Annotated in this window: 37 protein-coding genes, 1 tRNA gene and 1 pseudogene (1 of these 39 running past the window's edge); 19 read left to right on the forward strand and 20 right to left on the reverse strand. The window is 56.5% G+C overall.

The window, feature by feature from the left end; translation table 11 throughout:
• From BHAP_RS00005 to BHAP_RS11955, 4 genes are all read right to left on the reverse strand, one after another.
• Window positions 1-646: transposase (locus BHAP_RS00005; RefSeq protein ID WP_143248689.1), on the reverse strand; the 646-nt coding region annotated here is incomplete at its 3' end.
• Window positions 647-1,061: 415 nt separating this feature from the next.
• Window positions 1,062-5,201, reverse strand: a complete 4,140-nt coding sequence (locus BHAP_RS00010) for a murein biosynthesis integral membrane protein MurJ (protein ID WP_094728428.1) — start codon at window positions 5,199-5,201, stop codon at window positions 1,062-1,064.
• Window positions 5,198-7,408, reverse strand: a complete 2,211-nt coding sequence (locus tag BHAP_RS00015; RefSeq protein WP_244569177.1) for a DUF6049 family protein — start codon at window positions 7,406-7,408, stop codon at window positions 5,198-5,200. Before BHAP_RS00015 ends, BHAP_RS00010 begins: the two co-directional genes overlap by 4 nt.
• A 46-nt stretch (window positions 7,409-7,454) precedes the next feature.
• Window positions 7,455-8,297, reverse strand: a complete 843-nt coding sequence (locus BHAP_RS11955; RefSeq protein WP_275542087.1) for an NUDIX hydrolase — start codon at window positions 8,295-8,297, stop codon at window positions 7,455-7,457.
• Window positions 8,298-8,383: 86 nt separating this feature from the next.
• On the opposite strand from BHAP_RS11955, the gene BHAP_RS00025 reads away from it, so the two are divergent.
• Window positions 8,384-9,802: a CCA tRNA nucleotidyltransferase gene (locus BHAP_RS00025; protein ID WP_094728430.1), complete on the forward strand. Its 1,419-nt coding sequence runs from the start codon at window positions 8,384-8,386 to the stop codon at window positions 9,800-9,802.
• Between the two features lie 194 nt (window positions 9,803-9,996).
• Here the strand turns inward: BHAP_RS00025 and BHAP_RS00030 are convergent, their stop codons facing one another.
• From BHAP_RS00030 to BHAP_RS00060, 7 genes are all read right to left on the reverse strand, one after another.
• Window positions 9,997-10,674, reverse strand: a complete 678-nt coding sequence (locus tag BHAP_RS00030; RefSeq protein WP_094728432.1) for a LytR C-terminal domain-containing protein — start codon at window positions 10,672-10,674, stop codon at window positions 9,997-9,999.
• A 31-nt stretch (window positions 10,675-10,705) separates the two neighbouring features.
• Window positions 10,706-11,617 (reverse strand): 4-(cytidine 5'-diphospho)-2-C-methyl-D-erythritol kinase, encoded by a 912-nt coding sequence (locus tag BHAP_RS00035; RefSeq protein ID WP_094728434.1) that lies wholly within the window; start codon window positions 11,615-11,617, stop codon window positions 10,706-10,708.
• Window positions 11,614-12,519 carry a 16S rRNA (adenine(1518)-N(6)/adenine(1519)-N(6))-dimethyltransferase RsmA gene (gene rsmA, locus BHAP_RS00040; RefSeq protein ID WP_094728435.1) on the reverse strand — a complete coding sequence of 302 codons (906 nt, stop codon included), beginning with the start codon at window positions 12,517-12,519 and terminating at the stop codon, window positions 11,614-11,616. Before rsmA ends, BHAP_RS00035 begins: the two co-directional genes overlap by 4 nt.
• A 354-nt stretch (window positions 12,520-12,873) precedes the next feature.
• Entirely contained in the window at window positions 12,874-14,568 is a 1,695-nt protein-coding gene (locus BHAP_RS00045; protein ID WP_094728437.1) for an aggregation-promoting factor C-terminal-like domain-containing protein, read from the reverse strand.
• A 727-nt stretch (window positions 14,569-15,295) separates the two neighbouring features.
• A tRNA-Thr gene (locus BHAP_RS00050) sits at window positions 15,296-15,369 on the reverse strand.
• 385 nt (window positions 15,370-15,754) lie between these two features.
• The gene (locus BHAP_RS00055; RefSeq protein WP_094728439.1) at window positions 15,755-16,741 is read right to left on the reverse strand and encodes a DsbA family protein; all 987 of its coding nucleotides are present in this window, start codon (window positions 16,739-16,741) and stop codon (window positions 15,755-15,757) included.
• Window positions 16,742-16,904: 163 nt separating this feature from the next.
• Window positions 16,905-19,184 (reverse strand): serine/threonine protein kinase, encoded by a 2,280-nt coding sequence (locus BHAP_RS00060; RefSeq protein WP_094728441.1) that lies wholly within the window; start codon window positions 19,182-19,184, stop codon window positions 16,905-16,907.
• A gap of 316 nt (window positions 19,185-19,500) precedes the next feature.
• Here BHAP_RS00060 and BHAP_RS00065 point away from each other — a divergent pair, with 316 nt between their 5' ends.
• The 3 genes from BHAP_RS00065 to BHAP_RS00075 all read left to right on the forward strand — a co-directional run bounded on the left by BHAP_RS00065 (window position 19,501) and on the right by BHAP_RS00075 (window position 23,120).
• Complete coding sequence (locus tag BHAP_RS00065; RefSeq protein WP_094728443.1) at window positions 19,501-20,628, forward strand: ABC transporter ATP-binding protein; 1,128 nt, start codon at window positions 19,501-19,503, stop codon at window positions 20,626-20,628.
• Between the two features lie 244 nt (window positions 20,629-20,872).
• Window positions 20,873-21,070: a hypothetical protein gene (locus BHAP_RS00070; RefSeq protein ID WP_094728445.1), complete on the forward strand. Its 198-nt coding sequence runs from the start codon at window positions 20,873-20,875 to the stop codon at window positions 21,068-21,070.
• 583 nt (window positions 21,071-21,653) lie between these two features.
• Window positions 21,654-23,120: a DUF4032 domain-containing protein gene (locus BHAP_RS00075; protein WP_094728447.1), complete on the forward strand. Its 1,467-nt coding sequence runs from the start codon at window positions 21,654-21,656 to the stop codon at window positions 23,118-23,120.
• A 426-nt stretch (window positions 23,121-23,546) separates the two neighbouring features.
• On the opposite strand, the gene rlmB is transcribed toward BHAP_RS00075, so the two are convergent.
• Complete coding sequence (rlmB, locus tag BHAP_RS00080; protein ID WP_094728449.1) at window positions 23,547-24,551, reverse strand: 23S rRNA (guanosine(2251)-2'-O)-methyltransferase RlmB; 1,005 nt, start codon at window positions 24,549-24,551, stop codon at window positions 23,547-23,549.
• Window positions 24,552-24,659: 108 nt separating this feature from the next.
• Here rlmB and BHAP_RS00085 point away from each other — a divergent pair, with 108 nt between their 5' ends.
• Window positions 24,660-26,084, forward strand: coding sequence for an MDR family MFS transporter (locus BHAP_RS00085; protein WP_094728451.1), 1,425 nt, complete (start codon window positions 24,660-24,662; stop codon window positions 26,082-26,084).
• Between the two features lie 72 nt (window positions 26,085-26,156).
• On the opposite strand, the gene BHAP_RS00090 is transcribed toward BHAP_RS00085, so the two are convergent.
• From BHAP_RS00090 to BHAP_RS11745, 3 genes are all read right to left on the reverse strand, one after another.
• Window positions 26,157-26,405: an AbrB/MazE/SpoVT family DNA-binding domain-containing protein gene (locus BHAP_RS00090; RefSeq protein ID WP_158216391.1), complete on the reverse strand. Its 249-nt coding sequence runs from the start codon at window positions 26,403-26,405 to the stop codon at window positions 26,157-26,159.
• 280 nt (window positions 26,406-26,685) lie between these two features.
• Window positions 26,686-27,048 (reverse strand): hypothetical protein, encoded by a 363-nt coding sequence (locus tag BHAP_RS00095; RefSeq protein WP_094728455.1) that lies wholly within the window; start codon window positions 27,046-27,048, stop codon window positions 26,686-26,688.
• Window positions 27,045-27,383: a hypothetical protein gene (locus BHAP_RS11745; RefSeq protein ID WP_094728457.1), complete on the reverse strand. Its 339-nt coding sequence runs from the start codon at window positions 27,381-27,383 to the stop codon at window positions 27,045-27,047. The genes BHAP_RS00095 and BHAP_RS11745 overlap by 4 nt, the downstream gene beginning before the upstream one ends.
• A gap of 592 nt (window positions 27,384-27,975) precedes the next feature.
• On the opposite strand from BHAP_RS11745, the gene BHAP_RS00105 reads away from it, so the two are divergent.
• Window positions 27,976-30,474: a prolyl oligopeptidase family serine peptidase gene (locus BHAP_RS00105; RefSeq protein WP_094728491.1), complete on the forward strand. Its 2,499-nt coding sequence runs from the start codon at window positions 27,976-27,978 to the stop codon at window positions 30,472-30,474.
• Between the two features lie 569 nt (window positions 30,475-31,043).
• Here BHAP_RS00105 and BHAP_RS11790 read toward each other — a convergent pair.
• Together BHAP_RS11790 and BHAP_RS00115 are read right to left on the reverse strand one after the other, a co-directional pair.
• The gene (locus BHAP_RS11790) at window positions 31,044-33,317 is read right to left on the reverse strand and encodes a sialate O-acetylesterase family protein (RefSeq protein ID WP_094728459.1); all 2,274 of its coding nucleotides are present in this window, start codon (window positions 33,315-33,317) and stop codon (window positions 31,044-31,046) included.
• 3 nt (window positions 33,318-33,320) lie between these two features.
• The gene (locus tag BHAP_RS00115) at window positions 33,321-34,718 is read right to left on the reverse strand and encodes a GDSL-type esterase/lipase family protein (protein WP_094728461.1); all 1,398 of its coding nucleotides are present in this window, start codon (window positions 34,716-34,718) and stop codon (window positions 33,321-33,323) included.
• 391 nt (window positions 34,719-35,109) lie between these two features.
• Between BHAP_RS00115 and BHAP_RS00120 the strand changes: the two genes are divergently transcribed.
• Window positions 35,110-36,501: a GH1 family beta-glucosidase gene (locus BHAP_RS00120; protein WP_094728463.1), complete on the forward strand. Its 1,392-nt coding sequence runs from the start codon at window positions 35,110-35,112 to the stop codon at window positions 36,499-36,501.
• Window positions 36,502-36,746: 245 nt separating this feature from the next.
• Here BHAP_RS00120 and BHAP_RS00125 read toward each other — a convergent pair whose 3' ends face one another.
• The gene (locus tag BHAP_RS00125; RefSeq protein ID WP_244569173.1) at window positions 36,747-37,496 is read right to left on the reverse strand and encodes a hypothetical protein; all 750 of its coding nucleotides are present in this window, start codon (window positions 37,494-37,496) and stop codon (window positions 36,747-36,749) included.
• A 1,116-nt stretch (window positions 37,497-38,612) separates the two neighbouring features.
• On the opposite strand from BHAP_RS00125, the gene BHAP_RS00130 reads away from it, so the two are divergent.
• The 11 genes from BHAP_RS00130 (at window position 38,613) to BHAP_RS00180 (ending at window position 54,897) form a co-directional block, all read left to right on the forward strand.
• Complete coding sequence (locus BHAP_RS00130; protein ID WP_094728465.1) at window positions 38,613-40,007, forward strand: ABC transporter substrate-binding protein; 1,395 nt, start codon at window positions 38,613-38,615, stop codon at window positions 40,005-40,007.
• 341 nt (window positions 40,008-40,348) lie between these two features.
• Window positions 40,349-41,446 (forward strand): carbohydrate ABC transporter permease, encoded by a 1,098-nt coding sequence (locus BHAP_RS00135; protein ID WP_094728467.1) that lies wholly within the window; start codon window positions 40,349-40,351, stop codon window positions 41,444-41,446.
• Window positions 41,443-42,339: a carbohydrate ABC transporter permease gene (locus BHAP_RS00140; RefSeq protein WP_094728469.1), complete on the forward strand. Its 897-nt coding sequence runs from the start codon at window positions 41,443-41,445 to the stop codon at window positions 42,337-42,339. The genes BHAP_RS00135 and BHAP_RS00140 overlap by 4 nt, the downstream gene beginning before the upstream one ends.
• A 71-nt stretch (window positions 42,340-42,410) precedes the next feature.
• Window positions 42,411-45,173, forward strand: coding sequence for a glycoside hydrolase family 2 protein (locus BHAP_RS00145; protein WP_094728471.1), 2,763 nt, complete (start codon window positions 42,411-42,413; stop codon window positions 45,171-45,173).
• A gap of 509 nt (window positions 45,174-45,682) precedes the next feature.
• Window positions 45,683-46,711, forward strand: a complete 1,029-nt coding sequence (locus BHAP_RS00150) for a LacI family DNA-binding transcriptional regulator (protein WP_094728473.1) — start codon at window positions 45,683-45,685, stop codon at window positions 46,709-46,711.
• A 235-nt stretch (window positions 46,712-46,946) separates the two neighbouring features.
• Entirely contained in the window at window positions 46,947-47,738 is a 792-nt protein-coding gene (locus tag BHAP_RS00155; protein WP_094728475.1) for a hypothetical protein, read from the forward strand.
• Between the two features lie 91 nt (window positions 47,739-47,829).
• Window positions 47,830-48,492, forward strand: a complete 663-nt coding sequence (locus tag BHAP_RS00160) for a DUF624 domain-containing protein (RefSeq protein ID WP_158216392.1) — start codon at window positions 47,830-47,832, stop codon at window positions 48,490-48,492.
• A 159-nt stretch (window positions 48,493-48,651) separates the two neighbouring features.
• Window positions 48,652-49,758, forward strand: coding sequence for a Fic family protein (locus BHAP_RS00165; protein WP_094728479.1), 1,107 nt, complete (start codon window positions 48,652-48,654; stop codon window positions 49,756-49,758).
• Window positions 49,759-49,856: 98 nt separating this feature from the next.
• Window positions 49,857-52,151, forward strand: coding sequence for an alpha-galactosidase (locus BHAP_RS00170; RefSeq protein ID WP_244569175.1), 2,295 nt, complete (start codon window positions 49,857-49,859; stop codon window positions 52,149-52,151).
• 75 nt (window positions 52,152-52,226) lie between these two features.
• On the forward strand, window positions 52,227-53,432 hold the full coding sequence (locus BHAP_RS00175) for a glycosyl hydrolase (RefSeq protein ID WP_094728483.1): 1,206 nt from the start codon (window positions 52,227-52,229) through the stop codon (window positions 53,430-53,432).
• A gap of 106 nt (window positions 53,433-53,538) precedes the next feature.
• The gene (locus BHAP_RS00180; RefSeq protein WP_094728485.1) at window positions 53,539-54,897 is read left to right on the forward strand and encodes a serine hydrolase domain-containing protein; all 1,359 of its coding nucleotides are present in this window, start codon (window positions 53,539-53,541) and stop codon (window positions 54,895-54,897) included.
• A 256-nt stretch (window positions 54,898-55,153) separates the two neighbouring features.
• Here BHAP_RS00180 and BHAP_RS00185 read toward each other — a convergent pair whose 3' ends face one another.
• A complete protein-coding gene (locus tag BHAP_RS00185; RefSeq protein WP_094728487.1) occupies window positions 55,154-56,770 on the reverse strand; it encodes an amino acid permease in 1,617 nt (538 codons plus the stop codon).
• A 390-nt stretch (window positions 56,771-57,160) separates the two neighbouring features.
• On the opposite strand from BHAP_RS00185, the gene BHAP_RS11385 reads away from it, so the two are divergent.
• Window positions 57,161-57,343 carry a hypothetical protein gene (locus BHAP_RS11385; protein ID WP_143248690.1) on the forward strand — a complete coding sequence of 61 codons (183 nt, stop codon included), beginning with the start codon at window positions 57,161-57,163 and terminating at the stop codon, window positions 57,341-57,343.
• A gap of 79 nt (window positions 57,344-57,422) precedes the next feature.
• On the opposite strand, the pseudogene BHAP_RS00195 reads toward BHAP_RS11385, so the two are convergent.
• Window positions 57,423-57,671, reverse strand: a pseudogene (locus BHAP_RS00195) (IS256 family transposase); its annotated part runs 246 nt beyond the window's last position; the annotation flags it as partial.

Consider the following 57,671-nt stretch of genomic DNA (forward strand, 5'->3'; position numbering starts at 1 on the left):
CTCCCTTCATGATCGCCAGCCTGATCTCCATCGCCCGGTATTCGGCGCGCAATCGCTCCAGATCGGCGTTCAGCGAGGCGATCTCGCCGCGCAGCGCATCCGCATCAGCCTGCGGTGCGGTATCCTTGCGTTCCGGTTCGTCCTTCGCCACCGCGGCCCCTTTCGTCTTGCCGAGCAATCGCCGCTTCCAGTTTCTCACTACCGACGAATCCACTCCCAATCCCTCCGCCACCTCACGCGAGCTCGCTCCACCGGACACGACCTTGAGCACGGCCTCGCGCTTGAGCTCCTCAGGTATGGGCCCGTGGCGAAGCCGGCGTTCGCCGGGCGCGAGCTCGTCAATCCACGAGGCCAGCAGCGTCTTGCTCGGATACCCCATTTGGCGGATCGTGCGGCTCGCTCGCCGCCCGTNCGTCAGGTAATGGTCCACCGCGTCCCGCCTCTGCTCCAACGTGTANCGCGAATACCGCTCGCCACGCGTCGAGGGTATTCCCGTCTTCTGTTCCTCGAGCCAGTCCCGATGCCACATACGCAACGCCTCACGACTGGGATACCCCAACTCCCGGATCGCGTCCGCCGCGCAGCACTCATACCTCACATACAACTCCACCGCACGCCGACGCTGCTCCCTCGTATACCTCGCCATGATGGCTCCTCCCGGATCACAGTCCAAGAAAACGGCACCACCTCAGCGCACCAGCATGGAGTGGCGGAAAACGCTCGCTTAGACCACTGTCAGCGAGCGTTTTCCGCCACGCCCGGGAATTTAACGCACAGACGTGCACCAGTCTTTATGACCGGCGTTGACGCCCAAGACTCTAAGCACCACAAAAGGTTCCTATACCCCTCCAATCATGCACCGCATTAAAATGGGCAAAGAGAAAAGGCAAAGAAAAAGCCCGGCGGGAAGGGCCGGGCTTCATCAGAGGAGAAGGAAGAAAGGAAGTTCAGTTGTCCGCAACCTTTCGGCTGCTGATAGTTATATAACCACCCATTTCGGAACGTTGCGTGTGTTATGCCTGAGAGTTTTCTGAGAATCCGGGCATAAATCGCTAGAACCGCTAGAACAGCTCCACCTTTTGGATATAGAGCTTGCCATTGGGCAGGCTGTCGATCGGCACCCACAGCACCACATCTTGCGTATTGGCCACGCTGGTGAACTTCACCTCAGTAGTGCCACCGTCCGCGAACGAGAATTCGGCCATTTGCTTACCCTTGGTCGGGTCGCCATCCGTGTCGGTGTACACGTAGCCCTTGCCACCCGACGTAGTGATCGTGATCTTCATACGGTACACCTTGGACGCATTCTGCAAATGCAGGTGATACGCGAAACCGTTCTGTCCGCCCGGGCTTGTGAGGAATGACTGGCTGGCGATAGCCAACGCAGTATTGTTCTCGTACCGCGGGTCAGGAACCTTGCTGACGTTCTTATCTGCGGTGACAACCTTGGTCTTCGACGATGAGTCTGATGACGAGCTAGACCCGTTCGACGAGTTCGTTGACGAAGACTTATCCGAATCCGACGAATCCGACGAATCATTAGACCCATCAGTCCCATCCGTCTGATTTGCCGTCGTATCGTTGCCAAACGGCACGTTGTTGAGATTGCTCGCCGCCCACGGATCAGACTCAGACGACGAACTGCCACCGATGTTGCCGTTCGACGCATTGTTCAGACTGCGGATTGCAAGGAATCCTGCACCCACGACTACAGCAATGCCCACAATCACCGTAATGATCTTGGTCGGCAGACCGAGCATGACAGTTTCGTCAGCCACGTCAGCATCCTGCGCGGCTGTAGCGATCTTGTCAGGTCGCGTGACCGCAGTTTTTACAGAAACAGTCTGCGGCACAGCGGCTGGCGTAGGAACAGTGACTGGCTCGATGATTTGCGTTGCTTCGAGCGCAGGATCGGCGACTGGCGGCGGTACCGTAGGTGGCGCGATCGCGGCCGGCAATGCTTGTGTGGCTTCGATATCGTTGGCTTCTGCTTCGCTCGTAGCGTTGGTCGCAGTTCCGGCAGTCCCAGCCGACGCCTCAGCAGACCCAGAAACTCCAGAAACATTAATCGGCGCAGTCGGCCGCGACACCGCAGTCGAAACTGGGAATGAATACCCGGGCACGGTCGGCACGGCTGGAGCAGCTCCAGCCCCAGCGACGCCCGCGCCAGCATCCCCATGCCGCACCGAAGACACGTTGAGCGGCACAGTAGTCATCGAACCGTCATCCGCATGCGATGGCGTATCAAACGCGGAGAACAGGTCGCCAGTCAGCGGCGTCACGTCAACGACATCGTCGGACGTCAGCGCAGACGCGTATTTCGGCGTGTTCAGCGACAGTGGCGGTAGCGGATTCGTGTTCACCATGCCGGCCGGAATATCGAGCAGCGCATCCTGCGGCGTCGGTTTAATCGCGGCGAGCATCACCGACGCAGTGCCAGCGATACTTGGCAGCGCAATATCATGCTCCATGAGCTGGTTGAGCGGCGACCACGTGCCGAGCAGCGCGTCAATCTCGGCGAGCGACGACAGCGGAGCGTTAAACGCGTCGTCACTGTGCAAGCCGAGTCCGCGGCGGCAGATGAGCTTGAATTCGCCGGGAACATCGTCCTTGAGCTGGCTCATGTCGAACGTCGTGTTCATGGTCGACGGCGTGCCAGTAAGCAGCGCATACAGCAGCACGGCGAGCTGCCGGACCGCGCGCTCTTCCGCGCCGGCCGCTGCGCCGACTTTTTCGGACACGTCTTGTAGCATCATGCTGACTGGAATATCCGCAAGCTGAATGCCGGTTGCGCAAATGCGTACGGTATCAGTACTAATCGCGTGGTCGACGACGCCGCGCGACAGCAGCATGCCGACGATCGACGTGGTTTCGCCGAGAATCGAGCGGATTGCGGAATAGCTTAAGATCGAGCGCGCCGGACCGCGCAGATAGTCGCTGACTGACAGACCGGCGTCTTCGCGCGTGACGATAATCGGCAGTTCGCCACCGTGATGCAGCTGCAGTACTTGCGTGAGCCGTGGGTCGCGCATGGATGCGAGCACGGACGTGACGTCGTTGACTTGGGCGATCGCGCGACGGTCGGTGACGATGAAGACTTGGCAGTCTTGCGCGAGCATGCGGTCGTTGGCTTTCCACGCTTGCAGACCGGGGGTGTTACGCAACGGTGATACCAGCGTATAGCGGTTGATGATGGTATCTCCGAGCTGTGGCTTCATTCCGACTCCATATGACGACGATAGTGGTGACGTGGGTTTCGGTGTCATTCTAATCGTCGGTGTGGTCGAGGTGAGCGGCTCGGCTGCGGCCTTCACAGGGTTGTTGCGTGCGTCCTGTGATGTGGCGGTCGGCTGCCCCGCGCTTACGTGTGCGTTCGCTGCGGGCGGTTCCGGCGGCAGATCATCGGGACTGATATCGGATGCTATGGCTGCGTTCTCACCCGCGTTCGCTGCGGCCGATTCAGTATTCCCGTGATGCAGTAACGCGGCACCCATGCTGATTGCCGCGCGCAGCTCACGCGATCGCAGCAGCCACAGCACGCCGACGTAGACGAGAGTAATCACGATTATCAGCAGCACGCACGCGCCGATCGCTTGCGGCCAGTTTGCGATAGCTGTATCTGCGGTCATGATCTGTCCGCGACCAGTCGCCCCAGCCCCAGCCCCGGCCCCGGCACCCCCGGCCGCAGCTTGATCAGCAGCCGTCCATATACCGAGCAGAGCGTACACCGGCCCGCGCGCAAGTAGCCCAGCTACCACCGCAGCCGCCCCGGCAAACAGTGCCTTGCCGAACGCGCCCGCAATCCGTCGCCCGTCGAGTCGACCCGCAAACCGACGCCGCAGCGACGGTACGAGGAATGGGAACGCAAACACATGACCAACTGACGTCGCCAATGCGGTTGCCGTCACCCACTGCGTCGGGTCGAGCGTGAACACAACGCCGATAAGCAGCGCAACGTAGATCAGGTTGAACAGCAGCATGAACAGGAACGGCGTGCGACCGTCCTCGAACGCGTAAAACGTGCGTTGAATGATCAGATATGCGCTCGTAATTGGCAAACCGAGGCCCATCATCGTCAGCGGCGCGGCGATCAGCGCAGCTTCCGGCCCACTCACTGACGGCAGCAGCGCGAGAATAATCGGCACTGGCATAACGATAAACGCAACAGAAAAGAACATCATGAGCACGCCGACGTTACGTAACGCAAGACTCAATGCGTCACGCGCAGCGTCGATATTGCCGGTCGCGATCGCTTGCGAAATGCGCGGAAACAGTGCGGTGGCAACCGATACTGCGATCAGCGAATACGGCAGCATGTACAGCGTAAACATGTTCTGATAAGTTGCGTTACCGGCGACGTTGAGAATATCTAGACCGTGCAATGCGTGCGCGCGGTCCGGCGCGGATGTGGCGATGCGCGTGGTGATGATATTCGCAAGCTGATCGACGATCACAATGCCGACACTCCAGCCAGCTACCGCGCCCATTGATTTGAGTCCAATGCCACTCAGCCCGAACTTCGGCCGGTATCGAATACCGCATTTGGCGAGCGGAATAAACAGCACGAGCGCCTGAAACGCGACGCCGAGTGTCCACGTTCCGGCCGTAAGTATGAGACGGTCGCCGGTCCAGAATTGCGGCGGCTGTTCAGTTGCGCGTCCAAATAGCAAGATAAACGCGGTAAAACCGGCACAACTGATCACGTTCGCGCCGACCGAACTCCACGCATACGCGCCGAAATGGTCTTTCGCGGCGAGAATCTGCCCGAGCACGGTGTACAAACCGTAGAAGAAAATTTGCGGCATACACCACAAGGTGAACGCGTTGGTGAGCGCCATAAGATCGCGGTTGTGCCCGTCGACGTACAGCATGGTGAGCAGCGGCGTGGCGGCAGCCATGATCAGCGTGATGCCGAGCAGCATCGAAATCGCAAGCGTGATGAGCTTGTTGAGCCGCTCCTCAGCGTCTTTCTGCTGCAGCGTGCGCACGATTTGCGGCACGAGTACCGCGTTGAAAATACCGCCGGAAACAAGCGTGAACACGGCTTGCGGAATCATCGCGCCAGCCTGATATGCGTTCGCGGCGAGGCCGGTTGTGCCGAGCGCGGCGGCCAGCAGAATCGTACGAACCTGCCCGGTGACGCGGGAAGCCGCAGTTCCAGCGGCCATGATTAACGAATTGCGGCCGAGAGATGAACTCATTCGTCGGGGTCCTTCTTGCGATTGAACTGTCGCCACAAGCCGAGCAAGCCGAGCACGATGGCGAACGCGATGATCACGAAGCCGCTTTTATCGCTGATGCGCAGCACACTCGTGATATTGGTGGACTGGGTGGTGCCAAACGGCTGACCAGTGCGGTCTTGCAGGCTGATATGTGCGGTGGTTGTGCCGGATGCGAGCACGCGGATGGTGAACGTGACTTGCGTTTCGCCGTGTGGCGGCACGCTGGCTTCGCTGATACGTGACGTGATAATTTCTGGCGAGTCGGTCAGCGACGAGACTTTGACGCGCACCGGATATGGATGCTGGTTGCGAATCGTGACTGGCATTGTTGCGGTTTCACTGACGACCGTTACCGGCTCGGACTGAGTGATCGTGACTCCGTCTGCGAGTTGTGTGGCGAGACTGGATGCCGCAGTGGTCATGCGTTTGGCGGCTTGTGCGTCGCCAGCCATTGCGCGCATGGCGATACTGGATTGCGCGGCAATGAGTTCGTTACCCCACGCCTGCGCACCGTCCGAATTATTGTCCACGACTTGGGATGCGAAACGAGTGATCGCGTCGCGACTTGCGGCGAGCGACGACAGTGTTTGCTGAGTGCGTTGCGTTTGCGCAGTGGTCAACGCTGTTTTGTCATGGACAAGTTGCAGCGCATCGTCGCCGGTTGCTGTCGCATCAGCTTGACTGAGTGTCGCGAGATCGGTCAGTTCCAGCCACGGCGAGTGTTCAACCGCGTTCATGAGCGCGTCGATCGTAGCCGCGTCAGCATCGGCTTCAAAACACACGAGCAGATTGCGCGTCGTGTACGGCTGTTCCATCTGATAAAACGCGCTCTGCGCCACGAAACGAGCGAGTCTGCCAGCCGCAGTCGTCTCGCCATCTGCGTTTGAACTCGTCGCCTTGCCTTGCGCGAGCCGGCTCAACTCGCGCTGCTCGGTCAGTACGGTCACATCGCCAGCGTCGGTTGGCACCACGATTTTGCCAGTGTGTACCGTCGAATTGTCGCTCGTATCGAACTCATGATCGGCGATAACGGTTGTGTACCCTTGCGTACGCGCCGCAGTCAGCGACGCCAGCGACCACGCGGCGTCACCTTGCATTGCGTACGTAGTACTCGTCGCATCCTGATCGCCGATCGCGGAACGATAGTCAGCGATCGCGGCGTCCGCGTTCCACGCTGAACCGTTCACACCAGCGTTCTCATACGCGCCGCTGTTCGCGTACGCCACGAACGACGTGATATCGAAAGCAGCAGGCTGCATAATACCGTCGATTTGCGGCGGCATATCCATCGCGTCGAGCGTGGTCGGGTCGGCGATGACTTGCAGCATCGGATGGTTGGTGATGGTTTGCAAACGTTTGCGATCGAGCTGTGCGTCGTCGCCGAGCGTGATGAGAGACGCGTTGGTGGACGTGCCAGACTTGCTGCTCGCTGCGCCGCTCGCCTCGCCGTTTGCCGCACCGGCCGCCGCACTACCAGACTTGCCGCTCGCCGCACCGGCCGCCGCACTGCCGCCAGCGATCACACTATCCACAGCCGTCTCATCCAGCTCCCACGATGTGGACGCAAGCGGCAACGCAACCGTCAGCCGCATCGCCGGCGTACTCGCGTTGTTCAGTCCGTCCGTCGAACGAGTCAAAAAACTGTGCGTAATCGCTTGCGTGCGCTCGCCGGCCACGTACACGAGCGCGAGCGGTTTCGGTCCCCACGAGACGATTGCGCTCAATTCGTCCGGTTTCACCGTGATTTCGACCGTGGCAGACGCGCCGGCGGCAAGCTCAGGCACATCTACGTTGCCGAGTATGTCGCGCGCGGGGATGTTCGCAGTACCTTCCGACCATTCCTGCATGTCGGTGCGCGAGAAGAACGTGAACCGCGCGTTGGTTGCGAGCGTGAGCGTGCCAGCGGGCAGCGTTTCTTCAGTAGGATTGTTGACGGTTGCTTTGAGATGGTAGCCGGATGTTGCGGTGACGACTGCGGTGGCATCGTCAATCGTGACGTTGACGGTCGGTGACGGGTCGGCTGTGCTGCTGTCTGTGCCAGTTGTGTCACTTGCACTGTCGGCTTGCGTCGTACCGTCGGCTTGCGTTGCGCTGTTTGCCGCGTCGCCGTCCTCGGCCATCGCGATGCGAGCGGGCGCCACAAAACAAGGGACCACGCCGAGCAGTGTGGCCACGACGACGGTCACCAATGTGGTAAGGGCACGTCGTGCCCGAGCTGCGGGAAGGTTCACCTCATGCCTGCCTGTTCAGTTTCCGTGCGTATAACCACGCGATCTTGCGTTCATTAGGATAGCTGAGTACGCCGTCCAAATCCTGAAAATCAACCCAAATCGCGTCTTCAGCTTCGTGATCCGGGTCACCTTCGACAGTCAACTCGCCGCCGATCTGCCGCAACGCAAAATGATGTACGAGCTTGTGCACGCGCTGGCTCGCGCCCGTAAACCAGTAGTCGATCGTCGCGATCGAATCGACCACTTCGCCCAAGATTCCAGTTTCCTCGTGGACTTCGCGCACTGCAGTTTGCTGCGGAGTCTCGCCTTTTTCGATATGTCCCTTCGGCAGACACCATTCAAGATGACCACTGCGCGAGTGTCGCGCGATAATCGCGACGCGGCCGCGCTCGTCAAACACAAGTCCGCCTGCGGAATATTCGCGTACGACCGGCAGCTCTTGCGCATCCAGGGATGCGAACGTGGTCGGACCGTCCGACGATCGTCGTGGCGGCATATTCGCTGGTGACGGTCGCGTGGCAGTCGCAGCGAACTCGACCATGATTTGCGAGTCGATTTGCGAGTCGATCTGAGAATCAATCGGTGTATCGATTTGGGAACTCAACTGCGTGCCAATAAAAGCAATATTCTTTAGCGCGTCGCGCAATGCGTTCGGCGTGTCGGATTGGTTTTCACTAGCTGTATCAGCGGTATCTACAACCCCTTCTTGGTGAGACGGGGGGCGGCTTGCGGCGGGCTGCGCAGTGCTCGTGGAGTACTTCAATTCGTCCGGTGCCAACGGATCTCGGGCATGACGAACCGACGCATGGTCGAGCATGCGTGCGAGGTCCGCTGGCGTAATCATGCCTTCCACCTTACTCATACTTTGCGCAGGTGGGGTAACGCTATGCTGAGAAGAACAAAAGTTCCCCAAGTTGCGAAAGGGTGCGCGTGAATTTCGAAGTATGGCCCGAAGCCATTGAACTGGGTCGTTTGTTCGCACAGCAGGGCTATGAGTTGGCGTTAGTTGGCGGTCCGGTCCGTGATCTGCTATTACATCGACCATCTCACGATCTGGATTTCTGCTCATCGGCGCGCCCTGAACAGTTCGAGCCGATCCTGCGTCGGTGGGGACGCGACGGATTTTGGGACATGGGACGCAAATTCGGCACGCTCGGAGCGATGCGTCGGCGTGAGGACGGTACGGAAGTCAAAGTAGAGGTCACCACATATCGGTCAGATGTCTACGATCCGGACTCTCGTAAGCCGGAAGTCAACTATGGTGACTCGCTTGAAGGCGACCTGTCTCGCCGTGATTTCACGGTCAATGCGATGGCGTTGCGTGTGCCGCAGCTTGAGTTCGTCGATCCGTTTGGAGGAGCGAACGACCTCGCCAAAGGCATACTGCGTACGCCAGTCGACCCGCGGCAATCGTTTGATGACGATCCACTGCGCATGATGCGCGCCGTACGATTCGTCGCCCAACTTGGCTTTACGATCGAGCCAGAAACCACCGAGGCGATCAGCGACATGACCGAGCGCATCAGTATCGTCTCCGCCGAACGCGTGCGCGACGAACTTGTCAAACTGCTGCTCTCCGATCGTCCACGCGCCGGTATCGAAGCGCTCGTCGACTCTGGGCTCGCGAATATCGTCTTCCCGGAAATCCCTGCGTTACAGCTCGAAATCGACGAATATCACCGTCACAAGGACGTTTTCGAGCACACGATGATCGTGCTCGACCGCGCGGTTGCGCTCGAAACTGACGATGATGGTCCTGTTCCACGACCGGATCTCACGCTGCGACTCGCTGCGCTTATGCACGATATCGGCAAGCCGCGCACGCGCAAGTTCGAGCCGGGCGGCAAAGTGAGTTTCCATCATCACGATGCGGTTGGTGCGAAAATGACGCGCAAGCGGTTGCGCGCGCTGCATTTCGACCACCATGTGATTGATGACGTGAGCGAACTGGTCAACCTGCACTTGCGGTTCCACGGTTATGTGGACGAACCGTGGACCGATTCGGCAGTGCGGCGGTACGTGAAAGATGCGGGCCACTTGTATGAGCGGCTCAACCGGCTTACGCGTGCCGACGCGACCACGCAGAACAAGCGCAAGGCAATGGTGTTCGCGTCCGCGATGGACGAGATGGAGCAGCGCGTGCGCGAGCTCAAAGAGAAGGAAGATTTCGACGCGATCCGGCCTGACGTGGACGGCAACGAAATCATGGAGTTGCTTGGGCTTGAGCCCGGTCCGATGGTCGGTCGTGCGTACAAGCATATGCTTGAATATCGCCTCGATAACGGCCCTGTCGACCACGATGTCGCCGTAGCCGAGCTCAAACGCTGGTACGCCGCCGACCAAGCGTAATTGCGCACCCTCATAGCGCGAAGCCATCTCAGCTCCCCTTGTCAGGGGAGCTGAGACTACCTCTCATGATGCGGTAACTTTCACATGGTGCGGTAAAATCCCCATGATGCGGTAACGCAAAATGGCGAAATTCCAACGTTTTCAGGGAATCGTCGGTTTTACGTTTACCGCATCATGGAACATTACGGCAAAACCTACTGCGCGGCGGGCGGATTGACCTCGGTGTGCTCCATCGCCTTGGGCAGGTTAGTCATCGTGTTGGCGTCCACGCAGCCGTCGAAACTGTTGATTTCCGTGTTCGACGAGGGCACGCTCTTGCTGTCAACCAAATCGTTAAACGTTGCGCCGATCACCACGTCAACAAGCATGTCTTGGCGATCATCCATCACCATAACCGCGTCGGTAAAGTTTGCGTTGACGGTATACGCTTGTGCGATCGCGTTTTTGCCGAAATAAATCGTCGTGCGCTCGACTTTGGTGTTGAGAATATCGTTGCCGTTTTTGTCTTTTTTGCCGGTCTTGACATTGTCAGTCTGCACAGTCGGGAAGCTACGATTCTGCAGTTCATCAGCGACAGCTTTGGCGAAACCCGCGAACTTCGTACCGTTGAGCACGCGAACATTAATGCTGCGATTGTCAACATACTTCGCAGGATTTCCAGCGGAGTCCTTCGGTGCGCACGGCACGGTCACGCCGTAGTTCGGCTTCTGCGCGGCCTCCTTGACCACGCCGAGACCACCGATGTGGAAATAAAAGAGGAACGAAATCACCAACACCACGGCGAGAATCGCTCCCGTGATAGTAAACACCGCGCTCTGACGCTTGCGCATGTAGGCTTTGCGGGCGGCTCGTTCGTCGTAATGCTCCGTCATGACCCTGCCTTCCGAATCGACTGGTTCAACATTAGCGGGACTCGCTGACGCGCGGAATAGCCGGCGCATCGGCTGAGATAATACGGTCTACGCAACGCGACTGTGTCCACGCATCGCGTACGCGAGCAGCAGTTACGTCGTCCGAAACGAACGCGATCACTGACGGTCCGGAACCAGATACGAACGCCTGCCGCGCGCCGGCTGAACGTGCCTGTTCGATCGCGTCGCCGCTGCGTGGATGCAGTGAGATTGCCGCATACTGCAGATGATTATCGTCGATCGATCCGTCGTCACTTGCTCCCGCACCGATGCGATCGTACTCGGCGTACACAGCTGGCGTACTGAGCGCATCGTGATACGCGCCGATCAGTACGCGACCGCAGTATCCAGCCTCGCGCAGATCATGCGCAACGTGACTGTCCGGCTCGATCGGCTCGATCTGCTCGCCGAATCCAGTACCGTGCGCGTATCCGCCGGTCAAACAGAACGGCATATCCGCGCCGAGCGTCGCCGCTATCGTGCGCAACCGATCGATCGGCCAGTGGAGATTCCACAGTGCGTTCAGTCCGAGCAATGTACCGGCTGCGTCGGCTGAACCACCGCCCAAGCCAGCCGCCACCGGGATGCGTTTGTCGAGTCGGATCGCCACGTCGGGCGCGTGACCGCTCGCCTGAGCCAGCGCGAACAGCGCGAGTACCGCATGATTGCGGCGCATATCGCTGCCGGTTGCCGCAAGATCGCCCAAGTGACCGCCGGCGAGATCGAGCGAAAAGCCAGAGCCGGGCGTCTTGCGCGTGAGCGTAACCGTGTCGTACACGCCGACACCGCAGTAGATCGTGTCTAGCGCGTGCCGGCCGCCCCACTCGGCGTGCGGCGCGCCCACGTGTAGCGTGAGATTTGTTTTTGCGGGCACTTCCACGGTCACGGACGTCACTGTGCTCATGCGCGTGCCTCCGCATCCGCCTCGGGTTCCGCATCCGTTTCCGCAGCGAGCCGCGCGAAATCAGCGATCGTGAGCGTTTCGCCGCGACGAGTTGGGTCGATACCAGCGCGTGCGAACGCATCGTCTGACACTTCGTGTTTGAGCGCGGCGTGCAAGGTTTTGCGACGCTGGCCGAACGCTGCGTCGATCAGCCGGAATGTCGTTTCGCGATCTGCTCCGCCCGCTAGTGCGGCCTGTTCTTCGCTCGTGTGCCGATCGAATCGCACGAGCGCAGAATCCACGTTCGGGGCCGGCCAGAATACGTTACGGCCGATGTTGCCCACGCGTCGCGCGGTGCCGTACCACGCGAGTTTTACGCTCGGCGTGCCGTAGATTTTATTGCCCGGCGTTGCTGCGAGTCGGTCGGCGACTTCTTTCTGCACCATGACGAGGAACGAGCCGAGATTGGTGAATCGTTCCAGCAGTGTCAGGATGATCGGCGTGGCCACGTTGTACGGCAGGTTGGCGACCAACGTGAACGACTGATCGTTGTTGAAATCAGGCACGTTTTCGGGGGTGACTGTGAGTGCGTCGCGGTTGATGACAGTGAAACGGTCGGTTGCGTCAGGCATGAACTCGGCGATCGTGCGCGGCAGTCGCTCGGCTACTGGCGGGTCGATTTCGATTGCGGTCATCGTTGCGCCGGTTTCAAGAATCGCCAGTGTGAGCGAGCCGAGTCCCGGGCCGACTTCCATGACATGAGTGTCAGCGGTGACGTCGGCTTCGCGTACGATGCGGCGCACAGTGCCAGGGTCGATCACGAAATTCTGGCCGAACTTTTTCGTTGGACTGATGCCCGCATCGGCTGCGATACGGCGGATGTCCGCCGCTCCCAGCAGATGACCGTGCTGATCTGCGTCCATGTTGTCTCCTCTGTTCTTACGCTTTTCTGTGCGTCATATTATTCGCTGCGCCCGATGGCCGCCGCTCCCCGTGCTCGCGCGCATAGCGCGTCCTTCCTCTTTCTTGGCTCCCCTTGAAGGACGTTGCCGTTAAGCAAACAGTCCAGTGGACTGTTTGTAGGCAACGTGCGAGCCGACAGGCGAGCCAGTGAAGCGCGCGCGTAGTGCGTCTGAAATTGCGGGACCGTTGCTGTTAAGCAAGTTTTTATCTCGGCTCCCCTTGCCAGGGGAGCTGTCAGCGTAGCTGACTGAGGGGTAGTCACACTTTTAGCCCGCACACTCCGCGAACCATCTCTCATTCCGATAGACAGCACACTAATACCAACCCACTTCTTCAGAATGCCGCCACGCTTCGGAAGGGGTGCCATAACGCTGTGCGATGTAATACAGACCCCAGTCGATTTGAATAGCGGCGTCATTACGCCAATCTGCGCCAAATGCCGCCATCTTGCTGCCCGGCAACGCTTGTGGAATGCCATAAGCGCCACTCCACTTGTTCTCAGCCGACCAGCGCCAATTAGATTCGCGCGTCCACAATTTAACGAGTGCTGTCCACTCGTCGCCGGTCCATCCGCGTTGAGCGGCCGCGCCGGCAGCGTAGGCTTGCGCTTGTGCGGCAGTGGGACGCCATAGGCGAGCGGTCGCACTTCCGTCGTCAGAGGATGAGCCTGAATTTCCTGTGTTTCCTGAGTTTCCGCCGGAATTGCTTCCCGAATTGTTGTTAGACCCGTTGCCGGAGTTGCCGGAATTATTATTCGAGTCGTCACCCGAGGAGTTGCCCGAGTTGCCCGCATTTCCTGAATTATTGGACCCGCCAGAGGTGTTGCCTGAGTTCCCAGAATTACCACCCGAGTTATTCCCCGACGAACCAGCATTCCCAGACCCGTTTGACCCATTATTCGAGCTACTACCCGAATTACCTGCATTGCCAGCATGGTTGTTGTCGGACCCGCTGTTCGAGTCGCCAGACCCGCCAGAGTTCCCTGAATTGCTGTTACCATTCCCAGCAGTCCCAGAGCTGCCAGTATTATCCTTACTCCCCGAGCTGCCATCCGCCTCAGATCCACTCGAGTCGCCAGTACTGTCTGAGCTGTCGGACCCATCACCAGTCGTACCATTCCCACCATCAGCCGACTCGCCAGAATCCTCCTGCGCGCGTTCCGGTCCAACCGCAACAATCGTGTCAATCGCGATCTTCGTTGTCGTTTCCGAAATCAACGTCTCCGACTCAGCGTGACCGTCCACATACGTAACGTCAAAAACTTGTTTCGTTTCGCCGTCCTCGCCCTGCTGACGAATCTCAGTCTGCCCAGGCTCCAGATTCGGGTCGAGAATCGTCTGCGTACCGTGCGGCACCGCAACCGTGCGCGTCTCCTGTCCATGCGTCACGCGCTGCACGCGCAAAATCGTCGTACCGCCGTCTTTCTCGACACTTACGCGATCATCCTTGCCGAGCGTGATGCCTTTCGCATCCAAAATCGACGCGGCCGGCAGCTTACCGTTCGGTGCTTCGGAACTCTTACCGTCCGCGATCACCGTAACCGGGCCGTTTTCGTTGATGACGAAACCGCCGGTGAGCTTGTTGTATACGTTGCCAATATCAACGGTGACCTTAGCTGCAGCCGCCTCGTTCTGCTCGAAAAAACTGAGCAGTTGCTCGGCGCTGGTCGCGGTCGTCCAGAACGGGACTCGCTGACCGTCGATCGTAATCGTAGTCTGATATGCGCTGCGAACAGTCACTACCGAGCGGTCAGTAATCCGGTCGCCGCCTGCGCTCGACTCGACGATATCGTGTGTTTTGAGCGTAATACCTTGCGATTCCAGAAGCCGCTGTGCGCTCATCGCGTACGTAGTGACGGTTGTGGTTTCGCCGTTAACGGTGAGTGCGACGGTTTTGCGCGCGGTGAACAGAAACATGCCTACGGTGGCTGCCACAGTGACGCCCGCGCATGCGGCGACGCGAATACGGCGCAACAATACCAGCCGTTGCGGTGTCCAGCGTCGTGCCATCGGCTCCTCTTTTCCTTGATATTGGTGGGTTTTACTTGTGTATCTTTGCGCGACTTGTTGTGACTCATGCGGTCTGTTGGTGCGTTGGGACGCGTTGAGATGTGACAGCATGATGGTCTGTGTCGCATTGTATCGGTTCCGCCCGGACTGTGGGAGCACTTCGACGTGCCATCACCGATACCCGCACATTTGCTGGTGATTACCCGAGCTTCCGGCATCGGCTTTTACCCGAGTGCCAAGTCCGATGTGCGTGGCGGAAAACGCTCGCTGAGTACCCACTCAGCGAGCGTTTTCCGCCACGCAGCATGGGGTGCTACGTGACATCCGTATGGGGTGTGGGGTGTGTGTCATCTCAGTACGCGTGGCAGAAAACGCTCGCTTAGACCACCCTAAGCGAGCGAAAACCGCCACTCAGCAGTACACGTGGCAGAAAATGCTCACTGAGACCACTGTCAGCGAGCATTTTCCGCCACTGCCGCGGTGATATCACGTGACAGTACGTGAGTAGGTGACTGTACGTGACAGTCCAGTGGGTATGAAAAAAGGGGGCGGGAGAGAAGGGGAAGTTCCCGCCCCCTATATAGGCAGAGCCAGTTGGGGGAACGCTCTGCCCTCCACCAGAAGCCACAAGTTGGGGGAAGGCTTCCGGGATCACTTACACGAGGTAAGTATGCTGCGCAGTTCCTCCTGCGTATATGTTCAGTATACGCTATGTTTCTGCGCGACGAGCCTCCTGTCGGGATCGAACCGACGACCTGCCGCTTACAAGGCGGCCGCTCTGGCCATCTGAGCTAAGGAGGCGAGAACTCAAGCGTTGGTCTGTGAATCAACGTTGTGACTCGAGCCGAATGACTAGCATAGCAGCACGTCCCGAATGTTCAATTCATGACGTGTCTTAGTGTGTTTTTGTGCGTTTTTACCGTTGTCTGAAACCAGCGTATATGACTCCAATACGGCTTAAATGTGATTTTCCGGCGGATACATACGCAAGTTCCGCCGATATATCACAAAAACAGCCCCTTTTTTGTGATATATCGGCGGAAGGTCTTAGTGTATCCGCCGGAATATCACACGAATCACGTCTAGACCTGCCAGCCTATACCTCCGGGCAGTTACCTCCGGGCAGTTACAGCCGGGCAGTCACAGCCGGGCAGTCACCGCCGGAATATCACACCGGCCACACCGCTCACTGACCAGTCGTAACCGAAATCGGCTTACCCTCCGCACCAATCGACGGCAACGTACCTTCAACGCCGACCTTATCCGCATCAATACCGACCGACGCAAAGAATCCATCGGGAACGGTCATATCCGCCGTAGTCAGCTGGTTGAGATCCCAGCGCGTGCCGTTAATCGTGATTGTCGGCGTGGAGAATTGACCTTCCAAGCTGCCCGACGTGTTGAGCAACTCGGTACGCTTCGGCGTGTACGTGTTAATCGCGTCCAGCCAGTCTTGATACGTGCGATCGTACGCCTTGTCGGCCACAGACTGCTCAACACCGGCCTTCACTGCCTGTTCCTTGAGTTTGTCGTCGCTCACCGACTTGTAGCTGCTGCCTTCCTGCGGCTGGAAATCTTCCGCGTACAGGTTGGCAACATAGTCGAGTAGATGAGTCGGATCGTCGTCGTGACCCGCAATATACAGCGCTGAACTTGCGGCGCGGCTGGAGTAATCGTCGGTCGAGTAACGGTCCATGAATGACAGGAAGTGCAAATCAAGGTTGAGCTGACCTGCGTTGACCATCTTGATCAGCGACGGGTCGAGCTGACGGTTCATCGAACCGCAGCCCGGGCACATGAAGTCCATATAGATACCGACCGTTGGTACGCCGTCCACTGTTTTGCCGTAGCCGTTCTTGGAAAGCAGTACGCCGCCCTTGTCGTCGGCGCGTTCTGGCTTAACGGACACGTTTTGCACGGCCGAGTACGCATCGCCGACTGACATGTTCGCTTTCGCGTTTTCCTCGGCGGTTTTGCTGATCGATCGCCAGATTGCGATACCACCGACGACAACCAACGCAACGATAATAATGACTGCGATAATGCCGATGATCGTCTGCTGTTTGCGTTCTTTGGCTGCTTTTTCTGCTGCGATACGTGCCGCGGCTTCCTCTGCGGCTCGGCGATCTGCGCGCGTTTGCTGTCGCGCTGCTCGTTTTTGGTTTTGTGCCATGATTTACAATCCTTTCGCCCTGCGACCTCGCTCATAATAACCGATGACTATGGTGGGGTTGCTGGTTTTTATCATGCGCTACGTTCTCGGCTGAACCGAGTTCACCGACTGTTCAACATGCGGACGATGTTGCGGATGGTGCAGCGAGATGGCAGTTCGATTGCTAGATGACGCCGACCAGCGGCCACCAGTCGATCGGTGCGGTGATGACGAGCGACGCGACTGCGATCGCCAAGCTCACGCCCCACGCAATCAGCAGAACCGCGCGGCGGCGATCATGCGGAGAGCTGCTGACGTTGCTGTGGTCGGAGCCGAATAATTGTGACTGTGCGGATGCGCTGATTGCTACATTGACCGACGCGCTGTCCGTTGCACCGTCCGACGCTCCCCGCACTGCGCCCGCGCCGATACGCACGATCGCCGATCGTGCAGTCAGTGTCGACAGCAGCCACCCGATTGCCGCACCCGCGCCCAACGTGAATCCAGACAACGATAACGGCACCTCATCAAAAAATGGAATTGCGATCACCCATCGAACAAGTTGAACGTCAACACGCATCACTGGCAACGCAAGTGTAACGGTACAAATCGCCGCCAGCACAGTCATCGTCACGATGATCACCAGCGCGCGCGGCACGGCTAACCCGAGTGATTTCAGCGCGTGCCACGGTAGACTCGCCGCTCGCTTGACGCCGTCAAATCGTTGCCGTTCACCGCCGTGCCGAGACTCGCGGTCGAGTTGCGCAACGGTTGAATAGCCGACCGTCAGCAGCAGCCACAGTAGTATCGTCATCGCGATGATCGCGACGACTGGCATACTCGCGGCCAGCGTGGCGACCGGAATCGTGAGGAGCCACAACGGTAGCGCACCGCGCGCGTACAGTGCGTTGCGTTTTTCGGCAACTGGATTAGCGAACGATGACTGTGGCAACGACTGACTTTGCGGCAGTACCGGCGGCGGGGGAGTGGGCTGACTGGCCGCGACCTCCTGCAAAAACGGCGGTACTGAGCCTGGCATTGGCTTGGCGATGGCTGGCAGCGGCGGGATTGGACTAACCTGCGTAGGTTCAAGCGGAGCGCCCGCGATCGCTGTAGTGGGAGCCGTTTCGTCGGCTGGCGGCTGTGATACTGCGGCCGGCTGGAGGACTGCTGTCTGCTCGGTAGGAGTCGGTTGCAATACGGCAGTTTGCTCAGGCTGGAGGATTGCGGTCTGATCAGCGGTTGGCTGAGTGCCTGCAACTTCTGAAGAAAGAGTTAGCTCGTGCGCGGAGGCGTGCGCGGAGGATGGGGAAGAGACTAAAGTCGTGGCTTCCTCAGCAGGCATTGTCGATGTGACTAACGGATTGCTCGCTGCATCACTCGCGTATGACGTTTCGTTCGACTCATCGCGCCACAACAGCCGCGGATTGCCCGCGGCCGCACTCTCAAAAGGGCGCACCACCTCGGTTCCGTTGGCTCCATCTCCCCCAGCGATCGGCGCAGCAGCCGGAGCGCTAGCCGATGATTGCGCTGCCAACTGCGCCGCATCCTCCCATGCACGCGGGTTAAGCGCATCGATCGCAATCGCGTGCAACAGCTCGTCAGGCGTACATCGTTTGTTGCGGTCCGGATTCAACGCCGCGCGAAACGCAGCCATCGTCCCCGCCGGCAGTCCAGTCAGATTCGCATTACCGGCAGCCGCACGCTCAAGTACCGCCATCATCGGCTTAGTACCAAAAACTGGCGAGCCGGTCGCCGCGAACGCAAGTACCGACGCCGTCGACCACCAGTCAGTCATCGCATCCGACTCAGCGCCGTCAATAATCTCCGGCGCGATAAAACCAGGCGTGCCCATCACCAAACCAGTGCGCGTTACGTGACTTTCGCCGCCGGTCATCGCGATACCAAAATCAACCAAAACCGGGCCGGACGCCGACACCATCACGTTCGTCGGTTTAATATCACGATGCACGATTCCAGCCGCGTGCACAGCCTTGACAGCTGCGATCAACTTGCGCGCGAGTCGTTCCAAATCATCGCCGGCGTATCGTCCGTTCACGCGCACATCGTCGCGTAGATTGCGACCTTCGATCAGTTCAGTCACGATGAACGCAACCGAATCGTCCAACTCCATGTCCACGATGCCGCACACGCCGGGATGATTGACCTTCCGCAGTGCCATCGCCTCGCGGCGCAACCGTTCGCGGGCAGTTACGCGCTCGCGAACGTCAGGATCGTCCATATCAAGGTCGTTGGAGCCGGTCGACGTGCCGCCGGACTGTGCGGCGTTGGGCACGGTGTCGTCGGCCAGTGAATCGCGCAAGATTTTCATCGCGTACTCTTGTCCGCCGTCGTCCTGCACGCGCCAAACTGAGCCCATCGCGCCGGCGCCGAGGCGCGAAATCAGCGTGTATCCGCCGATCAAATCACCGGATTCAAGATTCAACGCGCTCACATCACTCATGTCTCACCATCCTAGCCGGGTGCTGGTCGGTAGCCGAAACGATTACACAACGATTGCATACAGGCTGGTAAGTCTCATCAAAAATTACGAAATAGTACGAAATAATACGAAACACGCTGTTGACGATGTCTGGGCAGCGTGTATAGTGGGACATGGCTCAGCGAAGAGGTCTTCAACGAACCGAAGATAACTGAACGCCGAAGTTTGGGACTTAGCCGATGTGGGAAGTCGCAAACGGAAGCACTGAAAATAACCATACAAATCCCTTTACAACGGATCGTGAGACACGTACCTGCCTCTGAAAGGATGAATTATCATGGCTGAAGTCGTTTTCGACCACGTCACTCGTATCTACCCGGGCAACGATAAGCCCTCTGTGGATGATCTGAATCTGGATATCAAGGACGGCGAGTTCCTGGTGCTGGTTGGCCCGTCTGGCTGCGGTAAGTCCACCACCCTGCGCATGCTTGCTGGTCTGGAAGAGGTCAACAAGGGCCGCATCCTCATCGGTGGCAAGGATGTCACCACGATGCAGCCGAAGGACCGCGACATCGCAATGGTGTTCCAGAACTACGCTCTGTACCCGCACATGACCGTGGCCGACAACATGGGCTTCGCTCTGAAGATTGCTGGCACTCCGAAGGATGAGATTCGCAAGCGCGTCGAGAAGGCCGCTGAGATCCTCGATCTGACCGAGTACCTCGACCGTAAGCCGAAGGCTCTGTCTGGTGGTCAGCGTCAGCGTGTTGCTATGGGCCGTGCAATCGTTCGTGAGCCGAAGGTCTTCCTCATGGATGAGCCGCTGTCCAACTTGGACGCAAAGCTCCGTGTCCAGACCCGTACTCAGATTGCTGCTCTGCAGCGTCAGCTGGGCGTCACCACCCTGTACGTGACCCACGATCAGACCGAGGCTCTGACGATGGGCGACCGCATCGCCGTCATCAAGCTCGGTATTCTGCAGCAGGTCGGTGCTCCGACTGAGCTGTACGATCGTCCGGCCAACGTCTTCGTCGCTGGCTTCATCGGCTCCCCGTCGATGAACCTGAACACCCACCCGGTGGTCAACGGCAAGGCAAAGATCGGTGAAGATACCGTTGATCTGCCGGCCGAGGCTGTCAACAAGCTGACCGCTGAGGATGGCGGCAAGATCGTCGTCGGCTTCCGTCCGGAAGATGCCTCTCTGGCTACCCCGGATGATCCGAACGCCTTCTCGCTGAAGGTTGTCAACGTCGAGGATCTGGGCTCCGATGGCTACATCTACGGCAACATCATCACTGATGGTTCCGCAGCTGAGGAATCCCAGCTCATGTCCGATCAGAACAAGCTCACCACGATTCGTGTGAACCCGCGTGCTCTGCCGAAGGTCGGCGAGGTCGTCAAGATCAAGATCGATCCGTCCAAGATGCACCTGTTCGCTCCGTCGACTGAGCTGCGCCTGAACTAGTCGGTTCTTAGCGGCGCATGGGATTCGCTTGCGCCGCTCCGCTCCACTGGTTGTGCGGTGCGCGTGTGTGTGCACGCTGTGTGCTGTGTGCTTATGGCGCGCGATCCTATGCGTGTTATACGCACGACCGGTGTGGTAGATACTTGGTACGGGAGATAACCGTACCAACCATTAAACGAGGCATTCTCTTCCTCTCTTAGGCCTCGTTGGAAAGACCCCGCGTTGTAGCGGGGTCTTTTTTGTTGTGCGGGATTGTGCGGTCGGTCGTGGTGCGGTTGCTGCGTGGGCGGCATTGTGTGGTTGTGGTGCGGTTGCTGATGCGTGGCTGTTGAGTCTCAACTATGCGTGGCAGAAAACGCTCGCTGACGGTGGTCTCAGCGAGCGTTTTCTGCCACTCACGGTAACGAGTGGCGGTTTTTGCTCGCTGATCATCGCTCAGTGAGCGTTTTCTGCCACGCACATGGTGTGGTGTTGTGCTGGGTTGGTCACGCGATGGAATTGACCCGTTACAATCCATCGCGTGACTACATCAAATGCGGTTGGCTGTGTTACTAGCGAGTGGCGGTTTTTGCTCGCTGACGGTGGTCTCAGTGAGCGTTTTCTGCCACGCGTATCGGCGTAATGAGCGTAACTACGCGCAATAACCATACGTGCGCGTAGTTACGCTCGTTTTCGAGCCCAAAATCTAGCGTAAGTGCGCGCACCCTTCGTTATTGCGCGTAGTTACGCTAGATTCAGGCGCTATTCTCCAGCTTGCGTTGGGTCGCTACGTATTGTGACGGCTTGCGCCCGCCTCGCAACGGGGCGTGTCGGTTTGCACCAGACTTGACCCGGACCGACCCCGCCCCTGACCGGACCGATCTGTCTGGCTTGCGTCCGGTCCGGCTCGTACGGCGGGCGTTGGGCCGGACCAGCCTGACCGACCTCCGACCGGCCCCGCCCTGCCCCGCACGCCCCGACCCGCACGCCCCGACCCCGCGCCCACCGTGCGAGCCGTTCCGCCTGTGCCGGTACGATGGAGTGCTATGGAAGTCAACACTTTGTCACAATTGGACCCGCGCGCCCTCAAAGCCACATCCGTCAACGCTGAGGATGTGTCCGCCGAAACGCCCGAGCCGCAGGCGCTCAAGATCACCGCCGCGAGCTCGAATCCGAAGATGTTCACGTTGCCGTGGGAGAAGCCGCTCGCCACATGGCCAGTCGAGTTACTCGCCAATCTGCCCCGCGGTATTTCCCGCCACGTCGTGCGTTTCGTGCACGTGGGCGACGAAGTGTACGCGATGAAGGAAATCACCCGTCAGGTTGCTGAACGCGAGTACGAGCTGTTGCGTCGTCTGCAAAAGCTTGACTTGCCGACCGTCCAGCCGATCGCCGTGGTCACCGGCCGTCACGATCGCGAAGGCGAGTCGCTCGAAGCAATCCTCGTCACCAAGCATCTCAAGTTCTCGCTGCCGTACCGCGCGCTGTTCGCTCGTAACTTGCGTCCGGACACTGCCGAGCGACTCATCGACGCGCTGGCTGTGCTGATGGTCCGTCTGCATCTCGCCGGCTTCTACTGGGGTGACGTGTCTCTGTCGAACGTCCTGTTCCTGCGCGATGCCGACGCGTTTTCCGCGTTCCTCGTCGACGCGGAAACTGGCGATCTGCATATCAACTTGACCGAGGGTCAGCGTGAGTACGATATTGATCTCGCGCGCACGAATATCATCGGCGAACTGATGGATCTCGCGTCCGGTCGCCTGCTGCCGAGTGACGTTGACGAAATCGAGGTTGGCAACCGTTTGGTTGAGCGGTACCACTCGCTGTGGAGCGCGCTCACTGATACGGATAAGTTCGGTCCGGACGAGATGTGGAAGATCGAAAAGCGCGTCAACAAGCTCAACGAGCTTGGTTTCGACGTGGATGAGCTGGAGATGAAGACTGCGGAGGACGGCAAGCGTGTACTCGTGCGTCCGCGCGTGGTCGATGCCGGTTATGCGTCGCGCAAGTTGCTGCGACTGACTGGCTTGGACGTGCAGGAGAATCAGGCTCGCCGTTTGCTCAACGATTTGGATGCGTACCGTGCGTCGACGTGGCGTGAGGGCGAGGAGTTGGAGATCGTTGCGACTGACTGGATGCGTGAAGTGTACGAGCCGACAGTGCGTATGATTCCGCGCGAGTACCGTTCGCAGATTGAGCCTGCACAGTTCTTCCACGAAGTGCTTGATCACCGGTGGTTCTTGGCTGAGAAGGCTGGTCACGATGTGCCGATGGGCGAGGCTGTGAAGAGTTATATTGAAAACGTATTGCCGCAGTATAAGCTCGACAAGAAGGATGTGGACGAGCTGAATGCTGAGGCTGATTCCGGCGTGGTGGATGACGAGTACACGTACAACACGTACGATAACGGTCGTTTCGACGAGGATGGTAACCCGGCGCATCAGCACCCCGACGATGACGACGATTACAACCCCGACGACGATCCCGACGCCGCGGTGTGGGCGAGCCGTTAAGCGCGAAGCCCAGTAGGCTTCGCGTAGGCGAGCCCTGAGTGAGGCCGATAGGCCGAGCGAAGGCAGCATTGGGCCCTCGCATAGCGAGGTCCGAAGTTGCAGGAGCCGTTAAGTGCGAAGCCCGGTGGGCTTCGCACAGGCGAGCCCATGATGCGGTAAAACTCGCATGATGCGGTAAACCTCGCATGATGCGGTTTTGCAAAATGGCGTAATTCCGCCATTTTTAGGTGAACATGTATTTTGCATTTACCGCACCATGTGAGTTTTACCGCACGATGGGATGTTTACCGCATCATGGGATCGTATAACGTTGGACGCGCATGGCGGCGGGGCATATATACGTAATGTGGGTCGGGACTCCGATGAGGAAACCCGACCCACATTACGTATACAGACAGACGTATACAACCATCAGTGCATGCGTTACTACTGTGCCGTTTCAGCCGCCGCAGCCGCCTCGCGACGAGCGCGCGCAACCGCATACAAGCTAATACCCGCCGCAACCGAGGCGTTCAGCGATTCGACCATGTTGGAAATCGGAATGCCCGCGATCGCATCGCACGCCTCGCGCACGAGTCGGCTCAATCCCTTGCCTTCCGAGCCCAGCACCACGACCAACGGATCAGTCTCAAACCCAGTTTCGCCAACCAGCTTGTCACCGCCGCCGTCGAGTCCAACCGTGTAAAAACCGCGCTCCCGCAGGCTTTCGATCGCCTTGGTCAGATTCACCACGCGCGCAACCGGCATGTGTGCTGCCGCACCAGCCGACACTTTCCACGCGGCAGCCGTCACTGACGCCGAGCGACGTTCCGGCAGAATCACGCCGTTCGCACCAAACGCGGCAGCCGAACGAATCACTGCACCGAGGTTCTGCGGATCAGTCACGCCGTCCAAAGCGATGAACAGCGGCCGAGCGTTAATGCGCGTTTCCGCCGAGTTAACCTCTTCCATCGCGCGCGCTTTACGCTCGGCCTGATCCACGAGATCAGCCAGCGATGAGTACTCATACGGCTGCACTTTGAGCACAACGCCCTGATGATTCGAGGAGTGCGCAATTCGGTCCATCTCAAGCCGGTCTGCTTCCAGCAAGTGCAGGCCGCGCGTACCAGCCAATTTCACGATTTCACGCGTGCGATCATCGTGTTCAATGCGCGCCGCAATATACAGCTGCAAACTCGGCACGCCTACACGCAATGCCTCGAGCACAGCGTTACGGCCGATCACCAGATCGTCAGAATCCGAGGTGAACTTGGCTGCGCGACGGCGTGCTGCCAGTCGCGGATCAGCCATTTGACGACGTTGCGCGATCTTCTTTTCCCGATATGCCTTGTGATACACGCGGTCTTCGGCCTTGGGCGTCGGCCCGTGCCCGCGCAGCGCGTTACGATGCTTGCCACCCGACCCCTTGGTCGGTCCTTTCTTGATAACCATAGGTGCCATTGTCCCAGACCCCCGGCACAAATCGGCTGCGCGGCGCCCGCCACAAATCGGCGACGCGCACACCGCAAGCTGCCCTCGTCAATGCGCTAAGGTGTTCTCGTGAAGAAAGAACGTAGTATTTTCGGCCTGCCCTTACTGTTTTGGGGCTTGTGGCTTGCGCTGTTGATCCTGTGGATGGGCCGGTTTGTCATCTCGTTCATGTCGATGTACTTGGTCAAAGATTTGCACGTTGACGCTGGAGTCGCCGGCACGATCGTGTCCATGTACGGGTTCGGCGGTATTTTCGGCTGTCTGTTCGGCGGTTCACTGTCTGACCGTTTCGGCCGTCAGTCGATGATTATCAGTGGCGAAATCGGCGCGGCAATCATGCTGATTGTGCTTTCGTTTATCGACGATCCGTTCACGATGGGCGCGATGTTGCTAATCTACGGTGCTATTTCGTCGATTCCGACCCCAGCTATCGCCGCGTATATCGCTGACGTTGTGCCGATTCGTGCGCAGAAACGTGCGTATACGCTGCAAACGTGGGCAGTGAATTTCGGTTTTGCGATCGGCCCGATTATTGCTAATCAGCTTGTCAAGATTTCGTACACGCTCATGTTTTACGCGGAGGCGATTATCCTCGTCGTCGCGACGGGACTGCTGATCGTGTTCTTCCACGAGGCACGCAAGCTGGGCGGTACTGATACGGTACGTGATGAATCGCTGCACGAGTCGCAGACGGCACGTAAGGCGGATCGCAACGTAACGATTGACGTTACGTCAGACGACGTAGCTGCAACTGTCACGTCATCCTTGTCGACAGTTGCGAACGACGAGGATACGTCCGCCGCAACGATCACGCTCGCGAACGATACTGCAGACCCGGCCGATAGTATGTCCGCCGCCGACCGTCAGTCAGTCTCGCTGCTCGCAAACTATCGTCGCGCGCTCGCTGACTGGCCGTTCATGGCGATGGTCGTGCTCATGTTCGGCTATACGATCGCGTACTTCCAACTCACCAGCGGTCTGCCGATCGCGCTCACGCAGCTCGGCATGGGCACGGATCAGTATTCGGTTCTGCTGACGATCAACGGCGGTATGCTGTGCTTGCTGCAGATTCCTGCGCTCGCCGTGTTTAATCGTATGAGTAATACGCGCGTGCTCGTGCTGGGCATGCTGATTACGGCGGTCGGCTACGCGTTTCAGATTGGCGCGACGTCGTGGCATGGGTTCGCGATTGCGGCCGTATTGTGGACGTTTGGCGAACTTGGTACGTTCCCGATCGCGGCGACAACGGTTGCGAATCTCGCGCCGGCCGAGGCTCGTGGCACGTATCAGGGACTGTATAACCTCGTGTGGTCGCTGTCGAATGGCGCGGCTCCGCTGGTCGGCGGCTGGATTATCGGTGGATTCGGTAGCCGCACGCTGTGGATTTGCTGCACGGTGATGTTCCTGATCGTCGCCGCTGGACTGTACGCGACTAAAGGCGCGCGCGAACGTGCCGTCGCTCGCAACCTACACGCAGCTGATCTTGCCAGCTGACTTGGGCTGACTTGTACTGACTTGTGTTGACTGCAGCTCAGCTGTGAGTACAAGGTTGATTCTCTGCCTGTTTTAGATGAGACAGGCCATGATCATTTCGATGGCAGCGTCTGGCTTATCCTGTGGCAGATATCCGACGATTTCGGCATTGTAGCGTCCGACTTGCGTGGAGTGAGATCGCGGCGGAGTAATGATGATGCGATCGCCTTCGACATCAATGGAGACGCGACTGCCCTCGTGCAGGCCGATGCGGTCGCGTATTTCCTTAGGAATACGGATGCCTTCGCTGTTGCCCCATTTGCTGATGGTTGCTTCGACCATAGCGCCTCCTTGACTGGATATACAAAGTATATCTCTTGCGCGTGGTCGGCTGGGATTCGGGGGTGATTGTTGCGGTGGCGGGAGTGCGGTAGCAGTGCTCATGATGACTCTTTTCGTATGTGTTTTATGTGCTCATGCTTGGGGGCAGCATACGGGAGTTGCGGACTGTGCGCAAGCTAAGCCGGGGGTATGTGGTCGAACGGTCGGAGTTATCCACAACGCGGCGTGTCTATCCACATTTTTTGTGGATAATTCACGGCATGTTTGCGGCGCGTGGATGCTATGCCAGCGCGCGATCAATAAGTTCGTTAACTGCCTCTTCTCGCGTGAGTTGATGCGCTTGGGCGTAGATGAGAATCTTTTGCTCACGAGTCAGATCAGATTGCGCAAGACTGCGCCCGAGAGCCTGCCGAGTATATTCGCTCGGCGTAATGTGTTTGATGTTGGCTGCGGCTTCCACTAGCGACCAAAGTTCATTTGGAATGCGGATGGTGTGTGCCTTCATGTCCATGCGGCTCGGTGTAAATGAATCTGGCTCGCGGGTGACTGTACAATTCGGGAAACCATCTTCAGCTTCTTGCGCCCAGCGTTCGACCATGTCGTCAGTAATAGGCGTGCCGTCTTCGGCGATATATTGTTTCATGCTTGACTCCATTCTTTGAAGAATCCCTTAGTCAGATAATTTGCGTGTATGACGAGAGGCTTACTGTCTGCTGTCTTGACATATACGAGTTCAATAGCTCGGCGCTGCTGATCGAATCCGATGGCCGCCCATCGGGGTGGTTCGGCGTTATGGTCGCGCTCGCGTATGCGCGCTGGACCGATGCGCGTAACGAATGCGGTTATGATTTGTTCTCGCGCCAATCCGTGCGTATGTAGTGCATGTGGATGGATGTTGATGATTGCTTCTTGATTGTGATTATACCCAAATATATGACGTTTGTCATACGAATCTGGTGGCGTATAGTGATCGGTCATAGTGCTCCTTGGGGAAGATTGTTCGCATCGTTGCGTTGAGTACAGGCAGATTAAACGATGTGAGGTAGTGGTGCAAGCTAAACCGGGGTATGTGGTCGAACGGTCGGAGTTATCCACAACGCGGCGTGTCTATCCACATTTTTTGTGGATAACTCACGGCAATGTTCTGATAAAAGGTCCCAAGATTTGCGAAGTAGAATCGGTCGGTATGAGCGATGACACATATGAAACCGATATCATCGGCGAATCAAACAGTAACCCTTCACCCAGCGATGTAATCTCCAGATTCCCGCGTCTGCGGGCACGCACCTTGCGCTTCGGTTGCGGCGCCCCGCGCTCGGCGCGAGTGATCGGCGACGGCACGCGAGCTTTGTTCCTGCGCTCGGACGGTCCGGAAGATCTCGTAACCTCGTTGTGGCTGAGCGTAATCGAACCGAGCGATGAGACAGCGACATCCAGCGCGTCCACTTCCGCAGCGTTCACACATAGCGAAATCAAACTCGCCGACCCGCGCGAACTACTGGCCGACGCAGACGCCGAAGACGTGCCAGCCGAAGAGAAAGCTCGCCGTGAACGCGCTCGCGAAGGCGGCATGGGCATCGTCAGTTACTCGGTCGACGCTGCTGGCCGTCGCGTGATTTTCACGATCAACGGTCGTTTGTTCCTCACCGAAATCCTCGACAGCGCCGACAACACCGGCACCAGCGCCACCACCAACCACAGCCTCCCCACCTCCCGCACGCGTCAACTCGCGCCCGCCGCGCTCGACACGGACGATCAAGGCGTGTACGGCCCCGTGCTCAATCCGCGCATCAGCCCGGACGGCAAGCATGTGCTGTACACCACCGGCGAACATCTTGAGCTGATTGATATCGCCGACTGGGATGATGCGGTCGCGTACGAGCAGCGTTGGCGTGCCGCGCAACAGCAGAACTCGTCCAACGCGGCACGGCTTGCCGACGAGCCAGCTGGCGACCTCGACGATGGCGTTTTCATTGCGATGGACGACGACGAAACGTCGATTTCTGAGGGCCTGTTCGACCTCGATGAGACTGACGACACTGATGTCACTGACGTAACTGACTCGGACAGCGTAGTTGGCGCATCCGGCACGGCGTCGCTGTCCGATATTGCAAACCTCGCAGATACCGCAACGTCAGTTCCAGCTGACGGCGATCGTATCGGCACAATCTGGGGCGTGTGTGACGACGATCATGACAGCGACGAGCGCACTGACGCAGCCCACGCCACCCACAGCACCTGGAAAATCGGCCTCGCTGAGTTCGTCGCCGGCGAAGAAATGGACCGCTACGACGGCTTCTGGTGGTCCCCCGACTCGCGTCACATCCTGTTTGAAACGTTCGACACTTCCCCCGAACCAATGTGGTACATCAGCGATCCAGCTAATCCTGATCATCCCGCTGACGGCCGCCGCTATCCGCGCGCGCTCACCGCGAACGCCGACGTTCACCTGACCGTCGCTGAACTTGCGTTCGATACCAACGATCAGTACGCCGGTATCGCTGGTACTGAAGTGCGCTGGGATCGCACGCCGTACGAATACGTCGCCGCTGTCAACTGGAGCAAGGGTCACGATCCGCTCGTGCTCGTACAGGACCGCTGCCAGCGTAACGATCAGGTTCTCGCGGTTACGGTCAGCGGCGAGCAAGCTGGTGATACGCGCGTGCTTGAGACGCATCACAACGATCAGTGGATCGATCTCGTGCACGGCACGCCTGCATTCACGCCGGACGGTCGACTGATCTGCTCGTTCAACGATATGCAGTCGGATACGAACCGACTGACAGTCGACGGTCGCGCGTTTACGCCGGCCGGATGGCAGGTGCGCGATGTACTCGACGTGACCGATCATGATGTGCTGGTACGCGTGCAACGGACGCCGGAAATCGCGGCGGACGTGCCGGCTGCGTGGAGTAGTGCTGACGGTCGCGCTGGCGACGAGCGGTTCGTTGGCGGTCACGATGCGCGCAGTTTCGACGTAGTGAGTATTTCGTTTGACGGTACGATTACGTCGGTGACGAGTGCGCCTGGCGCGTGGACAGTGTCGCGCGGCTCGCGTGGCATGGTGGTGTCCGGTCGCGATATGACTCACGCGCGCTCGCACATGTGGCATATCGCTGGGACGGCTGGAGTTGCGGATGTTGCGGATGTTGATGGTGTGGGTGCTGCGGGTGCTGTGAATGTGGACGCTGCTGCCGCGACGATCGCGAATCACGCAGCCGAACCGGGATTCGTGCCGAACGTGACGTTTACGCGGCTCGGTGAGCACCAGCTGTACACGGCGATTATCGCGCCGAGCGAGTCCAGTCCGTATGCGCATGCGAGCAAACTGCCGGTGCTTATGAAGCCGTACGGCGGCCCGGGGTTCCAGCAGGTGATCGCCTCGCAAGCGTTCTACTGGGAGGCTCAGTGGTGGGCTGATCAGGGATTCCTTGTGGTGACGGCTGATGGTCGCGGTACCACCGGTCGCGGGCCGAAGTGGGATCGTGCGATTTTCGAGAATATGAAGGATGTGACGCTTGCTGATCAGGTTGAGGCCGTGCACGCGTTGCCGGATGCGATCGCTGAGCTGAATGCTGGGCGTGGTGCAGCTGATAGCGTGTCCGATGGTGGCGCGGCTGGTGGCGCGATTATTCCTGCGCCGGATCTTGACAAAGTGTGCATGATCGGCTGGTCGTACGGCGGATTCCTGTCCGCGCTCGCCGTGCTCGACGCGCCTGACGTGTTCAAGGCCGGTTGTGCTGGTGCTCCGCCTACGGATTGGACGCTGTATGACACGCATTACACCGAGCGATATCTCGGCCTCGATCCGGACGTGTACGCGCGCAACGGCATTGTGCAGGATGCGCCGAAACTGCATCGTGCGCTCATGTTGATTCATGGATTCGCGGATGACAACGTGACGATCGCGCACAGCCTGCGTTTGAGCCAAGCGCTGATGGCTGCCGGTCGCCCGCACACGTATCTGCCGCTGACGGGCATCACCCACATGACCAACGATGAAACCGTAGCCGAGAACCTCCTCATTCTCCAGCGCGATTTCCTCCGCGACGCCCTAGATCTCCACTAATCGGCGTTGTGCGCTCCTACCCATTCCTATGCGTGGCAGAAATCTCTCACTGAGCCCCGCTCAGTGAGAGATTTCTGCCACTCCGTGCTGGTGTGCGTATCGCCATTGATGGCACGTTGATATTCAGCTCCCCTCAAAGCACGTTGCCGTGAGTAGGCTTATCGTGGCTCCTCTTGTCAGGACAGCACCGTGAAGCAAACAGCGGAGCTGTTTGTAGGTGCTGTGCGAGCCGACAGGTGAGCCAGTAAATTGCGCGCGTAGCGCGTCTGTAGTTGCATGTCGAGCTGTCAGCGTAGCTGACTGAGGGGTAGTCACACCTTTGGAACGCCTAACCCGTGTAACTATCCCTCAGTCGCGCCTCGCGAGCCAGCTCGTCCTGCAATTGACGACCTTAAGTACGCATTATCGGAATGTTTCTGCTGACTTACGGTCGTTTGGGATGCTGTATTAGGCCGTAAGTCAGCAGGAACGTCAAGATAGTGCTGACTTACGGTCGTTTCGGGGGCTGTAGAAGGCCGTAAGTCAGCAGAAGCATCAAGATAGTGCTGACTTACGGCCTGTTGAGAGAACTACTGCACCTTAGTCCAGAACGGTGGTGCGGGTAAACCGTCACCGTTGAATAGCGGGGCGGGTCCCCAGCTGCGCCACGCGTAGCGAACAGCCTTTGGCTTGCCACCGATATCAGGCGCGCTGAGTAGGACGGTAGCATGATCGGCGGCAGTCGTCGTATCACCTGTCCCAGCGGATACGTCATCAGTATGAACTTCGATCGTTGCTGCTGCCGGTCGGAAGATACCATCCGCGCCAGCAACCTCAAAACCAGAATCGCAAGCGGCACGATAGTATCGATCGTCACATGATTCAGAGCCGTTTACCAGAGCTTCCTCTGAGAGAGGCATGTCACTAGGCGTAACGTCCTGCTTGTCGCCAGACGATATTGCCTGCTGATCTATATCATCGTCGCGCGTTGCCATCGCCGGCCGGCGGTACGTGCCGGGCACAGTACCATCAAACTGCAGTCCACCAGCATGATCGAACTGTACAATAACCGTGCATTCAGCAGTAGCACCATCCTGCGTCTCACGTGACCCAGCTTTGAACGCAACCGGTTCAGCTTGTGCCGTTACGCACTGCGGACCGTCCACCGGAATATCGCCACGATCATACACATAATGCAATGCGCAGTTCGCAAGCCGCTCGCCGGGCGTGCGCTTGTCGGTCGGGTGAATGTTGTCAAACTCGCCACAGTCGATCGTCGTAATCGTATACGTGCGCGGTATTTCGCGTGCCGCCGCCCACTGTGCTTCACGAATCACCGGCCAGTGCATCGGATCAGCGTCAGCCACAGTTTTATCAATCCACTGCGGCAACTGCACAATCAGGAATGGCAGCGGGCGTATCTCACAAGCAGCGGCATGGTCCGTATTGTCATGGTCCGTATTGTGTTGCACACAGGATACCTCATGTACTGGCTGCGGTGACGTAGTGGACGACATCGTGTGATGCGCTGCGCACGGGGATGTATCGGTATAGTTCGCCCACAATCCGCGCCACTCGGCAATAAGCCGCGGCAACAGCTCGCCGTACGATTCGCAGTACGACTCATCCTCCTCGCCCTGATACCACAAGAATCCAGCGATACCGTACGGTGCGACTCGCTCGATCATCGTGCCGAACGGTCCAGTCGGCCGGTATTGTGAGGTCGGCGTGACTGGCGGCGGCCACGGGCACGCGCCGTACTGCTCGTTGAGTGTATCCCACGTTATGTCTGGTTCAGCCGCGCGAGCTTTACCGATTGCTTCATTCCACGCATCGAACTTTGTCTTCCATGCCGTGGTTTCAGCCTCGAACTGCTCGTCTGTTTTTCCGGCGATCGCATTACTGAACCGGTTCAGATATGCTTGTCCGGCTTCGCAACTTTCCAGCGTTGCACGACTCATCCACGAGGTGATTGACGTGCCGCCAATATAACAGTCGATAATGCCGACCGGCACGTCTGCTCCCAGCTCAGCACGCAAACGACGCGCGAAATAATACGCGACCGCCGACATCGTGCCGCTCGTATCTGGCCCACTCACCTGCCAGATTGCATGGTCTTCAGCCTCAGTATCAATAACGCCGGTTTTGGGTGTGTTGTAAAAGCATAACAACGGGTCGGCGCTTGCCGCCACGGCCGCATCCGCATGTTCGCTGTTGCGCAGTTCGAGCTCCATATTGCTTTGACCGCCGGCCAGCCACACTTCGCCCACGTAAACGCGCAAGTATCGCAGCGTGACGCCGGAGTGGTCGCTGATCGACAGCTCATATGGGCCGCCAGCTTCGAGCGCGGGCAGTGTGACGAGCCAATGGCCGCTGGCGTCGATAGTGGTGAATGCACTTACGCTGTCGGATGCGGCGAAATGAACCGGTTCAGCTCCGTTGCGGTGACCAAGTTTGGAGCCGATAGTACTGGTGATATCAGTGCTGTGGATGCTTCTGACGGAAGGAGAAGTGTTCGACTGTATGTGATCAAATGACTCGCTATTGTGCTGAGTCATCTGGGCGGAAGTATTGAGCTGCGCATGTGCGTCTAGCTGCGTTTCATCGCAGCGTGTGATGACCTTAAGCGGTTCAGTTGACCCGTTTTGCAGTAATTTCACAATGACAGTACGACCGGGAGTACCGGTTCCGAATACAGGAATCGGCTGATGCCGTTGTAACACCATATCGTGCGAAAAGATCGCAGCGGGGCGGAGCTCAGGCGTGCCGATCGGCTTGTCTATGGCGGCATTGCTATCGCCGCCCGCCAAACCAGACATATTCGCGCCCGGTGCCGGGCCAGTAGCGACTTGATTGGTACTCATCACTCACGCCTCCCAAATGCTCTCACCGAGCGACTCAATGAACGCAGTAAGCTCGCGCGCCATCTCCTCATGTTCAGCCACACGCGGATGACCCGGTGTTGCTGCACCATTGCGCGAAAACAGGAAATGATGCGCAACCGTGCGGGCTGTACTGGCATCTGCGGAGTCAGTGTGCTCGGTGCGGTCGGTATCGTCATGATGGTTCATGTCGGTCGGTAAAGCAGTCTCGGCAGCATTCTCAACGTCAGTAGTTGTTCCAGCAATCGTGTCGGCCGAAACTGAAGCGGTTGAGCTGCTTACCGCAGCATCCGCCACAATATCCGTTGCACCAAACGGTACACGCGCCGACTGGCCCTCGCCAAGCGTGGCATTAAACATCTGAACCGCTTCATCAATCGCGCGGTCCCACGCCGGATCGTGCATCAACAACGTGGTAATGCACACGATCGTCGCTTGCGGATAGCGCGCGTGAATCGCCCTCAGAAAATCAACATACCGTGCACGCCAATGCACAGCCTGCTCGCCGTCATAATCCTGAGCCATAAAATCAACTGGATGTGAGTCATTCTGTCCGATCGCGACGATCACAACTTGCGGCGTAAACCGGCGGAAATCCCACGGTTTCGTCTCGCCAAGCGTCGGGTTATACTCAACGCGATCCCAAATACTTTCCTGACCAACGTAATCTGGTCCAGCAAACCAGCCGATACCGTCAATCAGCGATGCGCCACCTTGCGACGTGTCATGCAACGCGGCGCCGAGATTGCGAGCGGTGATCGCAGCGTACGACTGCCATGCGTTACTGTAACCGCTTAAGTCCACTTCGGGGTCGGGTTTGCCGACATACAGCGATGCCTCGTTGCGCTCGCCGCAGGAGACGGAATCGCCGAACACCTCGATACGGCGGGTTGGTTCAGAGGCGAGTGGCGGCATGATTTGTGCGCCATCGTCAATCCCGAAATTGAGCAACTGAACGTAGTGTTGGCCGTCTTGGCGCTTGAAAATAACCGCTTCATGCTCAATGTTTGGCAGGTTGTCGGCGAGTGTGACGGTGACGGGGGATGGGGCATATGGGGCGGATTCGGCAGGCGCAGAGAGTGTGGTAGCTTCGGTGCTGTCGTCTAGGGTGCCGTTGGCTTGCGTGACGCCAGACGGGATGCGGACTTTCGTTTGCACGCCGTCGATAATGACGCCGAGATGCGAATCGCCGTAATTCCAGTAATTAATCAGCGTTGCGGTGAGTGCTGAACCGGTAAAGCGGAACGCAGTTTGCGTGTACGGGTAGACCCAGATTGGCTGAGTTGGGTCGGTGTCGTCGATGCGACCCATCGTGCGCAGTGCTGGATGGTTTGGCAGAATGATGGTTCGGTGTGTGCTTGTTGGCGTGTTGTGAATGGTCATGGCGATCTTGGTTCCTCGTTGATTGCAGTGATGCCGTTTTTGACTCTGTTAAACCAGAATTGGCATTGGTTCTCCCCTCCCTTAGCTTCCCCTTGTCAGGGGAGCTGCCGGCGAAGCCGACGGAGGGATGGCTTCAAGCATATGCCAAAGTTGGTTTAACAGAGCCTTTTTTAGTTGGTATCGAGTATTGCCCGATATGAAGGATTTGTAGAGTGCGAAACCCTATATCGCGCAACACCTTAACCGGTTAATAAAAAATATGATACACTCATCAATGACGAAGTTAATTACCAACCGGTCGCTAAGGATGGTGATCGGTTCGGCGAACACCGGACCCTCCGGGTCGTCGACAAGCCGCGCGCAGACGCACGCCAGTCAGAAAGGAACTCCGATGCCACTGTCCAAGGACTTCATGTTCGGCACCGCAACCGCTTCATATCAGATCGAAGGTGCTGCCAACGAAGGTGGCCGCTGCCCGTCCATCTGGGACACGTTCTCCCATGAACCGGGTCATACTGTCAACGGTGACACCGGTGACGTGGCCACCGATTCGTACCACCGTTACAAGGAAGATATCGCGCTGCTCAAGGAACTCGGCGTCGACGCGTACCGTTTCTCCATCGCCATGCCGCGCATCGTACCAACCGAACTTGGCCCGACCAACGAAGAAGGCATCGATTTCTACGAGCGTGTCGTAGACGAACTGCTCGCTAACGGCATCAAGCCGTGCGCCACGCTATATCACTGGGATCTGCCGCAGTATCTCGGCGATAAGGGCGGCTGGCTGAACCGCGACACCGCTTGGCGCGTGGCCGACTACGCACAGCGCGTCGCTGGGCGTCTCGGCGACCGCGTTGACACATGGATTACGCTCAACGAGCCGTGGTGCTCCTCCTACTTAAGCTACGGCGGCACCGAACATGCGCCGGGACTCGGCGGCGGCCCGGTCGCATTTGAAGCGGTTCATCACTTGAACCTTGCACACGGTCTTATGGCACAGGCACTGCGTAGCGCGATCACCAAGCAGGATGCGAAGCTCGCGGTCACGCTCAATCTGCAGTTCAACCGTGGCGACGCAGACGCCGTGCACCGCGCCGATTTGATCGGCAATCGCGTCTTCCTTGACCCGATGCTGCGCGGCTACTATCCGGAGGAACTGTTCGCCATCACCAAGGGTATTTGTGACTGGGACTTCATCAAGGATGGCGATCTCGAACGCATCCACCAGCCGATCGACTTGCTCGGTATCAACTACTACTCAACCGGTTTACTTGCGATGAGTGATCGTCCGCAATTCCCGCAGTCCACCGCGGCGAGCACGTTCCCTGGCTGCAGCGACATCGACTGGTTGCCGACCCCGGGTGAGCACACTGAAATGGGTTGGAATATTGACCCGAACGGTCTGTATGACATGCTCGTGCGCGTGCACAATAACTATCCGGAGATGCCGATGTTCATCACCGAGAATGGCATTGCGTGCGCTGATGAGTTGGTTACCGAAACTGATCCGGCAACTGGTGAACCGGTTAAGGCCGTGCACGATGACAAGCGCATCGCCTACCTGACCAAGCATTTCGATGCCGCTCGTCGCGCGATGGAAGCTGGTGTGGATCTGCGCGGTTACTTCGTGTGGTCTATGCTTGACAACTTCGAGTGGGCGTTCGGCTACACCAAGCGTTTCGGCATTACTTACGTGGATTACGAGACGCAGGAGCGTACTGCGAAGGACAGCTTCAAGTGGTATAAGCAGCTCATCGCCTCGCGCGAACTGCCTGTGCTGTGAGGGTGCTGGCCCTAGTGTGATATTTCGGCGGACCTTGCCCGAGTTCCGCCGAAATATCACAAAAAATGGCCTCAAAACGTGATATTCCGGCGGAGGTTAAGGGGTACTCCGCCGCAATATCACAAAAAACCACTGTCTAGCGTGATATTCCGGCGGAACTCGGCATATCCTCCGCCGGAATATCACGTTTATACCCAGTACTGAGCGCAAAACTTACAAACAAGCGGTATTCCGTGGATTTCGCATCAGTTGTGCGATACTTGTTGCCGACGCAAATATTCGCGTAAGAAGGGTACTGCAAAATCAACTTTACCGCGTTCTGTCTCGCGGATGACATAGGCGTCAAGTAGCCGTTTGCGGTATGTGGCGGCGTAGTTGCTAGTTTTGCCCATACGTTCGGCTACTACCGCGGTAGATGATGGTCCGTCTGCCATTGCCATTGCTTCCAGATATGCGCGATCATTATGAGATAAACCAGATAATTCGGGAATGCACACGGCATTATCTAGATCAACGTTAGCATCGCTAAGACCTTGTTGTACATCCTGATCGCTGACAACATCTGCATTCCGCATATCCGCAGCATCCCATATGTGATATCCCACTAGCTGAATCATATATGGATACCCCGCTGTCGTCTCAGCCGCAGTAGCAACCTGTTTCTGAGTGATCGTCATCCCAGAGGTACTGAACGTTGTTTCAAATGCTGTGCGTACTTCCTCAATCGGAACATCAGTGAGTACGTTAGTTTTGGCGCGTCTGAGAAACATAATGACTTTGTCGTTAAATAAATCTGACATCATCTGCGGAAGTCCGGCGAAAACAATGGCGATATTTCGCCGTTCTCGGATCTGATGTTGAACTGCCGTTGCGAGAGCGATGAGATCAGATTGGTCAGCAGCTTGCGTTTCATCTATGGTGATGAGTAGTCCAACATGACGTTTATCTAGCGTTGCTAGACGTTCTGACATGGCCTTGCGTAAGGTTTCTGGCATACGTTTTTGGGAGACAGTTCTGCTTCTCCTAGACTGATACTTGTCCCAGCGATGCTCAGGGATGGTTTAAACGCAAATCGATCAAGAAGCCGATCTTTGACTCGCAATTCATTGACCAAGCGCTCGCATAATCCTTGGGATGCGTTTTCCTCGATAATATTCCAATGCCTTGTGCGAGCTTTATCGGCAAGGACGGTGAGCATGACTGTTTTGCCTGTACCTCGGGCACCAGTAATGAGCATGATACGCCCTGGAGCGCCAACTCCATTGTCTAGTCCTTTTTCGAAGTCACGGATGATTTTGGAGCGTCCAATCAGCAGTGGTGGTTCTCCGTCTGCTGTTGGCTTGAATGGATTCTGCGGGGGATCTCATGCTGCCTCCTAAAACCCTATATATAAAGCCAAATCAAAAATATCAAAAATATCAAAAATGAAGGCAGACCAATCTGCAGCACAGTTGCCGTGAAGCAGCAGCAGCGCTGTTTCACGGCCCACCCTGACAAAATGGGCCAAGGAAAGAGCAATGTCAATTCTGACTTAACAGAGCCAAAAGAACAAGGGTTTGATAGGCGCGTAGAAGTGAGCGGATGTGGAAGGGTGGAAGAGTGCGAAAGGTGCGAAGGCGGAAGAATGATGAGAGTAGTGACTGGAATGTGACGAATGATATCGAGCGCGAACCGGTAACGTAACCGGTTCAGTAAATGATGATCAGCGTGAAGAAATACACCAGCTAAGCGGCTAATATTGCTCGAACACTCAGTCGCGACACGCCGAAAAGCGTACTGTAATGACTTACGAATCCAGTTGTGTACGATCGTACTGATCAAAGGTGAACATGACTGAAATTCCAGTATTTTCAAGGGCTGTGTCCACTCCATCAATCGCTAAACAATCGCTGATGTTCGATTATGTGAACCCATATATTAACGCAGTTACTTAACCGGTTGACAAACTCAAAAGTTCGATGCTATATTAAATGTCAACAACGCAAAAACCTTACAGAATAAGGGTTTTGCGAAGTGTGCGCTGCCGGTGTTCATAGCTGAGCGACGGCGGAAACCAATAAAAAGGACTGAAGGCTTCACCTATTCAGGACTGATTGGCAAAGGAGACAGGAATGAAAGCACTCAAAAAGATCGTAACCGCGGCCACTGCCGCTGTCTGCGCGCTGAGCATGGCGGCCTGCGGAACCGGTTCAGGTTCCAGCGACGGCACTGAACTGACTTACGACAAGATCGAACTTGGCACCACTGGCAAGGACATCAAGACCACTGTCAACCTGTACAGCCATCGTACCGATATGCTGCAGGACACCTACAACGGTACGACATGGAAGCAGTACATTGAAGAATTCAACAAGCTGTATCCAAACATCACGGTTAAGGTCGAAGGCGGCACCAATTACGGCGATTCCGCACTGACCCGTCTGCAGGGCGGCGACTGGGGCGACATGATGATGATCCCAACTGTCGATGCCTCCGAGCTGCAGAACTACTTCCTGCCCTTCGGCACTGTCGATAATCTGAAAGATAAAATCCACTACGTGTATGCCCAGCAGTACGACGGCAACGTCTACGGCATCTCCTCAACCGGTAACGCGGTCGGCATCGTTTATAACAAAGCTGTATTCAAGGCCGCCGGCATCACTGAGAATCCGAAGACTCCAGAAGAGTTCATCAACGACCTCAAGCTCATCAAGGAAAAGACTGATGCCATCCCGCTGTACACCAACTACGCGGCCGGCTGGACGATGGGCGCATGGGATGCCTACATCGGTGGTACCGCTACTGGCGACGCCAAGTACATGAATCAGGAGCTGCTGCACACGCAGGACCCGTTCTCTGACCCGGGCGACGGCACTCACGCTTACAACGTGTACAAGATTCTGTACGATGCCGTGGCTGATGGACTGATCGAAGACGACTTCTCCACCACTGATTGGGAAGGCTCCAAGACTCAAATGAACTCCGGCAAGATCGCCACGATGGTGCTCGGTTCGTGGGCTGTCTCCCAGATCAAGTCGGTCGGCGAGCATGCTGACGATATCGGTTACATGCCGTTCCCGATCACCGTTGACGGCAAGCAGTACACTTCCTCTTCTGCTGACTATGCGTTCGGTATCAACAAGGACGCTTCCAAGGAGAATCAGGAAGCCTCGATGATTTTCATCAAGTGGATGACTGAAAAGTCTCACTTTGCTACGAACGAAGGCGGTTTGCCAGTCGACAAGGCTGATACCACACTCCCGGATGTCTACTCTGAGTTCAAGGATGTGACGTTCGTTGAAGATGAACCTTCTGTTGAAGGCGAAGAAGATCTGTTCAACGATCTCAATTCCGACTCCGAACTTAACATCAACGCTGCCGGCGATGCTCGTGTCCAGTCCATCGTCGAAAACGCGGCTAACAAGACCAAGTCTTACGACGATCTTGTTAAGGAATGGAATGAGAAGTGGAACGGTGCGCTGAAAACTGAGAACGTGGACGTCAAGTACACCACGGTCGCTAAGTGAGCGAGCGAGTAAATAACTCACCCGCAACGTAACCGCTTCAGTTACTTCGCTGAGCTAACAATCTAGCCATAACCCACCTTCCTCCATCCAACTGTTCGGGTAGTCGTCAGCAGCAACGCCGGTGGCTGCCCGAACGCATCTTCAGACTTTCGTTCATCGCACAATCGCGCGTGATCGAACTCTAATAACCATCCCAACTGGTTTTATGAACCGCTTCAGCTCAGCTCACCCAGCTCACCCAGCTCACCCAGCTCAGCGCAGCCGGCGCAAGTTAGCGCAAACCGCAAACGCGCGAAACAAGCGTACAAAGCAACATAAAACCCAACCAAAGAGAGGGATCTATGACCTCGTCAACAGTGGGAACGACGTCATCCGTCGACATCCCTGATAATATCCAGCCAAAAGACTGGCGCAAGACAGGAATCATCGTGGCGTTCTCGGCGATCCCGCTCGCCCTGCTTGTGTTCTTCACCTACCTGCCGTTCTTCAACATGGTCGGCTACAGCTTCTACAAGATGAAGTACATTGGTACCCCGAAGTGGATCGGTCTGCAGAATTACATCGAAGTGTTCACTCGCCCCGACACGCTGTCGTCGCTCAAACTCAGCCTTTACTACATGGCCGGCGCGCTCATTCAGGTCGCCATTGCGCTGTACCTGTCCACGATGCTCGCGTTCAAAGTACGCGGCGGCGGCTTCTTCAAAGCCGTCTATTTCTTCCCGTTCCTGATCAACGGAATCGCAGTCGGCTTCATTTTCAAGTTCTTCTATACTCGCGGCTACGTGTTCGATACCGTGCTGCAATGGTGTGGTTTCCAACTCGACTCCCTGCCGTACTGGCTGAAGGATCAGCGTATCAACAACTGGTCGCTGGTGGGCGCGTCTATCTGGCGTTACCTTGGACAGAACGTCATTCTGTTCATCGGTGCAATTATGTCGGTTGACAAGACGCTGTACGAAGCCGCTGAAATCGACGGTGCGAACAAGTGGCAGCAGTTCAAGCACATCATTTTGCCCGGTATCCAGACGATTCTCGTACTCAACATCATCCTGTCGATTACTGGCTCGCTGTCCGCTTTCGAAGGTCCGTACGTGATTACGACTGGTGCGAACGGTACTGCAACGTACTTCGTACTTATGGATCAGCTCGCGCACGGTAGCCAGAAGGTCGGTCTCGCATCCGCGATGGCTGTGGTACTACTCATGATTATCTTGCTGTGCGCTCTGCTACAGCAGATGTTCTTTAAGTATGTGTTCCGTGACGCTGATGACGGCGTTGCGAAAGCGAAGAAGAAGGCTGCGAAGATCGAACGTCAGCGTCGCAAGATGGCGTTGAAGAACGCGCCGATCGTGCGTAACGGTTCTCGTAACACGGGTAACGGCTCGGGCAACAGCTCACTTAACGGCTTCAGTAACAACAAGGAAAAGGCGGTGGCATGATGACTGACGTTGTCGCACAAGCCAAAGCGCGTAGTATGGCGCGCAGCAATTCGTTCTGGTACAAGGCAAAGAACGGTCTGCTGGTCTTTCTTAAGTACTTCTCGCTGATTTTCGTAGCGTTCTGGATGCTTGTACCGCTGGTCAGCTGCTTCGTGACTGCAGCTAAAACCACGAAAGAATATCAGAGCACGTCTGTGATGCAACCGCCGTCGAACTGGTTCAATGTTGCGAACTATGTGCAGGCGTTCAAAGCATCGAATATGGCGATCGCGTTCCGTAACTCGTTCGTTGTGCTTGTAGTGGTACTGATTATCACTACGCTTATCGGTACGATGCTCGCGTACGTACTGTCCCGCTTCACCTTCCCGGGGAACGCGGTGATTCGCGGTCTGTTCACGGTGGCCGCGCTACTGCCAGGTATCGCAATGCAGGTTCCGATGTACAAAATGATGGTGCAGCTGCACGCGGTCAACACAATGTGGGGCTACATTTTGATGATGTGCGGCACCGATGTGATTTCGATTTACGTGTTCATTCAGTACTTTGAGAACATTTCGATTTCGCTCGACGAAGCTGCGATTATGGACGGCGCCTCATACTGGACGATCTACTCGCGTGTGCTGCTACCGTTGCTGAAGCCGGCGATCGTGACCTGCATGATTTTGAAGGGCGTGGGCGTGTACAACGAGTACTATGCCTCGAACCTGTACTTGCAGAAGGAAAGCCTCAAGACGATTGCGATCGCGCTGTACTCGTTCACCGGCCCGATGGGTAGCCAGTACAACTTAATCTGCGCTGGCGTGATTATTACGCTGTTGCCGATGCTGATTTTGTTCCTTATTTTCCAGAAGCAGATTTACAACGGCATCGCAGCTGGAGCGGTTAAGGAATAGCATTTGGCCGTATTGTTAGCTACTAGTTACTCGCTAGTCACTACTAGTCACTATCAACAAGGATGTTCATCATGACTCATACACCATCAACGTTCCGCTCGCTCACTGAGGGCTGGACGGTTCGCGCACTGAACCCGCAAGTCGCTCCTGCTGAGGTTCGTACTGCGATTGAGGCCGGAATTCCGGCCATTGTGCCCGGCGAAGTAACGCTTGATTTGCTTGCTGCTGGACTGATTGACGAGCCGTTCGACGGTGATAATGAGAACCGTCAGCAGTGGATTGGCGACGTCGACTGGCAGTTCGAGACTGAATTTGAGTGGCATGCAGACGATCGTGCTCGGCATGATCTCGTCGCGTATGGACTTGATACGGTTGCTACGGTTGCGATTAACGGACAACTGGTTGGCTTTGCGCAGAATTATCATCGCTCGTATCGTTGGGATGCGCGCGGTCAGCTACGTGAAGGACTGAACCGGTTAACCGTTACGTTCGCATCGTCAGTGCGCGAGTCTGACCGTCGTGAGCAGGAACTCGGATACTACCCGCATACCGAACATCACGCGTTTAATCAGCTGCGCAAACCGAGTTATCAGTTCGGTTGGGACTGGGGTATCGATGTTGCGAACGCTGGTATGTGGCGTGAGATCGGTATCGATTCATGGTCTGGCGTGCGGTTTAAGGCGGTACGTCCGCTGGTGAATGTGCTGCCGGATGGTACTGGCGTGCTCACCACCACGGTTGAGATTGAACGTGAAGGTGAGGGCCGAGTGATGACGTCGGCTGACGCGCATGTTCAGCAGAAGCCGGTTCCAGTGAGCGTGACTGTGACTGGATTCGGTGCGAACGTAACCGCTTCAGGTGAAGTTGAGTACGGTCGCGATACGGCAACGATCACTACTGTGGTGCCTGCGGTGCAACGTTGGTGGCCGATTGGTTACGGTAAGCAGCCGTTGTACGACGTGACCGTAACCGCTTCAGCATCGACGAACGATGATACCGCGGCCACTGCGGGCGCAACCGATACAGCTGCTGCAAACGCAACGTGGACCGGTCGAGTCGGCTTCCGTACTGTGCACGTCGATACGCGCGCTGACGAAATCGGCCGTCCGTTCCAAATTTATGTCAATGATGTACCGGTTCATGCGCGCGGCTACAACTGGGTGCCGATTGATGCCTTCCTGTCGCGCGGCGACCGCGACTTCTATGCGGCACGTTTCGCTGACCTAGTCGAGTCCAACTCGAACATGGTGCGCGCGTGGGGTGGCAGCATCTACGAATCTGACGAATTTTATGATCTGGCCGACGAACTTGGCATCATGGTCTGGCAAGACTTTATGCTCGCTTGCGCAGCTTATCCGGAGGATGCTGCCACGCGTGCTGAAATCGAAGCTGAAGCGCGCGAACACATCAACCGCTTAAGCTCACATCCGAGCCTGACCGTGTGGAACGGCTCCAACGAAAACTATGTCGCATACTCCGAATGGGGTGGATTCAAGCAAGCACTGCGCGACGACGACAAGCCGGCAAACGCATACGGTTACGGCGAAAAAGGTTGGGGCGACTACTATTACGCCGACCTGTTCCCCAAGCTGCTCGCCGAACTCGACCCCACGCACGTCTACCTGCCGAGCTCGCCAATGAGCTTCACACCGTTCGTTGATGCGAACAAGGACGTGGACGGCACCATGCACATTTGGGATGTGTGGAACCGTGCCGACTATCGCAAATACGCCGATTACACGCCTCGTTTCGCCGACGAGTTCGGTTATCAGGCGCCGCCAGCGTTCAGCACACTCACCCGCGTTGTTCATGATGAACCGCTTCAGCCGTTCGGCAAGCAGATGCTCGTGCATCAGAAAGCGTCCGGTGGCAACTACAAGCTCGCTCGTGGCATGCGCTCGCATCTGACCCCGGGCAACATTAACGATGTGAGCTACAACGCGGACGGCACGCGCAACTGGCTGCTGCCAACCGATGAGTGGGATTCCATCGAAGATTGGCACTGGGCGTGCCAGCTGCAGCAGGCGCAAGCGATTCGCTTCGGTGTTGAGCACATGCGCTCGCTTGAACCGGTTAATGCCGGCGCGTTGATTTGGCAGTTGAACGACGATTGGCCGGTCGTGTCGTGGGCTGCGGTTGACTATTACGGTCATCGCAAGCCGTTGTGGTATGCGTCGCACGACTTCTTCGCACCGCGATTCGCAACGATTCAGCCACGCGTTTCCGATCGTGCGCGCGAAGACAAGAGCTGGGAAGGTAACCCGGTCGCTCCCGATCATCTTGCGCTGATCATTGCTAACGATACGCGCGAAGCTTGGTCTGGTACATGGACGGTAGAGCGTCGCAACGTCGCAGGCGAAGTGCTTGCTTCGCAAACGTTTGACGTGGCGTTCGCTGCCGGCAAGCCCGGTCATGTTACGTTGACACTTGCTGAAGCGGTTGCGTCGTTCGATGATCCGTACGGCGAGATTATTGTGGCGACGCCGACTTCGATTGCTGACGTTGACGCTGCGGACGCTGCCGATGATGCGTTTACTCGTGTGATCTACAACCCATCCGATGTGATTGACCAGTCGCTCGATCGCACGCCACTCGACGCGACGGTTGTCGCAACTGGCGACGGCTACGATCTGACGGTCACCGCACGCGCTTATGCACGCGACGTGTTCTGCATGGTTGACAAGGTTGATGCTGACGCGCGCATCAACGGCGGCATGGTGTCGCTCTTGCCGGGCGAGTCGGTGACGTGGCATATCACCGCTGTTGCCGGACTTGATCCAGTTGCGTTCACCGCGCCAAACGTGCTGCGTTGCGCTAACGACCTTAAGCGCTAAAGCAATAGGCGTAATCTCGGCTCCCCTTGTCAGGACAGCACCGTAAAGCAAACAGCAGAGCTGTTTGTAGGTACTGTGCGAGCCGACAGGCGAGCCAGTACATTACGCGCGCAGTGCGTCCGAAATTACAGGACGTTGCCGTTAAGCAAACAGTGGAACTGTTTGTAGGCAACGTGCGAGCCGACAGGCGAGCTAATAAACTGCGTGCGTAGCGCGTCCGAAATTGCAGGACGAGCTGGCCGCGAGTAGACCTTATCTCGGCTCCCCTTGCTAGGGGAGCTGGCCGCGAAGCGGTCTGAGGGGTAGCCACACGGGTTGAACGTTCCAAGGGTGTGACTACCCCTCAGTCAGCTACGCTGGCAGCTCTTCCTGCAATTACAGACGTGTTACGCCAGCGGAAATCGTCTCAATCAAGAGACATCACAAAAAAATAGACATACCCGCATCGGCGCGGCGCACAAGCAAACGTCGATAGACTGTACTGAACCGATAAAGTGGAAGGGGAAGCGATGTCATTGCCGAAACCAAAGGTGACGATCTCCGATGTGGCTAGGGTAGCCGGCGTCTCCAGCAGTGCTGTCTCGTATGCCCTCAACGACAAGCCTGGCGTGTCCGCAGCAACGCGAGACAAAGTCCTCAAAGTCGCAGATAGCTTAGGCTGGCGTCCCAACAGTGCCGCCAAGTCATTGTCTGATGCCAGCACACGGTCAATCGGTTTGGTACTCACGTACGACACCGCAGTACTGTCAGTCGAAACGTACACGATGGAACTGATCGCTGGCCTGTCGTCGGAACTTGAGAAGGAAGGCTACTCGCTGACCATTCGTTACGCGAGCAGTCAGAAATCAGAAATGGACGTGTTGCGCGACTGGATCGCAACCGGTGGCGTGGACGGCGTGCTACTGACGAATATCGAACTCGGCGATCCTCGCGTTGACTTGTTCTGCGATCACCCTGAACTGCCAGTCCTATTGCTGTGTGATTCTTCCGTTGCAGGCGGTCTGCCTGCGCTATCTGACGACGAACAGAGTTCCGCGCATCTGCTGGTCGATTACTGTCATGAACTCGGCCACCAGCGTATTGCCCGCGTCGCCGGACCTGAAGCGCTGAGCCACACGTTCATCCGCGACAATGCGTTCATGGAAGAGACTGCCGAACTGAATCTGCAATACAGCTGCCTTCACTCCGATTACTCGCCGGACGGTGGACGCAGGTGCACGGATCGACTGCTATCGCTGCCAAATCCGCCGACTGCAATCATCTACGACAACGATATTATGGCGCTCTCTGCAATGCGCATGGCGCAAGAACTTGAGATGGACATACCGGGCGAACTGTCGATTATCGCGTGGGATGATTCGTTCCTGTGCCAAGTGAACATGCCGTCTATTACTGCGCTGAGCCGTGACGTTGTGGGTCGCGGCCGTGCTAGTGCGCGCGCATTACTTGACATGATCGACGGTCAGACGTTTGAATCCACGACCGACGTCACCAGTGAAATCATCTTTCGCGACTCCAGCGGCCCACTCATCGCGTGATTGGGTTGTATTCACGTTTTGTCTGTCAACTGCGTGGTTGGTATTCAGGGTGGCTGACAAGAACGTCGTAAGTGGGGCAACGAACGTATGGTCTGAGATGCGCAGAAGTACGTTAATACTGTGTGCTTAATCGGTTAAGTAGCTGCTGATTCCTTTGCTATACTTGTGAACAGTTGCAGAACAACCATGATATTGAGATGAATTCATTGCAACGGTAAGCAAGGAGGCGATAACAGTGCGTGAACAGCAGAATGATCATGTGAATCGCTCATTAGCTGAGCACCGTGGCGGCGGTTCGATCAATGATCGTCAATCTGAAGCGATTCATACGTTGTCTGCTGATATTGCATATAAAGGAAAATCGCGTATTGCTACGCTACGTGCGTTACCAAATGATCGAAAATGGTCGTATTTCCGTGACGAACTACTCGCACGAACAGTTGCGATCATTGCGGCTGTTGTTGTCATTGTGTATCTTACAGTGCAGATTCTCACGCCGCAGGCCGCGCCTCAACTCACTGTTGCCGTTACGAAAAGTGCGCTCGGCACGAGTGATGGTGCGGCATTACAAACGCAAGTTGCGCAAGCGCTTAAGTTACCTGAAGGACGAGAAGGTGGCGTGACGATTGATACAGGGTACGATCTGACGGACAACAACAGCCTGACAAAACTGCAAACACGGCTTTCTGCGCATGAGCTTGATATCATCATCGCGTCGCCAGATGATTTCACAAAACTGGCGGGATTCGGCTATTTCCAGACGATCAATGATGCCCTCACGAGCGAGCAACAGCGTAACTTAAGCGGTTCATTTGTTTCATTTCATGGATTCGATGACTCGGACGGCACTGACATTGATTACGACGGTTCAGGTAAAGGGGCGAGTGTTCCATACGGATTGCAGCTTGCCAGCGCAAAGCGATGGACCGCTTTACACTCCGCCGACAAGGATGCACTGGCCGGTGTCGTACTCGAATCAAAGAATGCCAGCAATGCTCAGAAATTCGTCGATTGGATGACCTCATGAGCCAATATAAGAGTCAATGTTGCCCCCCGTGTCAAGAGATACCGAGCACCCGCCGAATACTGACCATTCGACCCGCAGAAAGGAATTTCCCATGAAAATTGCGCAGCAAGATAACCCATTTAATACATTCATGTCTCGCGTGGGCGACCTTGCAATGATCAATATCGCGTGGGCAGTCTGTTGCTTACCAGTGGTGACGATTGGTGCATCAACGGCGGCGATGTTTGAAGTCGTACGATGCCTGCACGAAGATAATGATGCGCATGTACTGAAGCGGTTCATCTCCGCATTGACACGGCGTTTCGCTGCATCGTTTGCATTGGAATTAATTGCGGCAGTATTTCTTGCGCTGGGCACGTTCGACTTGTGGTATCTGACTAAACTGTCGCCGGACACCACGTTCGCATCACTTGCATATGGTGTGATTATTGCGATCGCGTTGATTGTTGCTATTGGTGCAGGTTTTGTGTTCCCGGTCACTTCACGATCGAAACTATCTGTGGGCGCGCAGATCATGCAATCCTTTCGTATTGCAATAGCGCATCCTGTAGTTGCGTTAGCAGTGTTCGCGCTCAATGCTCTACCGGTTGTAATTGCCACATTCGTGCCGGGCGGGCTATTCCCCGTGGTGTTCTTCTGGGGATTGCTGCTAGCTGCCGCAAGCGCTTGGCTTACGATCTACCTCATGCTGGGTGCAGGCATTATTACTTTGCGTGTCGATTCATCAACGGAACCGGTTCAGTACAACGACTGAATGAATCGCATCATCAGTTGCGATCAACTGAACATCCTTGTTCGATACTGCGTAATGTTTTCTGCACCATTTTCTGCACCATAAACATATTTTCTGCCTCATATTGCCATGATATGATGCAGAAAACTCGATCATGAGGCAGAAAACGGAGATAATATCATGCATCGATGCGAGTATATCGAGTCCGCGCGTTCTTTGTTCACAGTGCATACGATCGAATTGCTGACCGCAATTCATGAGGCAAAAGGTCGGCAATCAGTACGTATCGAGGCATATCCAGAGTTAGTTGGTACGCTTGTCTCAGTGGCACGCATCCAAAGTACTGATGCATCTAACCGCATCGAAGGTATTTCCACGAGTGATCACCGTCTTCAAGAACTTATTCGAGAAACAACGACACCGCGTAATCGTAATGAAGAAGAGATCGCTGGCTATCGTGATGTGTTAACACTTATCCATGAGAATCATGACTATATTCCGCTTACTCCAAATGTGATTTTGCAACTGCATCGCGACCTATTTCGTCATACGCCGCTGACATTTGGTGGACATTTCAAAGACACTGACAATATTATCGTGGAACGATTGTCTGATGGGACTCAATCGGTTCGATTCACGCCACCATCCTCGTTGATTATTCCACAACTCATCGAACAAGCTTGCGAAGCTTATCGTGCAGCAACTGATGGTACTAGCTGGACCGATCCATTACTGGCGACAATCATGTTCATTTTCGACTTCGCTTGCGTTCACCCGTTCAACGATGGCAATGGTCGTATGAGTCGTCTGTTGACGCTGTTGCTGCTCTATCGCAGCGGCTTCAATGTGGGTAAATACATCAGTCTCGAGCGCATCATTGAGCAGACAAAAGATGCGTATTATGATGCGCTCGCTGCAAGCACGAAAGGTTGGAATGAGAACAGTAACGATTACAAGCCGTTTGTTGGCTATATGCTAGGCGTTATATTGACTGCATATCGAGATTTTGATGAGCGAATGAATATGACCGTGCCTGACAGGGATGACAAGAATTTGTTAGTTACATCGTTGAACGGGAGTCCGACGAAGGATGAACGGATTCAACTACTGTTTGATCGCACGTTGAAGCCAATGTCAAAGCGTGATGTGCTTACTCAATTGCCGGATATTAGTATTTCTACTGTTGAACGAGTGCTTAAACGTATGCTTGACGAGGGAATACTACTTAAGATTGGTAGCGGTCGTGCTACTAGATATGTTAAACAGCGTGAACCGCGTGTTGCTTAACCGATTAAGATACACTGGCGAATGCGAATGACGATACGACAATCTCGTGCAGCGGACGCTGGGGATGTTCGGTAATTTGCGCAATCAAAAAGGAGACAATGATGTTCGACCAAGGGCCACATGTAGTGTTGCGTGGCGGCGGCGTGTGCGTCGTACTCAAGACGCCCGAGAATGATATGCCGCAAGTGGAATATTGGGGCCGCGATTTTGCCGGGCAAACCGATGAATGTGGACATGTGATTGATCGCGGCAATTGTGCGGGATGCGTGACCGCTGGAACGGTTGCTTGCCCGCTTAACGAATCGGCGCTCGCAGCGCTTGATACGATGACGCTTAAGGATACGCCGCCGAATAAACCTGATGCCTCATGGCGACCATCGCTATTGCCGCAAGGTGCAGAAGGTTGGGCAGGGCGCGCGGGACTTGAATGTGCGCGTGGCGGCCGGCCCGTATACGCGCGTTGGACGAGCGTTGCTACTCAGTCTGATCCGTCGTCACTCACGGTTATTGCAGCGGACAACATCAACGGTTTGCAGCTCACTGCAACGTTACGCATCACCGAATCCGGTTTGATCATCGCGCAGCATACGATCACTAACGCAGCCAACGTAACCGGTTCAGTTCACGACGATCGCGCAACGATAACCGTCCCCAATGCGACTGAACCACTGTCAATCAGCTGGCTCGACGCAACGCTTCCTATGCCGAAATATGTTGATACACTCACCCAGTTCACCGGTCGATGGCCGCTCGAAAAGCAGCCAGCTACCGGTCCACTGCCAGTCGGCTCGGTCACGCGTGATTGTCGGCGTGGCAAAACTGGCCACGATAGTCCGTGGATGTTTATCGCTTCAGTAGGCGAGCCTCGCAACCAAAGCGGCGATATCTGGGCGTGCCACCTCGCATGGAGCGGTAACCAAACGTATCGCATCGACAATCTGCCCGCTCATGAACCGGTTCTCGGTGCCGGCGAGCTGCTCGGACCCGGTGAAATTCGGCTCAATCCCGGCGAAAGTTACACTACGCCACAAGTGTGCTTCTCTTACTCCGATCGTGGTTTGGATGGTATCGCCGATCGATTCCACGATTGGCTGCGTGCATTACCCGGTCATGTCAACCCAGTTGCCAAGCCACGCCCGTTCACATTGAACACGTGGGAAGCTGTGTATTTCAACCACGATGAGACCACGCTGAAGCGGTTAGCCGACCGCGCGGCTGAGGTTGGTGTGGAACGGTTCGTACTCGACGACGGATGGTTCCACGAGCGGCGTGACGATACTCGCGGACTTGGGGACTGGGTGGTCGACCCAGCCGTCTGGCCCAACGGATTAGACGGTTTGGCCTCGCATGTGCACAACCTCGGTATGGAGTTTGGCCTGTGGTTCGAGCCGGAAATGGTGAACCTCGATTCTGATCTGGCACGTGAACATCCCGACTGGATTCTCGCCGCGCCTGAAGCGGTTCCGTACCGTGCTGATTTATCGTATCGAACACAGTATGTACTTGATCTCGCTAACCCGGATGCGTACGCGCATGTTCGTGATCAGATGGCTGCGCTCGTTGAACAGCTTGGCGTGAACTATATCAAATGGGATCATAACCGTGAGGTTACTGAACCGGTTCATGACGGTCGGTTCGGCTTGCATGAGCAGACAGAAGCCTGCTATCGCTTGTTTGACGAACTCAAAACGCGTTTTCCCGGGCTGGAGATTGAAAGCTGCTCGTCAGGTGGTGCACGCACGGACGCTGGGATTGGGCAACATGCCGATCGTATTTGGGCATCCGATTCCAATGACCCGCGCGACCGTGTCGATATTCAACGGTGGACTGAGCTTACCGTGCCGCCGGAAATGATTGGGGCGCATGTTGGCCCGTCGCCTGCACATTCCACAGCTCGCGCGACTGATTTAAGCTATCGTGCGGCAATCTCCTTAACCGGTTGCTCTGGATTCGAGTGGAATATTCTTGAATGCTCTGATGAGCAGGTTGCTGTGCTCAAATCGTTCGTCGCACTGTACAAGGAACTGCGCGGACTACTACATACTGGTCGCGTGATGCACGCCGACTTACGCGATTCAGCATTGCGGGCGCGCGGTGTGGTGAGTGCAGATTGCACCCATGCCGTGTGGGTGGTTGCTACGACTGACAACATTCGTGACTGGCTGGCTGAGCGATTGCGTATCACTGGACTGGATTCCACGCGTTCGTACCGCGTGCGATTGCGGCGCGAGATTGGTGAATCGCATTGGGGATGGGTGACGCCGCAATGGTTAAGCGCCGCTCAAAGCGATGATGGGTTTATCGCGCCCGGTCTGCTGCTCGCTAACGTTGGTCTGCAATTGCCGAATCTATGGCCGATGCAAGCGATCGTTCTCGAATTTGAAGCAATCTGATTCGTGCGTCCGCATCGTAAACGCACTTCTGACGCAGAAGACTAGTGCTTTTTAATAACCTGAGGGAGTTATATCATGCCCATCTCATCATCAGACACCGTCGCTTCTACTCCGCAGCAGCCGCTGCTACCAGTTCCGATCCCAGTCGACCCAAATCTGACTGACCGTACGCGCGCACTATTCAACGCGTTGCACAATCACACCGGTGAATTTGCCATGTTCGGTCATCAAGGTGACACGTCAAGCCATCACAGCACTACGGCAGACTCCGATGTTCTCGACGTAACCGGTTCATACCCAGCCGTTTGCGGATTCGATCTTGGTCGTATCGAACTCGGCTGGTCTGAAAATATCGATCATGTACCGTTTGAGTTTATCCGTTCTGAGGCGCGTCGCATGTACCAGCTCGGTGCAATCATCACGTTCAGCTGGCATTCCGTGAACCCAATCACTGAAGGCGGCTACGGCGATAACATGGCACCTGAATCGGTTGCGTCCGTACTGCACGGCGGAAAACTGCACGAGAAATACTGCGGATGGCTTGATCATCTCGCTGATTTTCTACTATCCGTGCGCGACGACAACGATAATCTCATCCCGATCATCTTCCGCCCATATCACGAGCACACCGGTGATTGGTTCTGGTGGTGCCCGGGATCACCTGCACAACCGACCGATACTGAAGCGGTTCAGTTCGCCGCATTGTGGCGTATGACCGTGGAATATTTGCGTGACAAACGCGACGTGCACAACATACTGTACGCATACTCGCCCGACCGTAGTCGTATCGATATGACTGACGACGCAACCGCTCAAGCTGGCTATCTGTACGGATATCCGGGTGATGAATACGTCGATGTGCTCGGACTTGACGACTACTGGGATATTGACCAGCCGCTCACCGGGCCGAACGCGATCGATCCAGCAGAACGTCACGATACGTTCGTGCGCATCCTCACACTGATCGGTCAACTCGGCGCAGAACGCGGTAAGCTCGCCGCAGCTACTGAAGTCGGCTCGCCACGCGAGTTCGCGTCTGCGTTTGGCTCTAATCCAGATTCGCCGTGGACGACGTTCATGTTGAGTGCGGCGACGGCGAACGAGTTCACACAGCGTGTGTTGTGGTATTTGCCGTGGTGCAATTTTCCGGGTGCGGCCGAAGATTCTGGCGCGTACGGAACTCCGATTGCTGGTTCTCAGTATGCGGACGATTTCCGCCGATTTGTACGCGACGATTTCATGCGGTTAGCTGACACGTTGCCCTCGATGTACGGCGAATAGTAACGCATAATGAATGTGCAATAGCGGTTCAAGTCAGCAAAACATGCGCCATAATTATTAATGAAACGCGTATAGAACACACATATAACACGCATGGGGGTATGTCATGACTGCAATGACTGATGTGCAGCAACTCATCCAAGATACGCTCGACTGCGCAGTGGAGCGTGGCGAAGTGGCTGGTGCGAACATGCTGGCCATTCAGCACGGCGAGGAACGCTGGTACGCCGAGTCGGGCGTGCGCAGTGTCACCACGCAAGCGCCGATCACACGCGATACGATCTTCCGTCTGTATTCGCAAACTAAACCGATTACTGGCGCCGCTGCGATGATTCTCGTCGAACGCGGTCTGATCGATCTCGCACAGCCGGTCAGTGATTTTCTGCCGGGATTCAAAGGGCAGCGTGTCACCACCGAATTTGTGAAGAATGTTGTTGGCGGTAACGGCAGTGATAAGCCTAGCGATGCTGATGAATCATCGGTTATTCTAACCAACGACATTCCTACTGAAACGGTTAATGAGCTGCGCAACACTGACGCGACTGGTGCGACTGCTACGGTCGCCGATGGCGCGGTCACCGTTGCAGCCGAACGCGAGGTCACGGTCAAAGACCTACTCACGATGACTTCGGGGCTGCCGTACGGTGACTCCGCGTTCGAGGCAGGGCGGCTTGTCGGCAAAGTGTACGAGGAACTCGATCAGCGGCTACACACTGATCATCCGATGAGTACAGTCGAGTTTGCGAACCGTCTCGGTGCTTGCCCGCTGCGGTTTCAGCCGGGCTCACATTGGATGTATGGGACGAGCGCGGACGTGGTCGGTGCGATTGTTGAAGTCGCGTCAGGTAAGCGATTCGGTGACTTCCTGCATGACGAAATCTTCGAGCCACTCGGCATGCGAGACACTGCGTTCTACGTGCCGGAATCGAAACTGAACCGGTTGGCTGCAATCGTTGACAATCCGCACAATCCACTCGATCCAGCTAACGCTGGTGAACCGCTTAAGGATATCCGTACCGATCATCTCGGTATTGAATACGACGGTACTGCTGACCCTGCGTATCAAGCGGGTGGCGCGGGACTGAAGTCCACGATCGACGACTACGCGCGGTTCGGTCAAATGTTATTGAACGGCGGTGAACTGGACGGCGTGCGGATTCTTCAACCGCTGACCGTGCGCATGATGACGTCGGGCGCACTGTTTGCACGTCACTATCCTGATTACGAAGAATGGCAGCCGGGGTGCAGCTACAACACGTTCATGCGCGTTGTTGAGGAGCCGGGTAAGTCGCTGATGATTTCGCATGCTGGTGAATACGGCTGGGATGGTTGGCTTGGCACGTATTTCGTCAACGATCCAGTGGCTGATTCCACATTCCTGTTCAATATACAGCTTACGAACGTTGGCACATCTACGCTGGTGCGCAAACTCAAGAACATCGTCAACACTCATCTGAGCATCTGAGTGAAGTGAATAACGCACTCGACGCGTGGCGTTTTGACAATACGCTACGCCAGCGAAGCTGGATGAGGGGTTAGTCTGCAACCATATGGCAAAGTTGGTGCAACAGAGCCTTTTGGTTGCTCTGGCTTCTTGAGTCTTCTTGAGCAGTGCCAAGGGGGTATTAATGCCCCCTTGAAGTGGTAGGAATGGTGGTAGCGCTGAACATGCTCGCCGTTGACTATTGCTTGGCGCTATGGCTTGACACTATTGCTTGACACTATTGTTTAACCTGCGTGAGCTGATACATACCCAATAGGATCGCCAGCCAAAGAATTCCAGCAATTACAGCCACGCGGTAACTCGGAGAAAAGCACATAAGCACCACTACCAGTGCCAAAAAACCGAGCACAATATATGGCATCACACGCGCAAATGGCAGCTTAAACTGAATGCGTTGAAGTGCCTCGACTCCATACAGTCCAGCCAATTCGCCCGGTCCTGCACCGTCAGCAACGACCCGGCGGAAATGCATTTGTGTCACCATAATCATTGACCAATTAATCACGCCAGCGATCGTCGCGATAGACATTAGATAATTAAACGCAAACTCAGGCCACAAAAACACAACCACCACGGCCAACGCCGTGATAATTGCCGACGTAATCACGCCCGCAACCGGCACGCCACGTGAGTTAAGCCGACCGAGATATGCGGGCGCATTTCCCTGCTTCGCGAGCGAATACAACATGCGCGAATTGGCGTACAGGCCGGAATTGTAGACGCTCATCACTGCGGTTAAACACACAAAATTAAGGATGTCGGCCGCCGCGTGCACGCCCACCGAGTCGAAAATCTGCACGAATGGGCTCGACTCGCCATCGATCGTATTCCACGGCACCACGGCCATGATCACGCCGAGTGCGCCAATATAAAACACGAGAATGCGCCAAATAATGCCGTTCGTTGCACGTGGAATTGTGGTACGTGGACTCTGCGTCTCGCCTGCGGTAATACCAATCAGTTCAGTGCCGCCGAAGCTGAACATCACTACGCACAAGGCCATGAGCAGGCCGGTCCAAGCGCCGTCATCCGTGCGCGTCATCAAGCCGTGCGGCAGAAATCCGCCGTCAACTGTAAACCAGTTTGCGAAACTCGCTCGGATGCTGGATGCAGTGGGAAGACCGGCGATCAGTACCGCAAGCCCGCCAACAATCATCGCGATCACGGCCACGATTTTGATAATTGCGAACCAAAATTCAAACTCGCCGAACTTGCTGACGCCGAGTAAATTCGCGGCAGCAATCACGACGAGAAACACAGCTGCGGACACCCATCGCGGAACCGTGGGGAACCAGTAGTTGACAAAATGGCCCACGACCGACAGCTCAACCATCGATACGAGAATGTAGTTAAACCAGTAATTCCAACCGCTCACGAAACCAGCGCGCTTCGACCAGTAGCGGCTTGCGTAATAGCTGAACGCGCCGGCTTTCGGGTCTTCGACGGACATTTCGCTCAGTGCGCGCACGATCATGAAAATCGCCAGACCGCCGACGAGATAGGCAAGGAGGATGCTTGGTCCAGCAAGTGAGATGGATTCGCTCGAACCGTAGAACAGGCCGGTGCCGATCGCGCCGCCCAATGCGATGAGCTGGATGTGGCGGTTTTTCAGTGATTTGCGCAGCGTGGTGGGTACGGGGACGTCGTCGGTTTCGTGCCTGGGTTGCGGCGTGGGCGTCTGCGTTTGCTTGGGCTGCTTGAGGTGCTTGAGGTGCTTGAGGTGCGGTGCCGCTGATTGTGAGTCATGTGCTGATTGCGGGGTATCGCGCGTTGGTTGTGAGCTGTGTGTGAGTTGTACGACGTCGTGTGTCGATTTGGGATCGGGCGTTGCCATGAGGGGTCTTCTTTCTCTCGCTGTTTTCTCGCTGGCTGTGCGCGAACGTTCGCCGAGATCGATCATCGATCATCGATCGTCAACGATCGGCAGCATGCCATCAATCGTATGCAATGGCCGTCATTGTAGTCGGACGTCGGTCATGTGGCGCGGCGATATTGTATTGCGGCCGATGGATCGTGATGGATCGTGATGAATTGTGATGTGCGTGGCGGAAAATGCTCGCTTAGGTGGTGCTCAGTGAGCGAAAACCGCCACGCGACTGTAGGCGTGGCGGAAAACGCTCGCTTAGGGCACTGTGAGCGAGAGATTTCTGCCACTAGGTGTGCGGTTTGTTGCGCGGTGTGGAATGTAACACCACGATATGTAAACCGACGATCAGTACACGCGATGGAATTGACTCGTTACAATCCATCGCGTGACCGGAATAAGACCCACGTTTCGACCCTTAGCCAGAAAACCGGTCCGGCCAAGTCATCGGACAGCGACGGCGACAGCAGAAAACCCGGATACAGCGCCGGGCTCGACTGGAACGAATTCCACACCCGCGCCGAATGGAACCAAACCGGCTAGAGAACCGAGTCGAAAACATCGCGTTTAGTTCCTATGGCCCCGGAAGCTGGGTTATAGGCCAAAATGTGTGTCTGGTGGTCTAGTCGTTGGATGGCCATTCGACCCGGGTGTGGAAGTCGTTCCAGTCGATGCCGGTGCCGTGGTGCATGGGGATGCCGAACGTCTCGTATCGGCCCTGCGGGCTGTTCTCCCATGCCTTCTGGTAGAGGCTCTCCAGCCGTTCGTCCGTGATCGCGTTCGTCGCCAGCCATGCGTCCGTCTCGGGGTGTTCGGCGTGCTGGTGGCACCACCAGCAGATCGCCTTCAGTTGCCGGATCAGGCGCAGTCC

The sequence above is a fragment of the Bifidobacterium hapali genome (genome assembly GCF_002259755.1).
GTDB lineage: Bacteria > Actinomycetota > Actinomycetes > Actinomycetales > Bifidobacteriaceae > Bifidobacterium > Bifidobacterium hapali.

What these genes read in the sequence shown, in the direction of transcription:
- BHAP_RS00010 (WP_094728428.1), bottom strand. Translation starts at nt 5,201, where the DNA reads ATGAGTTCATCTCTCGGCCGCAATTCGTTAATCATGGCCGCTGGAACT.
- BHAP_RS11955 (WP_275542087.1), bottom strand. Translation starts at nt 8,297, where the DNA reads ATGATTACGCCAGCGGACCTCGCACGCATGCTCGACCATGCGTCGGTT.
- BHAP_RS00030 (WP_094728432.1), bottom strand. Translation starts at nt 10,674, where the DNA reads ATGACGGAGCATTACGACGAACGAGCCGCCCGCAAAGCCTACATGCGC.
- BHAP_RS00035 (WP_094728434.1), bottom strand. Translation starts at nt 11,617, where the DNA reads ATGAGCACAGTGACGTCCGTGACCGTGGAAGTGCCCGCAAAAACAAAT.
- rsmA (WP_094728435.1), bottom strand. Translation starts at nt 12,519, where the DNA reads ATGGACGCAGATCAGCACGGTCATCTGCTGGGAGCGGCGGACATCCGC.
- BHAP_RS00045 (WP_094728437.1), bottom strand. Translation starts at nt 14,568, where the DNA reads ATGGCACGACGCTGGACACCGCAACGGCTGGTATTGTTGCGCCGTATT.
- BHAP_RS00055 (WP_094728439.1), bottom strand. Translation starts at nt 16,741, where the DNA reads ATGGCACAAAACCAAAAACGAGCAGCGCGACAGCAAACGCGCGCAGAT.
- BHAP_RS00060 (WP_094728441.1), bottom strand. Translation starts at nt 19,184, where the DNA reads ATGAGTGATGTGAGCGCGTTGAATCTTGAATCCGGTGATTTGATCGGC.
- BHAP_RS00065 (WP_094728443.1), top strand. Translation starts at nt 19,501, where the DNA reads ATGGCTGAAGTCGTTTTCGACCACGTCACTCGTATCTACCCGGGCAAC.
- BHAP_RS00075 (WP_094728447.1), top strand. Translation starts at nt 21,654, where the DNA reads ATGGAAGTCAACACTTTGTCACAATTGGACCCGCGCGCCCTCAAAGCC.
- rlmB (WP_094728449.1), bottom strand. Translation starts at nt 24,551, where the DNA reads ATGGTTATCAAGAAAGGACCGACCAAGGGGTCGGGTGGCAAGCATCGT.
- BHAP_RS00090 (WP_158216391.1), bottom strand. Translation starts at nt 26,405, where the DNA reads ATGGTCGAAGCAACCATCAGCAAATGGGGCAACAGCGAAGGCATCCGT.
- BHAP_RS00095 (WP_094728455.1), bottom strand. Translation starts at nt 27,048, where the DNA reads ATGAAACAATATATCGCCGAAGACGGCACGCCTATTACTGACGACATG.
- BHAP_RS11745 (WP_094728457.1), bottom strand. Translation starts at nt 27,383, where the DNA reads ATGACCGATCACTATACGCCACCAGATTCGTATGACAAACGTCATATA.
- BHAP_RS00105 (WP_094728491.1), top strand. Translation starts at nt 27,976, where the DNA reads ATGGGCATCGTCAGTTACTCGGTCGACGCTGCTGGCCGTCGCGTGATT.
- BHAP_RS11790 (WP_094728459.1), bottom strand. Translation starts at nt 33,317, where the DNA reads ATGAGTACCAATCAAGTCGCTACTGGCCCGGCACCGGGCGCGAATATG.
- BHAP_RS00115 (WP_094728461.1), bottom strand. Translation starts at nt 34,718, where the DNA reads ATGACCATTCACAACACGCCAACAAGCACACACCGAACCATCATTCTG.
- BHAP_RS00120 (WP_094728463.1), top strand. Translation starts at nt 35,110, where the DNA reads ATGCCACTGTCCAAGGACTTCATGTTCGGCACCGCAACCGCTTCATAT.
- BHAP_RS00125 (WP_244569173.1), bottom strand. Translation starts at nt 37,496, where the DNA reads ATGCCAGAAACCTTACGCAAGGCCATGTCAGAACGTCTAGCAACGCTA.
- BHAP_RS00130 (WP_094728465.1), top strand. Translation starts at nt 38,613, where the DNA reads ATGAAAGCACTCAAAAAGATCGTAACCGCGGCCACTGCCGCTGTCTGC.
- BHAP_RS00135 (WP_094728467.1), top strand. Translation starts at nt 40,349, where the DNA reads ATGACCTCGTCAACAGTGGGAACGACGTCATCCGTCGACATCCCTGAT.
- BHAP_RS00140 (WP_094728469.1), top strand. Translation starts at nt 41,443, where the DNA reads ATGATGACTGACGTTGTCGCACAAGCCAAAGCGCGTAGTATGGCGCGC.
- BHAP_RS00145 (WP_094728471.1), top strand. Translation starts at nt 42,411, where the DNA reads ATGACTCATACACCATCAACGTTCCGCTCGCTCACTGAGGGCTGGACG.
- BHAP_RS00150 (WP_094728473.1), top strand. Translation starts at nt 45,683, where the DNA reads ATGTCATTGCCGAAACCAAAGGTGACGATCTCCGATGTGGCTAGGGTA.
- BHAP_RS00160 (WP_158216392.1), top strand. Translation starts at nt 47,830, where the DNA reads ATGAAAATTGCGCAGCAAGATAACCCATTTAATACATTCATGTCTCGC.
- BHAP_RS00165 (WP_094728479.1), top strand. Translation starts at nt 48,652, where the DNA reads ATGCATCGATGCGAGTATATCGAGTCCGCGCGTTCTTTGTTCACAGTG.
- BHAP_RS00170 (WP_244569175.1), top strand. Translation starts at nt 49,857, where the DNA reads ATGATGTTCGACCAAGGGCCACATGTAGTGTTGCGTGGCGGCGGCGTG.
- BHAP_RS00175 (WP_094728483.1), top strand. Translation starts at nt 52,227, where the DNA reads ATGCCCATCTCATCATCAGACACCGTCGCTTCTACTCCGCAGCAGCCG.
- BHAP_RS00180 (WP_094728485.1), top strand. Translation starts at nt 53,539, where the DNA reads ATGACTGCAATGACTGATGTGCAGCAACTCATCCAAGATACGCTCGAC.
- BHAP_RS00185 (WP_094728487.1), bottom strand. Translation starts at nt 56,770, where the DNA reads ATGGCAACGCCCGATCCCAAATCGACACACGACGTCGTACAACTCACA.
- BHAP_RS11385 (WP_143248690.1), top strand. Translation starts at nt 57,161, where the DNA reads ATGGAATTGACTCGTTACAATCCATCGCGTGACCGGAATAAGACCCAC.